This window comes from Pelomonas sp. Root1237 (assembly GCF_001425055.1).
GTDB lineage: Bacteria > Pseudomonadota > Gammaproteobacteria > Burkholderiales > Burkholderiaceae_C > Pelomonas.
In genome coordinates this window covers 819,309-876,979 of the sequence record NZ_LMDK01000001.1, presented here as the reverse complement: position 1 = coordinate 876,979, position 57,671 = coordinate 819,309, and the positions used below count along the sequence as shown (strand labels likewise).

The following is a 57,671-nucleotide window of genomic DNA, read 5'->3' as shown; positions in this document are numbered from 1 at the left end:
GCTTCGAAGCGGATCTGAGGAGGCACCCATGCTGCCCACCGGCGCCGCCCTCTACGCCTTCCTGATCGCCACCCTGGTGCTCGCGCTGACGCCGGGCCCCGGCGTCGTCTTCATCGTCGCGCGCACGCTGGCGCAGGGGCGCACGGCAGGCCTGGCGTCGGTCGCCGGCGTCGCCCTCGGCAATTTGACGAATGCGGTCGGCGCGTCCATCGGCCTGGCGGCGCTGTTCGCAGCGTCGTCGCTGGCCTTCACCGCCGTGCGCTGGGCCGGCGCGGCCTATCTCGTCTACCTTGGCATCCAGGCCCTGCGCCAGCCGGCCGCAGTGGCTGACGGCACGCCGCCTGCACCCGCCGAGCCACGCAAGCTCTTCCGCGACGGCTTCTTCGTCGCGTTGCTCAACCCCAAGACGACGCTGTTCTTCGCCGCCTTCATTCCGCAGTTCCTGCATCCCGAGGGTTCGCAGGCCGCACAGGCGCTGACGCTCAGTGGTCTCTTCGTCGCGGTGGCGGCATTGACGGACAGCGGCTATGCGCTGCTGGCCGGCTGGATGAAGCCACTGCTGCGCGACGCCAGCGGCCGCGGGCGCTATGTGTCGGCGCTGGTGTACTTCGCGCTGGGCCTGTATGCGGCCTTTGGCGGCAAGCAGAAAGCCTAGGCGGCCACGACCCGAGCGAGCGCCTGTGCCAGCGCCTGCTGCGACCGCAGCACATGGTTGACGCCGGCCTCACCCAGCCACTGCGCCTCTTCGGAGGTGTGAGCGACGACAGCGCAGCGCAGCCCGGGGTTGAGCTGGCGCGCCGTGGCAAGCATGGCTGGCACCACGCGCACATCAGTCACCGCCATCACCAGCCAATCCGCCTGGGCAATGTGGGCCTGCACCAGCGTCATGGCCTCGCTGGCGTCGCCAAGCACGGCCGCATGGCCGGCGGCACGCAGCTTCTCGACGACCTCGCGATCGCGGTCGATGACCACCAGCGGGCGGCTGCCCAGCTCGTCATGCAGGGCGGTGCCCAGCGACCCGTGCCCGACCAGCACCACCTGGCCCGCCAGCGCGCTCTCGGGCGTGTCGGCCGGCAACTCGGCCAGCGGGTCGTCGCGTGCCTCCAGCTTGCGCGCCCAGGCCGAACGCTTCAGCACCCAGCGGCGCAGCGGCTCCACGCCCGAGAACAGCAGCGGGTTCAGCGCGATGGACACGATGGCGCCCGCGACGACGAGGCTGGTCGCCTCGGGGGGGATCAGGTTGAGGCTCTGCCCCAGCCCCATCAGGATGAAGCTGAATTCACCGATCTGCGCCAGGCTGACCGCCACCGTCAGCGCGGTCGACAGCGGATAGCGCAGCAGCAGCACCAGCGCGCCGGCGGCGAACGTCTTGCCGACCAGGATGACGGCCACCGTCGCCAGCACCGCCAACGGCTGCTCGACGAGGATGCGCGGGTCGAACAGCATGCCCACCGCAACGAAGAACAGCACGGCGAAGGCGTCGCGCAGCGGCAGGCTCTCGTGGGCCGCGCGCTCGCTGAACGCCGATTCGCGCAGCACCAGGCCGGCGAAGAAGGCGCCGAGCGCCACGCTGACACCGAACAGCGCCGCCGCCCCCACCGCCAGGCCGATGGCGGCGGCCACGGTGGCCAACGTGAACAGCTCGCGCGAGCCCGTGCGGTTGACCTGCCACAGCAGCCACGGCAGCAGGCGCCGGCCAACGATGAGCATGACGGCCACGAAGGCCGCCACGGCGAGCAAGGTTGTCAGGATGGTGACGGCCAGGTTGCCGCCGCCATCGCCCTTGCCGCTGAGTACCGGCATCAACACGAGGGCCAGCACCATGGCCAGGTCCTCGACCACCAGCCAGCCCACGGCGATGCGGCCATTGCCGGTGTGCAGCAGCTCGCGTGATTCCAGCGCGCGCAGCAGGACCACCGTGCTGGCCACCGACAGCGCCAGGCCAAACACCAGCGACGCGCCCAGGTCCCAGCCCCACCACCCGTGAGCCAGGCCCGCGCCCATCGCCGTCGCCGCGGCCATCTGCACCAGCGCACCGGGCAGTGCGATGCCCTTGACCGACACCAGGTCGTGCACCGAAAAATGCAGGCCCACGCCGAACATCAGCAGCATGACGCCGACCTCTGACAGCTGCTGGGCCAGGTGCACGTCGCCGACAAAGCCCGGCGTGTGCGGCCCGATCAGCACGCCGGCCAGCAAGTAGCCCACGAGGGCCGGCAGCCGCGCCCATTGCGCGAGCAGGCCCAGCACCAGGGCCAGGCCAAAGGCAGCGGCCAGCGTCGAGATCAGGGTCATGCCATCGTGCATCGCCAATTACTCAGGAGTGAGGAGCTCGCGCTCGGTGAGGATCAGCGTCAACGCACGGTCATGCGCCTCGACGGGGAAATGGGTTTCGGCCGCGGACCATGCCAGGCCGATGGTCGTCACGCCCGGGTGTTCGGCCAGCCAGCGGTCGAAATAGCCGCCGCCATAGCCCAGGCGAAAGCCCTCTCGCGTGAAGCCGACGCAGGGCACCAGCACGACGTCGGGTACAACGACCGCGCCGGTCGACGAGGCGATGCCACATTCGTCCTGGGCCGCGGGTACGCCGCCGTCCCAGCGGCGATAGACCATCTCAGCGGGTTCACGGCGCGCAAACGGCAGCGCGCGCGCGAATGGCACAGGGCCGGGATCGAACTCGCCGGGTAGCGGCCAGTACACGCCCAGCAGTTCCGGCTCCAGCTGGGCCAGCAGCTCGTGAAGGCCCAGCGTGATTGCGGCCTGCGCGGTCTGGAAGGCCGGGCTGGCAGCAAAGCCGCGGCGCGCGGCCAGCAGCTCGCGGCGCAGTGAAGGACGGTCGGGGTGAGAAGCAGTCATCGGCCAATTAAAACCCAGGGCCAGTCTGCTCCTCAGCCCTGATGACGCCACGGCTCCTCACAACGCCCGGCTGGGGCTATGGTTGCCTTCGTCGCCAATGCTCGGAAGCCGCCATGCCCACGCCCGACACCCCCTTCCATCCCATCATCTACGTGCGCGGCTATGCGATGTCGCGCGGCGAGATCGACGAGACCACGGCCGACCCCTTCTGCGGCTTCAACCTCGGCTCGACGATGTACCGCGCCGTGCCCAACAAGACCGACAGGCCCCGCAAGTACGTGTTCGAGTCGCCCGTCGTGCGGCTGGCCTCGGAGTACCAGTACAAGGACGTCTACGAGGACGGCTACGACATCGTCGACCCGGAATGGGAGGCCGACTCCCTGGGCAAGCCGACCGACAACAAGCTGGGCAACCGCTGCATCGTCATCTATCGCTATTACGACGCCGCTTCCTCCTATCTGGGCAGCGGCAAGACGCCGGAGATCGAGGACTTCGCCAAGGGGCTGTCCAAGCTGATCGCCCGGGTGCGCGACCTGGTCTGCAAGAACCCCGACAACAAGATCAAGCCGGCCGACTTCCGCTGCTACCTCGTTGCCCACTCCATGGGCGGCCTGGTCTGCCGCGCCTTCCTGCAGAACGTGGCGCTGGACACCGAGAAGGTCGCCAAGCACGTCGACAAGTTCTTCACCTATGCGACGCCCCACAACGGCATCGACGTGCTGGGCGTGAACATCCCGTCCTGGCTGAGCGTCAACGACATCTCCAACTTTGACCGCGACAAGCGCATGCCGGCCTACCTCGACCTGGCCACGGCTGCCAAGAAGCACAAGCGCGCCGACCTCATCCCTGAGGCCCGCTTCCCGTCGCGGCGCGTCTTCACGCTGGTGGGCACCAACCGGCTGGACTACGAAGCCGCGGCCGGCGTGTCGCGCAGCTTCGTCGGCCATGGCAGCGACGGCCTCGTCAAGATCGAGAACGCGACGCTGTGCGGCCTGGACGCCAAGGGCAACATCACCGACCAGTGTGCCAAGGCCTTCGTCTACCGCGCCCACTCGGGCTATTTCGGCATCGTCAACAGCGAGGAGGGTTTCCAGAACCTGGCCCGCTTCCTGTTCGGCGACGTGCGGGTGGACCTGTGGCTGGAGATCGACGACATCCGCCTGCCCGACAAGGTGCAGGAGGAGGCCGACGCCGGCCGGGCCGTCAATGCCCTCTACCAGATCGAGGTGCAGGCTTCGCCGCGCGGCAAGCTCTGGTACCTGACGCGGCGCACCACGGAGGAGGATTCCGTCGCCTGCGTGGCCCAGGCCGATTGGAAGAAAAACGCCAGCCTCTACCTCAGCAGCGTCTTCCTCGCCAACCGGGCCAAGATCAACCCGCGCCGCAAGTCGCTCGCCTATGGCATGACGCTGGGCGTGCGCGTGCCCGACTACGAAATCGAAAAGCGCCTGTGGCTCAACGAGCACTTCGAGGGCGGCTATCTGTTCCGCAATGCGCTGATCCTGGAGATGGTGCCGCCAGCCAACGAGGGCGAGGCGTGGAAGGTCAAATACGCCTGGCAGGATGCCGGCGTGTCCATGGCCGACACCGAGATCGCGGCCAAGCAGCTGAAGTCGGGCCGCATCGAGGTCAGCGTGCCTTTTGACAGCAGCGCGGTCGCCACCAACGGCAAGATGAAGCCCACCAACCCCGGCATCCGCGGGCGGCTGCGCTTCGAGATCGAGGGCTGGAACGTGGACGCGAGCTGAGTCAGCGAAGGCGACGGCGCCAGGCCAGGCCGGCGGCGCCGGCCAGCAGCAGCGCCCAGCTGGCAGGTTCGGGCACGGCGGTAATCTGGTAGACGAAGCTGTGGTCGTTGTAGTTGAAATCACCGCCGCTGGGCAGGTCCTCGAAGGCGAGGTTGGTGCCGGCCGGCACCTTGGCGTCGCCGGCAAACGGCGCGGCCCAGACATGGTTGACGCCATCGCTGTTCAGGCTGACGTCGCTGTAATAGCGCGCCGCACCGCTGTTGGCATCGATGAAGAACACCAGGCTGTCACCGGCCGACACGGCGCCCAGCACAAAGGTCTGGCCATAGGCGCTGGCATGGTTATCCAGGCCGGGCGTGCCGTCGACGCCGTTGATGCGCGCGCCGACGAGGTTGGTGAAGCCGCCAGCCGCGCCGGTGTAGTAGGCCACCAGCAGGCCGCTGGTGGCCGCCGTGAAGCTGCTGGGTGGCGCCGGCGTGCCGGGCGTCGGGTAGACGGCAGGGTTGGCCTGGGCGGCCAGGCTCAGCAGCGCGGCGGAGGCCACCAACAACAGACGTTTTGCAGCGGTCTTCATCAACAGTCTCCTCGTCGATTGGATGTGAGGTTAGCGGATTGGATAGCGCTATCACCAGCCCCTAACTCGTGGACAAATTCGTGGGCAAACCGCGCGCCTGCGTAAAGCGCGAAGCCCCGGGTTTCCCTGGGTTAAATTCGGCATCAAGGCGCGGCGCTCGGCCAGCTGGCCGGCGCTCACGCAAAGTGAAGCAGTCGCGAGGCGTGAAGCGCATGAGTCAGATGGGTGGTCGAGTCTTGGAATGCATGAGCCGCGGGGCGCTGGCCCTGCTGCTGTCGGCGGCGTTGAGCGCCGACGCAGCCCCGCCGGTGCCCCCCGCCGATGCCGACCTCGCCGTGCAGGCCCGCGACGCCTGGGTCAAGCGCGACCGCAAGCGCCTCACGGCCTTCGTCGAGGCGGCTCGCGCCCAGAACCATCCGCTGGCCGGCTGGGTCGAGTACTTCGACCTGAATGCCCGCCTGAGCGAGGTGCGCCAGCCCGAGATGGACGCCTTCTACGCGCGCTACCCCGGCAGCTATGTCGAGGACAGGCTGCGTAACGACTGGCTGCTGGAACTGGGCCACCGCCGCGACTGGGCCAATTTCAGGCGCGACCATGCCAGCTATCAGATGCGCGACGACCGCGAGGTCGCCTGTTACGTCATGCTCGCGGATCATGTCGCCGGCACCAAGGTCGATGCCGACGCCGCCCGCACCGCGTGGATGGCCCAGAAGGACGGCGACGACGGCTGCCAGCAGCTCGCGGCCGCCATGGTCGAGGCCGGCCAGTTCAAGCCCGACACCCTGTGGGCCAAGGCCCGCCTGGCCACTGAGCAGGGCCGCCCGCGCGCCGCGCGTCAGGCCGTCGCCCTGCTTTCAGCCAAGCCCCTCGACCAGAAGCTCGCCGAGCTGCAAGACAACGCCGGCCGCTACCTGACGCGCAAGGCCCGCACCTCGCCGCGCCCCGAGGCGGAGCTGACGGCGCTGGCCCTGGCCCGCGTCGCCGGCAACGACCCCGATCAGGCCGGCGACCTGCTGCAGGACAAATGGAGCAAGCTGCCCGCCGACCTGCAGGCCTGGCTGTGGGCGCAGATCGGCCGCCAGTCCGCGCTGCGCCTGCAGGACGACGCCCTCGCCGCCTTCGCTCGCGCCGAGAAGCTCGCGCCCGACCTCCCCTGGACCGACGACGCCCTGGCGTGGCACGCCCGCGCCGCGCTGCGCGCCCGCCAGCCGGCCGCAGCCCTGCGCGCGATCGAGCGCATGACGTCGATCGAGCAGCGCGACCCGGCCTGGGTCTACTGGAAGGCCCGCGCCACGCGGCAACAGGGCGACCAGCCGGCCGCTCGTGCCCAGCTCGCCGCGCTGGCGACCACGCCGCTGAACTACTTCGGCCGCCTCGCCGCCGAGGACATCGGCCTGCCCACGCCGCTGCCGCCCGCGCCCGCGCCGCTGACGACCGAGGAGCGCCGCGCCGCGCGCAGCCACCCCGGCCTGACCCGGGCCTTGTCGCTGATCAACCTCGGCCTGCGCAGCGAGGGCGTGCGCGAATGGAATTTCTCGCTGCGCGGCATGGGCGACCGCGCCTTGCTGGCCGCCGCCCAGGAAGCCTGCGACCGTGAGGTCTGGGACCGCTGCATCAACACCAGCGAGCGCACCAAGGCCGAGATCGACATCGCCCAGCGCTACCCCACGCCGCATCGCGTCGAGTTGCAGCGCGAGGCGCAGGCCGCCGGGCTCGACGCCGCCTATGTCTACGGCCTGATCCGCCAGGAATCGCGTTTCGTGCTGGACGCACGCTCGCACGTCGGTGCGGCCGGCCTGATGCAGGTCATGCCCGCCACCGCCAAATGGACGGCCAAGAAGGTGGGCCTGAACTACAACGCCGAGTTGATGCACGATCGCGACTTCAACCTGCGCATCGGCACCAACTACCTGAAGCTGGTACTGGACCGCTTCGAAGGCGCCCAGGCCCTGGCCGCGGCGGCCTACAACGCCGGCCCCGGCCGCCCCGCGCGCTGGCGCGATGGCCCCGTCATCGACGCGGCCATCTGGGCCGAGAACATTCCGTTCAACGAGACGCGCGACTATGTGCGCAAGGTGCTGCTCGGCGGCGCCATCTACGCCCAGGTGCTGGGCCTGCCAGCCACCAAGCTGCGCGAGCGCCTGGGGCAAAGCATCGGGCCTGCCGGCGCACGCGATGCCGACGTCAGCGACGTGCCGCCCGCAGCGGTGGGGGAGTCCAAATCATGAGCCTGTCCGTATTGGTCCTGGGCGGCAGCGGCTTTGTCGGCCGCGCCTTGTGCGAACAGCTGACGCGCCGCCTCGGCGCCGAGGCTCGCGTCACCGTGCCCACGCGCCGCCTGCCGCATGCGCAAGCCGTGCAGAGCCTGCCAGGCGTCACCGTCGTGCAGGCCGACGTGTTCCACGACCTGCCAGACCTGGTGAGAGGCCATGACGCCGTCGTCAACCTCGTCGCCATCCTGCAGGGCAGCATGGCCGCCTTCGAGCATGTGCATGTCGAGTTGCCCAAGCGCATTGCCGCGGCCGGTGCGAAGCGCCTCGTGCATGTCAGCGCCCTGGGCATTGGTGGGGGGATGAGCGAGCATGCGCCGTCGCGCTATCTGCGCAGCAAGGCCGCCGGCGAGGCTGCGCTGCAGGTCGCGGCGCAGACCCATCCGCTGGAGCTGACGCTGCTGCGCCCCTCGCTGGTTTTTGGCGACGGCGACAAGAGCGTCAACCTGTTCGCGCGGCTGCAGGGCTTGTTCCCGGTGATGCCGTTGGGCGGGGCGAATGCGCGGCTGCAGCCGGTGTGGGTGCAGGACTTGGCCCGTGCCCTCGTCGAGACGCTGCTGCGCCGCGAGACCATCGGCCAGACCTACGAGATCGCCGGCCCGCGTGAACTGACGTTGGCCGAGCTGGTGCGGCTGGCCGGCCGCGTTGCGGGCTGCGAGCGGCCCATCCTGCGCCTGCCCGGCGCGCTGGCGACGCTGCAAGCCCTCTTCATGGAATGCCTGCCCGGCGAGCCGCTGCTGTCGCGCGACAACCTCGCATCGCTCACCGTGCCCAATGTACCGAGTGGCAAGCTGCCGGGCCTGGCGGAACTGGGCATTCAGGCCAGTTCGCTGGAGGCCGTGCTGCCGACTTATCTGTCGCCTGACGGCGGCGTTGCACGTCTGGACGCCTGGCGCGCCAGGCGCTGAGCGCGCATCAATCCGTTGCGGATTGCTCATCCCCGGCGCGGCAGCGGCTGTTTAAGCTCGCCGGCTCAACGCGAAAGGTGTCATGAAGCTCTACATCGGCAACAAGAACTACTCGTCCTGGTCCATGCGCAGCGGTGTGCTGCTGGCGGCCTTCGGCATTCCGTTTGAAGAGGTCAAGCTGCGCTTCGACTTCACGCCGGACTCGGAATGGACCCGCGTCATCGCCGGCATCACGCCGACCAAGCGCGTGCCCGTGCTCGTCGAGGACGACGGCTTCACGGTCTGGGAGACGCTGGCCATCGCCGAGTACATCGCCGACCGCCATCCTGAACACGCGATCTGGCCCCGCGACACCAAGGCCCGCGCCCGCGCGCGCAGCCTGTGCGCCGAGATGCATGCCGGCTTCATGCGGCTGCGCACGGTTTGCCCGATGAACATCGAGGTCTTCTTCCCCGACGTCGGCGCCAAGCTCTGGGCTGAGGACGAGGCCCTGCGTGCCGATGTGGCGCGACTGGATGCGGCGTGGAGCGGCGCGCTGGCCAGCAGCGGGGGACCTTTCCTGTTCGGCGAGTTCAGCGCGGCGGATGCCTACTTTGCGCCGGTAGCGGTGCGGCTGAGCCGCTTTGGCCTGCCGGTGTCGGAAGCGGCGGCGGCGTATCGTGATGCACTGCTGGCGCATCCGGCGGTGGAGGACTGGATCGCGGACTCGATGCGTGAACAGGATTTCATCGTCGAGGACGAGCCTTACCGCAAGAGCCGCTGACATGCTGGAGCTGCGACCCAGCTGCGAGCATTGCGCCGTCGCGCTGCCGCCTGAATCGACGGCTGCGCGCATCTGCAGCTTTGAGTGCACCTTCTGCGTGGGCTGCGCGGAAGGTTTGCTGAGCAACGTCTGCCCCAACTGCGGCGGCGGGTTTGTGCCGCGGCCGGTGAGGCCGGTGAGGAATTGGAAGGGTGGGAACTATCTTGGGGACTATCCGGCGAGGACGGTGCCGAAGTTGAGGCCGGTGGATCTGGAGGCGCATGCGGCGTTGGTCGCTGCGCTTGGGGGGTTGCCGCCTGAGAAGCGGTAGGGTTGGTTTGCGAAGAGCCTCTTGACTCGCCGCAGTGCCGCGGGAATCCGCCCCGCGATGGCGGGTAACTTTTCTCTGACGCGCCAGAGCAAAGTCACCAAAAGAGGAGCGCTCAATGCAATCCGCACTCGAGCGGGATGAGGCGCTCGCGTCGCTCGGAGCGGGCCGTGCCCCGATGCGAGCCGCTGCGCTCTCGCGCCTGACTTGTCACGACCACCATCCATCGGGCCTGCTGCCCGTCCGACGCGCGGCTGCACGCCGGGCTCACCAGAAGTCCGAATGTAGCGTCGCTCGGGCGACGCGGTATTTCCTGATGAGCCCGGCGTGCAGCCGGCGTTAACCGGCGTGAAGGGGCAATGGATGGCGCTCTTCACAGGGACAGCAGCGAGAGCGCAGCGGTTCGCTTCTTCCCGCCATGATGGTGAGTGTTTTCGCGCGCCGTTGGTGCTCGTGTGCGGTTCAGCGCCTCTTCTTTGGTGACTTTCTTCTGGCGCCGCAGAAGAAAGTTACCCGGCCGCCGGGACGGACTCCCGGCAATGCATCGATCAGGAGCACTGGTTGCAAAAGCAACCCTTAAAACTCCACCACCGAGCGAATGCTCTCTCCTCTTCGCATCAACTCAAACCCCTCGTTGATCCTCTCCAGCGGCAACTTGTGCGTGATCAGCTCATCGATCCTTACCTTGCCTTCCATGTACCAGTCGACGATCTTCGGCACATCCGTCCGGCCACGCGCGCCACCAAACGCCGAGCCTTCCCACTTCCGCCCCGTCACCAACTGGAACGGCCGCGTCGCAATCTCCGCCCCCGCCGGCGCCACGCCGATGATGATGCTGCGCCCCCAACCCTTGTGCGTGCATTCCAGCGCCTGGCGCATCAGCTGCACATTGCCGACGCATTCGAACGAATAGTCGGCACCGCCATCGGTCAGCTGCACGATGTGGTCCACGACGTTCCCAACGTCCTTCGGATTCACGAAGTCCGTCATGCCGAACTGCCGCGCCATCGCCTCGCGCGCCGGGTTGATGTCCACGCCGATGATCTTGCCGGCGCCCACCATCTTCGCGCCCTGGATGACGTTCAGGCCGATGCCGCCGAGGCCGAAGACCACCACGTTGGCGCCCGCCTCCACCTTGGCCGTGAACAGCACGGCACCCACGCCGGTCGTCACACCGCAGCCGATGTAGCAAACCTTGTCGAAGGGCGCATCAGGCCGGATCTTGGCCAGCGCAATGCCGGGCACGACGATGTGGTTCGCGAACGTGCTGGTGCCCATGTAGTGAAAGATCGGCTCGCCGTTCAGCGAGAAGCGCGAGGTGCCGTTGGGCATCAGCCCCTTGCCCTGGGTCGAGCGGATCGCCTGGCAGAGATTGGTCTTGCGGCTCAGGCAGAACTTGCACTCGCGGCATTCGGGCGTGTAGAGCGGAATGACATGGTCGCCGGCTTTGAGCCAGGGCACCTTGCTCTCCAGCACGACGCCCGCGCCCTCGTGGCCGAGCACGGCCGGGAACAGGCCTTCGGGGTCGGCGCCCGACAGCGTGAAGTCGTCGGTGTGGCAGATGCCGGTGGCCTTGACCTCAACCAGCACCTCGCCATCGCGCGGGCCTTCCAGGTCCAGGGTTTCGATGCTCAGCGGTTGGCCGGCCTTCCAGGCGACGGCGGCGCGGGTCTGGATGCTCATTTCGGTTCTCCTGCAGGGGTTTGAAGTCGGGTCAGTGCGGCGACGAATTCGCGCGCTTCAAGGCGGCACAGCCTGAGCCGGCGCAGCAGCCAGGGCGTCAGGTCCTGCTGGCCGAGATGCTCGGGCCAGGCGCCCGCGTCTCCATCGGGCGTCTCCGCCGGATCGGTGCCCGTCATCGGCTCGCCCTTGAGCACATCCACACAGGCTTTGCGCGCCAGCGGCAGTGCGGTCTCGGCCTTGGCGGCGTCCAGCCGGGCCGTGCGGCGCTGCACCTGGTGCTGCACCGCGCCGAGCAGCGCCATCAGTCGATAACCATGGCTCAAGGCCGACTCGATCTCGGCCTCCGGCAGGCGCACGCGCTCCGGCTCGACACGCGTGCGCTGGGCGGCCGCGGCAAGAGCGGCCAACGCCGTGTACGCCTGCTGGCGCGACAGGCGCTGGGCGGTCTGTTCTTCGGCACTCGGCATCCAGCGCAGCATGTTGGCCGAATGCCGTGCCAGCGCACCGCGCAACTGCGCCCCCAACCTCGGCACCGCGGCGCGCTCCCATGACGGCAGCACGAAGCTGAACAGCCATGCCAGGCCCGCGCCGATGACGGTGTCGGCCAGGCGTTCAGCGATAAAGGGGTCGCTGCCGGGCGCCAGCATCAGCGGCTGCAGCAGGGCCATCAACGTCGCGGCCGTCGCGGCGACACGGTAGCGGCGGTTCACATAGGCATGGGCCGTGCCCACGGCCGCGATGAAGCACAGGCTCAGCAGCGGCGTCCAGCTCACGTGCGCCAGCAGCAGCACCAGCAGGCAGCCCTGCACGGTGCCGATGATGCGTTCGTTGCGGCGCGACAGCGTCTGCTCCAGGTTGCCGCGCAGCACAACGGCCACGCTGAGCATCAACCAGAAGGGGTGAGCCGCCCAGGGCAGGGCCGCACCCAGCGCATAGGCGAACGACAGCGCCAGCGCCGAGCGCAGCGCATGGCGCATGACGCCGGATTGCAGGTTCAGATGAGGTTTCAGCGCCGCCAGCGGCCAGCCCTCGGGCGACACGAAGGGCGCGAGGCGCTCGGGTGTCCAGGGGCTGTCGGGGTTGTCCGCGGCAGTCTGGCGGGCCACCATGGCGCTGACGTCGTCCAGCATGTGGCCGACGCGCGACGCCAGCGCGGACGCGAGATGGGTGCGCGAGTCGCCAGCCGGCGCGCTGACATCGGCCAGCCGCGCCGCCAACTGCGCCCGCCAGGCGTCGGCAGACACCTCGGGCAAGGGTGCGCCATAGGCCACGGTGTCGGCCAGGGCTGCGAGCACGTCGGCGAGGTGGCGCAGCGCGTCGGCCAGCGCGGCGCGCCACTGGCGGCCTGGGAAGTCCTGGCCCAGCAGCTCCGTGTCCAGCCGGCTGGCCAGCAGCAGGTCGCGCAGCTCGATGAGGCCAAGCACGAGGTCGGTCTGGCGGCGGCTGCGCGGTGAGCGCCGTGCGGAAAAAACCTGGTCGCGCGCGGCCTGCAATGCATCGGCGAGCAGCACATCATCGGCAATGGAGGCACGGATGTTCGCCTCGGCGCCGCCCACCGCGCCGGCAATGCGCTGGGCACGCGAACGCAGCCGCTTCTCGGTGGCGCGCAGTGCCGTAGCCAGTGCCAACTCGCGCAGCCGGTGGCGCAGCACGACCGCGCTGCCGCGCGCCCAGCCGGCATAAACGCAGCCGCCCAGGCCCACCCAGAGCGCGTGCTCCAGCGGCGACGTGGCGCCGGCCGTGCGGTCCCAGGCCATCGCGAAGACCATGGCCAGCACCGGTGCGAACGACAGCGGCCCGGCACGCAGGCCCCAGGCCAGGGCCATCAACGACAGGAAGGTGACGACGGCGATCAGGCCGACGGTCAACGCGAGCGAGTGGTCCGTCAGTCCGACCAGCAGCGTCACGAGCGCCGCGGCGGCCGCTGCCGGCAACACGCGCGGCAGCACGCGCTGGGGCGGGTTGGGCAGATCGGTCAGGCTGGCGCAGACGGCGCCACCGACGGCCGCCAGGCCCGCCGTCTCGCCAAACAGCGCGCCGACGGCGAGATGCGTGGCTGCCACGCCCAGGGCCACGCTGAGGCCATTCAGATGGGCCGCCTCCAGGCGCTTGATGAATCTCACTTGACGAACAGCTCCATGACACGGCGCTCGCTGGCCGGCAGCTCATGCACCGAGAACCAGCCCGACTTTTCGGGCCGGTAGACGTATTGCGGTGCCGCGTTGCCGGCGATGCGCTGCTTCAAAGGCGCGAGAGTCACCTGCGCCGCCTCGCCCTGCCCCAGGGCCTGCAGTGCGGCGGCCTCGACGATGACGGCCAGATCGCTCCACGGCCCCAGCCGCAGCGCTTCCTCGGCATCGCGGCGTGCGGCATCGGCGTCGCCATCGAGAAGGGCCAGCCAGCCTTTCAGCGCCAGCGTGTCGGGGTCGGCGGGGTCCAAGATCAGCGCTTCCTTGATCTGGGCTCGCGCCGCCTCCTTACGGCCGGCGCGCAGCAGGTCCAGCGCGTAATCGCGGCGCAGCGGCACGAGGCCGGTGCGCAGCCGCAACACGGCCTCGTACTGCTTGAAGGCGTCGTCCCAGCGACTGCCCAGCGCCAGCGTGGCGGCACGGCCCCACAGCGCCTCAGGCTGGTCGCCCTGGTAGGCCAGCACGGCCTCATAGGCCGCCAGCGCCCGCGGCACATCGCCGAGGCGCCGGTAGTAGTCGCCCAGCGCGAGGTCGACGCGGAAGCGGTCCTCGCCCTTCAGCGCCTCGACATCGCGCCCCAGGCCAGGCACAACCTCGGCAGCCAGTGGGCGGCCGCCATGCCAGAGGGCGTCGGCGACACCCGCGCGCAGCGCACCGCTGCGCGGATGAGCAGCCAGGGCGCGGGCCGCCAGTTCAGCAACGGCGGCGCCATCACCCTCGATGGCCAGCGCATTGAGCTGGGCCGTCAGCGCGCGCTCGTCGGTGGGCGCGAGCTTGAGAGCGCGCGCAAACAGCGGCTTGGCCTCGGCCAGCTGGCCATCTTCCAGCTTCTGGTTGCCGGCATTGACCAGGGCCACAGGCAAGCTGGCGCGCGTGTCGCGCTGGGCGAAGAAGCGCCGGATCTCGGCACGCAGGGCCGGGTCCATCTCGATGAGGCGCTCGCGCACGATCTCGCGGCCGTCATACGCGTCGCGCCGTGGCGAGGCCGCGGCATTGGCGCCCTCGGCGAAATACTCCCACACCGAGCCGCCGGCATACCGCGACAGGAAGCCGTTGCGTGTCCTGGCGTCACGCGACTTGGCCTGCTGGTAGAGGGTCTCGATGCTGCGCGCCTGGTCTGCCGTCAGCACGCCATGGACCTGGTGGGTCAGCTCGTGCAGCACAGTGTTGTAGCGATCGAAGATGCTGCGCTCGACGTCTTCTATGCCGGTGACGGTGAAGTGCCCGCCCATGCCGCGTACGTCGTCCCAGAGGCGCGAGTCGTAGTCGATGCGCGCATCCTTGAGCGCATGGGCCTGCGGCGTCTCGGACAGGCGCATCCACATCGGCTTGATGAAGTGGGTGGCGCCCCCTTTCACCAGCACCGGGATGAAGGCCTTCCACGGCGCGACGGACAGTGCCACACGCTTCTGGTGGCGCGGCGACAGCTCCTTCCAGTTCAGTACATAGCGCTCGATGCCCGGCACGGTGGGCATGGGCAGGGCCTTGAAGCGGCGCTCGTAGTCGGCGCGGTGCACATCAATGGCGAAGCGTTGCGACTCCAGCGCCTTGGCCGCGATGGCATGAGCCCGGCCGAGCTGCGGGCAACGCTCCAGCACGGCGAGGCTGATGAGCAGCGCCGTGTCGAAGTCGCCCTTTTCGAAGGCATCGGAGGCACGCCTCACGTCGGCCATCAGCGGTGCAAAGCCGTCGCCCAGGCGAGCAGCGAGCTGGCTGTAGTTCTCGCGCACATAGCCGTTGCCGAGCAGGTAGTGGGCAGCCTCATGGTGGCGATTGATCGACACGGCGCCCTCGGCCGCGGCAATGGCGTCTTCGGTGCGGCCCAGGCGGATCAGCGTGTCAGCCAGCGCCGCCAGGCCGTCGGCAGTGCGTTCGGCGGCGATGCCGGCTTCGAGCTTGTGCAGCGAGGCGTCGAACTCGCGCAGCTGATAGTGGCGCTGGCCGAGGCCGCGCAGGGCCTGCGCCTTGTCGACGGGCCGCGTTGCCCGCGCCAAAGCCTTCTCGAAGCACTGCCTGGCGCGCTCGAAGTCGCGCCGGTCCAGCGCCAGGCGACCGGCGGCCAGCAGATCGATGGCGTCGGCCTGGGGATCAAGCAGCACACCATGCGTGCGGCGGTCGATGGCGGCACCGTCATCGCGGGCGAACAGCCATTGGTAGATGACGACGCGCTCGGCGGCATCGGGTTGCCTGGCGCGCAGCAATGCGTCGACATCGGCGCGCGCCGCGGCGTATTGCTGTTCGGTCAGCAACGCCTGCAGCCGCGCGGCGTCGGTCGCCGCGTGGGCCGCATCCAGGGTCAGGCAAACAGCAAGGCAAGCAGCGAGGCCAACGGCCAGTCGACGCCAGGGCATTCAGGCTCCATGTTGTGGAGCGCCGATGCTAATCGTCCGACGAGAACCCCGAAGCCTTGACGACCGGCCCCCAGTACTCGCGTTCGGCGGCCAGGCGCTTGGCGTAGTCTGCCGGCGGCAGCGACAGCGGCTCGAAGCCCAGCTTGGCCAGGGCCTCGATGACGCCGGGCTCGCGCACCGCGGCGCGGGCCACCTCAGCCAGCTTGTCGACCGTGGCCTGCGGCGTCTTGGCCGGCAGGAAGAGGCCGTAGGTCTCGACGCCAACGATGCCCTTGAAGCCCTGCTCCTCGAAGGTGGGCACATCGGGCACGAAGCGCGAGCGGGCCTTGTCGGTCACGCCGAGCAGGCGCACGCGGCCGGAGGCGAGGTGGGGCAGGAAGTCGCCGATGGAGAAGCAGCCCGCGGCAATCTGGCCGCCCATCAGGTCCTGCATGCCGGGCGCCGCGCCACGGTAAGGCGCGTGCGTGAGCTTGAGGCCGGCCGCGTGCTCGAACTGGTTGCCGAGGAAGTGGGGCATGGCACCCGCTGCGGGCGAGGCGTAGGCGGCCTTGTCGGGGTTGGCCTTCAGCCAGTCGGCCAGTTGCGCCAGTGTCTTGACGGTGGCCGGCACCTGAGGCCCGACGCCGAAACCGCAGGTCGACAGCGCCAATGGCGAGACCGGGATGACGTCGGTCGCCGGGTTGTAGGCCAGCTTGCGGTAGGCATGCGGGTAGACGGTGAACATGGACGAAGGGCCGAGCAGCATCGTCAGGCCGTCGGGGGCCGCGTCCTTCAACGCGCCAATGGCGATGCGGCCACCGGCGCCCACCTTCTGCTCGACGAGGATGGTCTCGGCCAGCTTGCCGCGGCCGAATTCGGCGAAGCGGCGGGCCGTCGTGTCCACCGAGCCGCCGGCCGGGAAACCGACGAGGATGCGCGGCGGCTGGCCTTGCGCGCGCGCAGCGAGCGGCAAGGCCGCGAAGGAAAGCATCAGGTGGCGTCGTTGCATCATTTCTCTTGTCTCCGGTCGTGTTGTCAGTTGATAGGCGCTGCAGTGGCAACGCGGGCGAGGCGCTCCAGGGCCGTTTGCAGTGCAGGCCCCTGGTCGCCCAGGGCCCGGACCAGTGCACGGTCATGCTCGGCGACGGCGGCTTCAAGCTTGGCCAGCAGTCTTTTGCCGGCCGGCGTCAGATGCAGGCCCCAGCTGCGCGCGTCGTCGGGCGCGTCGCGGCGCTCGACCCAGCCCTGGGCGTTGAGCCAGTCGGTCAGGCGCAGCGCGCCGCTGCGGTGCAGGCCCATGGCCTGGCCGAGCAGCCCCTGGCGCAGGCCGGGGTTGCGTGCGATCAGCACCAGGGCGGCAAAGCGCGGCGGGCTGATGTCCCACTCGGCGGTGGCGCGGTAGAAGTCCAGGTAGAGCGCGTTCTGCGCGCGCCGCAGCGCATAGCCCAGCAAGCCGTCCAGCAGGCCGTAATCCAGCCCGGGAACAGGCAACATCGGGCCTTCGGGAGGAATGGCGCTGGGGCCGTCGGGCGTGCTCACCAATCCAGCTTAGTTTTTGTTGCTCACTGCAACTATCTCGCTTACCCTGAGTTAACCTGAGCTCATGAAGATCCTGATCGCAGGCGGTGGCATCGGCGGGCTGACGGCCGCGCTGGCCCTGCACGCACGCGGCCACGCCGTGACGGTGCTGGAGTCGGTGCGGGAACCTAAACCGCTGGGCGTGGGCATCAATCTGCTGCCGCATGCGGTCGCCGTGCTGGACGAATTGGGCCTGCTGCCGGCGCTGCGCGGCATGGCCGTCGAGACCTCGGCCCTCGTCTTCGCCAACAAGCACGGCCAGGCCATCTACCGCGACCCGCGCGGCCTGGAGGGCGGCTACAGCCATCCGCAGTTCAGCATCCATCGCGGTGAGCTGCAGATGCGGCTCTGGGCCGAAGCCTCGGCCAAGGTCACGGTGCTCGACGGCCAGCGCGTCGTCAACGTGCGCGATGAAGGCGACCGCGCCATTGCCGAGATCGCAACCGTGGACGGCCCGCGCGAGCAGGCGGCCGATCTCGTCATTGGCGCCGACGGCATCCACTCCGCCCTGCGCCGCCGCCTCGCACCCGACGAAGGTGCGCCCTGTTGGCGCGGCGTCATGATGTGGCGTGGCACGACCTGGGCGCCGCCCTTCCTGGACGGCCGCACCATGGTGCAGGCCGGCCACAGCCAGGCCAAGTTCGTCGTCTACCCGATTGGCGCACCGCGGGCCGACGGGCTGCAGCTCATCAACTGGATCGCCGACCGCCGCGTGCAGGAGCCCACGCCCGGCCTGACCGCCCCCGATCGCGCCGACTGGAGCCGCGCCGGCAATCTCGACGACCTGCTGCCCACCTTTGGTCACTGGCACTTCGACTGGCTGGACGTGCCTGGCCTCATCAGCCGCGCCGAGCAGATGCTGGAATGGCCCATGGTGGATCGCGATCCGCTGCCACGCTGGCAGCTCGGCCGCTCGACGCTGCTGGGTGACGCAGCCCACCCGATGGTGCCGATCGGCTCCAACGGCGCGACCCAGGCCATCATGGATGCCAAGGCGCTGGCCGAGGCCCTGAGCGCGCGCGCCGACCTCGACACGGCGCTGGCCGCCTACGAGAACGAACGGCGGCCGATGTGCGCCCGCATCGTCGAGATGAACCGCCGCGAAGGGCTGGACGCCATCCTCGACCGCGTGGAGGCCCTGGCACCGGAGGGCTTCGCCCGGCTGGCGGACGTCATCGACCCCGCCGAGGTGGCGGCCGAGATCAATGCGTACAAGGCGGCTGCGGGGCATCGCACACGCGCCCCTTGATCCCCGCCGGGGCCGCGAGGATCATCGCGCCCCATGCCTTCACCCAAGCTCGGCCGCTCCGTTCCACCCCACGAACGCCATCCGGTCGCCTGGTACCAACCCAGCGTGCTGTGGACTGCCGCCAACCAGGTGCTGTCGTCACTGGACCAGCTGCGCAACCGCGACGGCCGCGAGGCCCAGCCGCAACCGCTGGTGGTCATCGACCGCAGCCAGCCCGAGGCCGACGGTACGTTCTGGTTTGATTTCATCGCCGACACCGGCGACGGCGGCAACGCCAGCTATGCGGTGGCGAGCGCCGCGCTGGCGCCCGAGCTGGCGCTCGACGGCGAGACCCTGCAGACACTCCCAAGAGGCCAGCTGCTGCTCTTCGGTGGCGACCTCGCCTACCCGGCTGCCAGCACCGAGGACTACCGCTACCGCTTCGTCGAGATGTTCGAAGCGGTGCGCAACGACTTCGCCGACACCCTGGTGCGCGGCCGGCGACTGACGCTGGCGGCCGTGCCGCAGAACCACGACTGGATGGACTCGGCCTCGACCTTCAGCCGTTACTTCGTGCGCGGCTACGACTCGGCACCGCTGCTGGGCGCCGACATCCCGCAGCGCCAGTCCTATTTCTGCGTCAAGCTGCCGGGCGGCTGGTGGGCCCTGGCCCTGGACTTTGCACTGACGCGCGACATCGATCGCGACCAGTACGAGCAGTTCGAGACCCTGGCCATCGGCGGCCATGGCAAGCCGGCCGTCATCGGCCCGGGCGACAAGGTCATCCTCATCTACCCCGAGCCCTACTGGACACGGCCCATCGGCGACGGCGCCGATGAGAGCCACCCCAAGCGCTACCAGCGCCTGGAGGGCCTGCTGCGCGGCCGCATCCGGCTGCGCCTGGCCGGCGACCTGCACCACTACATGCGTTGGGACTCCCAAGATCTGGCCCGAGACGGCCGCCTCGTCACCTGCGGCTGCGGCGGCGCCTTCACCCACCCGACGCACACCAGGGCGACCACACGGCCCGTGCGGCTGCAGGCCTTCGACACCGAGGACTGCATCCCGCCCGAGCCACGCACCGAGACGCCCGCCCTCAAGGTCGGCCTGACGGGCCGGCGCGCCCGGGGTGTGCATTTCGAGCGCAAGGAAGCCACCGTCTACCCGGCGGCCGAAGCGTCGCAGGGGCGGGCCTGGCGCAATCTGTTCGCCTTCCTGCCGCGTCGGGAGGGCGGCAACGGCAACGTGGGCTTTGCGCTGCTGCTGGGCGCGCTGTACTGGTTCAACGCCTACCTGAACTCCAGCCCCTTCTCCTGGTCGTTCCGGGCCGATGGTTTCCAGCCGCTGTGGGCCTACGGGCCGGGCGACTACCTGGCCGTGCTGGCGCTATGGCTCAAGGCGATGGTGTTCAGCCCGCTGGGCTTTCTGATCAACGGGCTGATGGCGTTCGGCTGCATGACCATGGGCCGCGAGGCCGTGGACGAGCTGTCACCCGACGACGGTCGCACGAAGCGCTGGGCCGTCACCTGGGGCATGGGTGCCGTGCATGCGGGCGTGCACGTGCTGGCGGTGTTCAGCCTGGAGTTCTTCATGCACCAGGCCGTCAGCCTGTGGGCGGGCCTGGGCAGCCGCGACCAGTGGCTGGGGCTGATCCTGCATTCGCTGCTCGTCGGCGTGGGCGTGTTCATCGGCGGCGCCGTGCTGGGCTCGGCGCTGTTTGGCGGCTATCTGGCGCTGATGTGCCGGCTGGGCCTGCTGACCAACAACGCCTACTCAGCCCTGGACGGACAGGACCACAAGGGCTTTTTGCGCTTTCGCATCACGCCGGACGGCAGCATGCAGGCCTTCTTCATTGCCATCGACCGCGTGCCGCGGCGCTGGCGGCGTGCGGGCACGCCGGGGCCGGTTTGGCGCAACGACGACCCCGCGGCAACGGCGCCGCGGGTGCACGATCACTTCACGCTTTGAGCATGTCCGCCGCGATGAGGCGCACGGGCGCATTGCCATAGCTCAGGAACTGCTCGTGGAAGGCCTTGAGGTTGAAGCCTGGCTTGGCTTTCAAGGCCTCGCGCAGCGCAAAGATTTCGCTGTAGCCGCTGAAATAGCTGGTCAGCTGCACCGAGCTCAGTTGCACGCGGCGCCACTTTTCCTTGGCCTCGCGTTCGGTCTGGAAGGCCTGGCGCGTCAGCAGGTCCAGCGCGTCGGCCTCACTCATGCCGAGCACGTGCACGCTGTAGTCGAGCACGGTGTTGGTGACCGAGCGCAGATGCCATTTGCCGTACATCAGCGTCATTTCGGGCGAGGCGCCGTAGCCGCTCTCGATCATCATGCGCTCGCCGTAGACGGCCCAGCCTTCCACCATCGCACCGTTGCCGAACAGGGCTTTGACCTTGCTCGGCGCGCGGTTGGCGTGCACGAGCTGGGTGTAGTGGCCAGGGATGGCCTCGTGGATGTTCAGGATCTGCAGGATCCAGTGGTTGTATTCGCGCAGTGAGCTCTCGGCCTCGGCAGGTGTGAGGTCGTCCAGCGGCGTGACGTTGTAGTAGGTACGGTCCTGGGGCCGGTAGGCGCCGGGCGCCTCGATGCTGGCGCCGGCCACGCCGCGCTGGTATTCGGGCGTCTCGCGCACAGCCAGGGGTTTGCTGGCGTCCTGGCTCAGCAGGTCGTGCTCGCGCACCCAGGCTTCGAGCTGCGGGATCTGGGCACGGATCTCGTCGACGAAGCGCTCGCGGGCGACGTGGCGTTCGCTGAGCTTGGCGATAACGCGGCCGATCAGTGCAAAGCGGTCGGTGGGCGGCGCCTCGCTGCCGATGACGGTGGGCCACAGCGCGGCCGCCTGAGTCTGCATGCTGGCCAACACCTCCTCGCGGCGTTGCTGGGCCAGCTCATAGGTTTCGCGCGCCGTGCGGGCGGACTGGATGTCGTGGGCGAACTTGGGCTCGTACAGCGTCGCGCCGAGGCGGAAGGGCCGCCGTGCCGTAGGCAGCAGTTGCTTCAGATGGCCCACATAGCTGCTCACCGCGGCGCGGGCCTGGTTCAACGGCGCTTTGAAGGCCACGGCCTGGCCCGCTTCGGCCGCACGCTTGGCAATGTCGTCGAGCACGCTGAGCACGCCCGGTGCCTGCTGGATGGCCAGCTCAGTGTGCTCGCGCGTGACGCCGGCCAGGCTGGTTCGCGCCGCGCGGTAGTAAGCAGGCAGTGCTGCGATGCGCGGCTTCAGCGCCGCCAGGCGGGCGGCCAGCGGGGCGTAGTCGGTGTTGAGCAGCAGGTCCAGCGGCGCCGCGGGGTTGTGCTCGGCAGGGTTCCAGGACCATTCGCGCAGCGTGTCCAGTCGCCAGAGGTCGCTCTGGATCTTGGCAATCAATACCGCGCGATCCATACGCTGGCTGGTGTTCAGCGCCGCCTCGGGTTGGCGCTCGAACTCGGCCTGCCACTGCGTCAGGAAGGCCCGCATGCGCTCGCGCTGGGCGTTGCTCGGCAGAGTGACTTGCTGGGCGAACTCGAAGCGCCCGGCGGCCACGGCGGCATCGGGGTCCTGGCGCCACAGTGCCTCTAGGAACTTGTCGGTCAGCTTGCCGAAGCCCGCATCCTGGGCGAATGCCGGCAACGCAACGGCCGACAGGCCGAAGGCGGTGAAGTCACGGCGCCTCATGCCATGGCCTCTTCCAACGCATCGACGAACATCTTGGCCACGTCGAAGCCGCTTTGGTCCGTGATCTCCTGGAAGCAGGTCGGGCTGGTCACGTTGATCTCGGTGACGTTCTCGCCGATGACGTCCAGGCCCACCAGCAACAGGCCGCGTGCAGCCAGGATGGGGCCGAGGTATTCGGCGATCTTGCGGTCGCGAGCGGTCAGCGGTCGGGCCACGCCCTTGCCGCCGGCGGCCAGGTTGCCGCGCACCTCGTTGCCCTGCGGGATGCGCGCCAGGCAATGCGGCACCGGCTTGCCTCCAATGATGAGGATGCGCTTGTCGCCCTCCGTGATGGCCGGGATGAAACGCTGCACCATGACCGTCTGCGTGCCGTCCTTGTTCAGCGTCTCGATGATGCTGCCAAGGTTCAGGCCATCTTCCTTGACGCGGAAGATGCCCATGCCGCCCATGCCGTCCAGGGGCTTCAAGATGATGTCGCGCTGCTCGGCATGGAAGGCGCGGATCTCGGCCGGGTCGCGCGTGACCAGGGTGGGCGAGATGAACTGCGGGAACTCGAGGATGGCCAGCTTCTCGGGGTGCTCGCGCAGGGCGCTGGCCCGGTTGAAAACGCGGGCGCCCTCTCGCTCGGCCTGGCTGAGCAGGTGGGTGGCGTAGAAGAACTCGCTGTCAAAGGGCGGGTCCTTGCGCATCAGCACGGCATCGACGTCGGCCAGGGCGACATCACCGGTCGACGTGACGGTGTACCAGGCATCGGCATCGCCCGTCAGCGAGATCTCCAGCGCGCCGCGCGCCGTGACGCGGCCGCCGCGCAGCCAGACGAGCTGGCTGGCCTCGCAGGCGACGATGCTGTGGCCGCGCCGGGCGGCCTCGCGCATCATGGCGAAGGTGGAGTCCTTGTAGGTCTTGAAGGTATCGAGGGGGTCGGCAACGAAGAGCAGCTTCATGATCGAGGGGGCCTGTGCAATCCGGCCAGTGTTGCACAGGGCCGGCCGCCTCGCCCACCTAAGGCCGAGTGCGGCGGAAGGTCGCGGCGAGCGTCGCGATGCCGCCCGCCACCACACCCCAGAAGGCCGCGCCGATGCCGAAGACGCTGATGCCGGACAGGCAGACCAGGAAGGTCAGGATGGCCGCGTCGCGGTGGCCCTCGTCCTTCAGCGACGTGGCGAGCGCGCCGGCGATAGTGCCCAGCAGGGCCAGGCCGGCGATCGCCGCGACGAGTTCGCGCGAGAAGGCGGCCAGCAGCATGGCGACGGCGCCGCCCGCCAGGCCGACGAGGACATAGAACAGGCCCGCGGCGATGGACGCCGTGTAGCGCCGTGCCGGGTCCTCATGCGCCTCACGGCCCATGCAGATGGCGGCCGTGATGGCGGCCAGGTTGAAGGCATAGCCGCCGAAGGGCGCCAGCAGCGTCGTCGCCGCGCCGGTCACGGCAATGGAGGCGGACACCGGCGTTGCATAGCCACTGGCCCGCTGGGCCGCGACACCGGGCAGGTTCTGCGAGGCCATGGTGACGATGAACAGCGGCAGGGCCACGCCGATCGCGGCATGCCAGGTGAACTCGGGCGCGGTCCAGACCGGCATGACGAAGATCTGACCCGTGTCGATGCCGAGGAAGCTGAGCCGACCCTGGACCAGGGCGACGATGACGCCGGCGATCAGCACGCCGGGCACGGCATAGCGCGGCCACAGGCGCCGCCCCAGCAGATAGGCGGCGGCCATCGCCAGGACGAGCTCCGGCGCGGTCTTGGCGCTGGTCACCGCGTCCAGGCCGAAACGGGCCAGCACGCCGGCCAGCAGCGCCGAGGCGACGGCCACGGGGATGCGGTCCATCAGCCTCTCGAACCAGCCACTGGCGCCGGCCCAGGCAATGAGCAGGCCGCAGACGATGAAGGCGCCGACCGCCTCGGGCATGTCCAGGCCCGAGGTGGACGCGAGCAGGGCGGCGCCCGGTGTGGACCATGCCGTCAGCACGGGCTGGCGGGTCCACAAGCTCAAGGCGATGCTGGTGACGCCCATGCCCAGGCCCAGGGCCCACAGCCAGGAGGCGGTCTGGGCCTGCGTGGCGCCCAGTGCCACGGTGGCCTGGAAGATGATGGCCACCGAGCTGGTGTAGCCCACCAGCACCGCGACGAAGCCGGCAACGACGGTCGAGGGCGAAAAGTCTTGCAGCAAGCGTGTCATGCGGCCAGCATAAGTTGAGCCCCTCGGCCAGGCTCGCGCCGCTGGACGCGGGCGCGCCTGACCGGTCTTGCAGACCGCGCTGCGGCAGTGCCGCAGCTCTTCGGCAGGCACGGTGAGTCCACTGGACTCACCGTGTCCGGCCTCAGCCCCGCGGGGACGAGGCCGCCCGCGGCATCGAGCCGCGTGCAGCCACAGGCGGGCCGGCTTGGGGCGGCCCGGCGCTCGGCCCGAATACAGCCGAGGCATGATGTGACCTGAGGAGATCTGTCGATGTGCCGTTTCCTCGCCTACTCGGGCGACGCGATCTTTCTGGAAGACCTGGTCTGCAAGCCGCGCCATTCGCTGGTGCGCCAGAGCCTGCAGGCTTCTGAGGCCAAGTCGGTCACCAATGGTGACGGCTTCGGCATCGGCTGGTATGGCGAGCGCGACACGCCGGGCGTCTATCGCGAAGTGATGCCGGCCTGGAGCGACGACAACCTGATGGCCCTGTGCGCCAACGTGCGCTCCCATCTCTTCATGGCGCATGTGCGGGCGGCGACCGGTGGCGGCGTCTCCAGGCAGAACTGCCATCCCTTTCATCTGGACCGCTATCTCTTCATCCACAACGGCCAGATCGGCGACTTCCCGCGCCTGCGCAGGGTGATGGAGACGCAGCTGAGCGACGAGCTCTACGACCTGAAGCGCGGCGCGACGGATTCGGAGCTGCTCTTCCTGCTCATCATGGGCCGCGTGAAGGCCGGCGCCACGGTGGAGGCAGCGACGCGCCAGGTGCTGCTGGACACGGTGGACGAGATGCAGGCCCGTGGCATCACGACGCCGCTGCGTTTTTCGGCCGCGCTGGCCGATGGCGAGCAGCTCTGGGCCGTGCGCTGGGCCAGCGACGACAAGCCGCCCAGCCTCTATCTCAAGCCCCAGCCGGGCGGCTGGGCGATTGCGTCGGAGCCGCTGGGCGACGATGCCGAGGCCTGGCAGCCGCTGGCCAAGGGCGAGGTCGTGCATGTGCATGACGGGCGCATCGAGCGCCGGCTGCTCTGCGGCTAGGTGCCTCGCCACCAAAGCAGCAACGCGCCCACCGCCAGCACGACCACGCCGACGATGGCGCCGGCCTTCACATAGACCAGGCTGGACCACAGCACATAGCTGCTGCAGGCGCTGAACAGCAGGGGCAGCCACGGGTACAGCGGCACGCGAAACGGTCGCAGCCGCTCGGGCTCGCGGCGGCGCAGCACGATCAGCGCCAGGCCGCTGAGCACCAGGAAGAACCAGTAGACGGGCGACAGATAGTCCACCATGGTCGAGAAACCACCACGCGTCAGGTCGCCAAGGCCGACGAGCAACAGAGCCACGGCCGATGTCGCGACGACGGCCGCACTGGGCGTGCCGCGGCGCGCGTTCCAGTGCGCCAGCCGCCACTCGGCCGCGAGATCGCGCGCCGCGGCATAGGTGGTGCGCGGGCCGGCGATCAGGATGGCGTTCATGACCGACAGCGCGGTCAACGTGACCACACCTACCATCAGCAACTCGGCACCACGGCCAAGGGCAAGGCGCATCAGCTCGGCGGCCGGCGCCTCGCTGCGCGCCAGCCCGGGCAGGCCCAGCACGCGCACATAGGCCCAGTTGGCGAGCAGGTAGAGGACCATCACCACGCTCAAGCCCAGCAGCAGCGCACGGACGATGCCGCGCTTCTCGTCGCGCATTTCAGCCGACAGCGTCGCCGCGTCGCTCCAGCCGCCATAGGCCAGGAAGACGAAGACCATGGCCGTGCCCCAGTTGGTCTCCAGGGTGGCCGCGCCTTGCGTCGCGGGCGGCTGACCACTGAGCTGCTGTGCGCCGGCCGCCAAACCCAACAACAGCAGGCCCGCGATCACCAGCGTCGTCAGGCCCAGCTGCGTGCCCAGGCCCACGCGCACGCCCAGCAGGTTCAACCCGGTCAGCAGCACGATCAGCGCGGCCGCCAGCAATGCGCTGGCATGCGTGCCCAGCCAGGGGCTCAGATCGACCACCTGCGCGAGATAGTCGCCGAAGACGAAACCCAGCAGCGCCATCGAGCCGGTGTGGATGACAGCGAAACGCGACCAAGCGAACAGGAAGCCCAGCCGCCGGCCAAAAGCCCGGCGCAGGAAGTGATAGTCGCCGCCGGCATCGGGGAATGCCGAAGCCAGCTCGGCAAAGCACAGCGCGCCGACAAAGGACAGCACGCCGCCCAGCGCCCAGGCGAGATAGAGCTGCCCCGCGTCGGGCAGGGACTGCGCCACCATGGGCGAGGTCTTGAAGATGCCCGCGCCGACGACCATGCCGACGCAGAGCGCGCCGGCATGCCGCGCGCCAAGACGACGTTCAGGGGTGGGCAGTGACATAGGCCCGCGATGCTAAAGCTCGACGCTCTGCGGCCGGCGCAGCCGGACGCACCCTCGCGCGACTGCCGTGGAACCGGCTCTGCCGGGCCACTGGCAGTGCCCCCTTGAGGGGGCGCGCGAAGCGCGTAGGGGGTGGGCCTATATCTCGACCTTGCTGCCCAGCTCGACGATGCGGTTGGTTGGCAGGTGCAGGAAGTCGGCCGCCGCGGCCGCGTTGCGGTGCATGCTGGCGAACAGCTTCTCGCGCCACAGCGCCATGCCCGAGCCGATGGTCGGGATGACGATGTCGCGGCTCAGGAAGTAGCTGGTCTCCATCTCGTCGAGCTGCACGCCATGCTTCTTCAGCAGGGCCAGGGCCTCGGGCACGTCGGGCTCGTTCTTGAAGCCGAAGTGCAGGGCCACCTGCCAGCAGCAGTGCCCCAGGGCCTCAACCTCGCAGCGCTTCTCGAAGCCGACCCAGGGCACCTCATGGTGCTTGACGGTGACGAAGACGTTCTGCTCGTGCAGCACCTTGTTGTGCTTGAGGTTATGCAGCAGCGCGTTGGGCGTGGAGCCCTTCTCGGACGACAGGAAGACGGCCGTACCGGCCACACGTGTGGGCGGGTTGATGAAAACGGCGTCGAGGAAGGTGTCCAGCTCGATGGCGTCCTCGCGCAGCTTGTCGGACAGCTGCTTGCGGCCCTGCTTCCAGGTCAGCATCAGCGTGAACATGCCGATACCGATCAACAGCGGGAACCAACCGCCGGCGGCAACCTTGAGTAGGTTGGACGCGAGGAAGGTGACGTCGATGAGGAAGAAGATGCCCGTGGCCGCGATGCACAGCGCCAGCGGGTATTTCCAGCCGTAGCGGATGACGAAGAAGGTCATCACCGTGGTGATCGTCATGTCGATGGTGACGGCCACGCCGTAGGCCCCGGCCAGCTTGGTGGACGAGCCGAAGAAGACGACGGCCAGGATCACCAGGCTGAACAGGCCCCAGTTGATGAAGGGCACGTAGATCTGGCCGATGTCGCGCACGCTGGTGTGCAGCACGCGCAGCCGCGGCAGGATGCCGAGCTGGATGGCCTGCTTGGTGACCGAGAAGGCCGCCGTGATCAGGGCCTGCGACGCAACGATGGCCGCGCCAGTGGCAAGCAGGAAGAGGGGAATCTCGGCCCAGCCCGGCGCCAGCAGGAAGAAAGGGTTCTTCACGCCTTCGGGGTTGTCCAGCAGCATGGCGCCCTGGCCGAAATAGTTGATCACCAGGGCCGGCATGACGACGCCATACCAGGCGATGCGGATGGGCTTCTTGCCGAAATGGCCCAGGTCGGCATACAGAGCCTCGCCGCCCGTGACGACGAGCACGACGGCGCCCAGGGCGACAAAGGCGACCCAGCGGTATTCGAGGCAGAAGTGCAGCGCATAGACGGGATTGACGGCCGCCAGCACACGCGGGTTCTCGAAGATGTGCGGCAGGCCCAGCGCCACCAGTGTCAGGAACCACAGCATCATGATGGGCCCGAAGGCCTTGCCGATGCCGCCGGTGCCGAAGCGCTGCACGGCGAACAGGCCGACCATGACGATCAGCGTGATCGGCAGGATGGCGTCGTGCAGATGCGGCTCATAGACGTCGATGCCCTCGACGGCGCCCAGCACCGTCATGGCCGGCGTGATGACGGCGTCGCCGAAGAAGATGGCCGTGCCGAACAGGCCGACCAGCATCAGCGTGCGGCGCAGCGGCGGCTTGTCGTTCACGGCATTGGTGGCCAGCGCCAGCATGGCGATGAGGCCGCCCTCACCGTTGTTGTCGGCGCGCAGGATCAGCAGCACATACTTGATCGAAACGACGACGGTCAGCGTCCAGAACAGCAGGGACAGCACGCCAAGGATGTTCTCGGGCGTCGTGCTGACATGACCGCCATGGAAGACTTCTTTGAGGGCATACAGCGGGCTGGTGCCGATGTCGCCATAGACCACTCCGAGGGCCCCGAGGGTCAGACCCGCCAGCGCCGAGGGGCTGCGGGCCGCATGAGAAGAACTCACTTCGCGAAGGCCACTGGCTTGAGCAGTGGCTTTTGTTGTTCGAAAGAGGGGATTCTGCGCCCGGTTTTGGGTTTTTGTGCAGCGCAGCAAAACCATGGTTCCGAGGCTTGACGCCTGCCCCTCTGCAGGCGTAAGCGCGGGCGACCCTCTCACCAGATGCGGATGCGCGCCTCCGCGGGCTTGAACATCCTGTCGCCGGCCTGGGTCTTGAAGGCCTCGTGGAAGCCATCGTGGTTGACGGCGGCGCCATTGGCGCGGAATTCCGCCGGCGAGTGCGGGTCGGCCGTCAGTTGCTGCAGGCGGCGCGGCTCGCGCATCTTTTCGCGCCAGGCCTGCGACCAGCCCATGAAGAAGCGCTGCGGGCCGGTGAGGCCGTCGATGACCGGCGCCGGCTTGCCGCCCAGCGAGCGCAGATAGGCCTTGTAGGCGATCTGCAGGCCGGACAGGTCGGCCATGTTCTCGCCCAGCGTCAGCTTGCCGTTCACATGCTTGCCCGCAATGGGCTCGTAGGCGGCGTATTGGGCCACCAGGCGCTCGCCGACCTTCTCGAAAGCCTGGCGGTCGGCATCGGTCCACCAGTTGGCCAGCGCCCCGTCGCCGTCGAACTGGCTGCCCTCGTCGTCGAAGCCATGGCTGATCTCGTGGCCGATGACGGCCCCGATGGCGCCGTAGTTGACCGCGTCGTCGGCGCGGGTGTTGTACAGCGGCGGCTGCAGCACGGCGGCCGGGAAGACGATCTCGTTGAAGGTCGGGTTGTAGTAGGCGTTGACGGTCTGGGGCGTCATGCCCCATTCGCGCTTGTCGACCGGCTTACCGGCCTTGGCCACCTGGCGCTGCCATTCGAACTGCGCGGCGCGCTGGCGGTTGCCCAGCGGATCTCCCACCTTCACGTCCAGCGCGGCATAACTGCGCCAGACATCGGGGTAGCCGATCTTGACCAGGTATTTGGAGAGCTTGTCCTTGGCCTTGGCCTTGGTGGCGGGCGTCATCCAGCCCAGGCCGTCGATGGACTCGCCATAGGCGGCCATCAGGTTGTTGACCAGCTTGAGCATGCGGGCCTTGTCGGCGGCCTGGAAGTTGCGCTTCACATAGGCCTCGCCGACCGCCTCGCCCAGCGCGTTGTTCAGGTCGGCCACGGCCTGCTGCCAGCGTGGCTGCTCGGTCTTGGCACCGCTGAGCGCGGTGCCACGGAAGGCGAAGCGGGCCTCCCGCAGCGGCTGGGGCAGCACATCGGCGCCCAGATCCAGCGCGCGCAGGGCGAGATAGGCGCACACATCCTCCAGCGGCGCCTCGGCCATCAGTTGGGCGGCGGCCGCGGCATAGCTGGGCTGGGCCACGATGACACGGTCGGGCGCCGGCACGCCGGCGGCCGCCAGCAGGGCCGCCCAGTCCAGGCCCGGCGCCTTGGCGGCCAGTTCCGCCGGCGTCATCGGGTTGTAGATCTTCTGCGGGTCGCGGTTTTCCTCGGCCGGCCACTGGGCTTCGGCCAGACGCTGCTCGAAGGCGTAAGCGCGTGCAGCGGCGCCTTCCGGCAGGCCGGCCGCGCCGGCCAGCACCTGCAGATAGGTCTGGTAGGCCGTGCGGGCGGCGGCCATGCGAGCGTCGTCCTTCAGGTAGTAGTCGCGGTCGGGCAGGGCCAGGCCGGTCTGGTTCAGCACCAGGCGGTTGATGCCGGGCTGCTTGAAGTCGGCATCGACGACCATGGTCAGCGGCTGGTCGCTGACGCCGTTGTGGCGCCCCAGCCAGGCGGCAAGCTGCTCGCGGGTCTGGAGGGCGGCGATGCTGTCCAGCATGGGCTTCATCGGCGCCATGCCGGCCTTGTCGATGGCCGCGGTGTCCATGAACCCGGCGTAGTAGGCGCCGACCTTGTGCTCGGCCGAGCCCGGCCTGGCCTGGGCCAGCCCCTCGACGAGGGTGCGCACGCGCTGGTCGGACAGGTCGCGCAACTGGGCCACCATGCCGAAGGAGGACTTGTCGGCCGGGATCTCGGTGGTGGACAGCCAATGGCCGTTGCCGGCGCGGAACAGGTCGTCCTGCGGGCGCACGGTGCGGTCGATGCCGGCGAGGTCGAGGCCGGAATGCGGCGCGGCACCGGCAAGGCCGGCCAACTGAAGGGACAGAACGAGGGCGGCGAGGCGGTAGATCTTCATCTGGGGCAGCGGTTTGCGCGAAACCGCCAGCCTAGATCAAAGGCCGCGCCCTGCCGAAAGTTGTGCCCGTTCAGGCAGCTTCGGCTTCCGCCTGCGGATCGGTCGCCTCCAGCTCATAGCTGGCCGCCAGCATGGCCAGCCTGCCGATGACGCCGTACATGTAGAAGCGGTTGGGCGCGCTGGCGCCGGGCTTCTCGCCGGGGCGCGGCAGATGAGGTGAGTCGGCGAAGGCCAGCGGCACATAGCTGGCGCCCGGCGCGTTGAGGCTTTCGTCGATGCCGCGGTGGGCATGCACGCGGTAGTAGCCGCCGACGACGTAGCGATCCATCATGTAAACGACCGGTTCGGCCACGGCCTCGTGCACGCGCTCGTGCGTGGGCACGCCCTCTTGCACGATGACCTCCTGGCCCAGGTTCTCGGGCAGCGCTGCAGCCAGGCCCTCGATGTCCTTGGCGTCGCGCACGGTCATGACGCCCTTGCCATAGCTGCCCACGTCGCTCTTGATGATGACGAAGGGCTTCTCGTTGATGCCGTATTCCTTGTACTTGCGGCGCACCTTGGTCAGCTGGGCGTCGGCCGCCGTCTGCAGCGCCTCCAGGCCCTTCTTGCCGTGCAGGTCGACGCTGCTGGACATGGGCGTGATCAGCCAGGGGTCCATGCCCAGCAGCTTGCCGAAGCGCTTGGCCACTTCCTCATAGGCGCGGAAATGCTGGCTCTTGCGCCGCACCGTCCAGCCGGCATGCAGCGGCGGCAGCAGGTATTGCTCATGCAAGCCCATCAGCTGCGGCGGCGTGCCGGCCGAGAGGTCGTTGTTGAGCAGGATGGTGCAGGGGTCGAAGCCCTTGAGCATCAGCCGGCCACGCTTGCGCACCAGGGGCTCGACGACCAGGGTCTCGCCGTTTTGCATGCGCAGCTCGGTGGGCTCGGTGACGCTGGTGTCCAGCGTGCCGAAGCGCACGTTCAGGCCGGCCTGCGTGAAGATGCGGGCCAGCGTGGCGAGGTTGTCCAGGTAGAAGCTGCACTGCGCACCGGTCTCGGGAATGACCAGCAGGTTGCGCGCCTCGGGGCAGATCTTCTCGATGGCCGCCATGGCGGCCTGCACGGCCTGGGGCAGCATCTGCGCCGTGAGGTGGTTGAAGCCGCCGGGGAAGAGGTTGGTGTCGACCGGCGCCAGCTTGAAGCCGGCATTGCGCAGGTCCACCGAGGCGTAGAAGGTCGGCGTGTGCTCCATCCATTCCAGCCTGAACCAGCGTTCCGTGGCCGGCATGGATTCCAGGATGCGGGCCTCCAGCTCATTGATGGGGCCGTTGAGGGCGGTGATCAGATGGGGAACCATGGCCGAATGATCTCAGAAGCTGTGAATGGACTCTGCGCGGCCGAGCAGACCGCCGCAGCGTCGCCAATCAAGGCGCAAAACGCCGCCGTAGCTGGGGGCTACGGCAAGTTTTGCAACGCCGAGTGGCGGCGTTGCGGCGAGATGAGCGGGCGTGCGGGGTTCGTTTGCAGCTTCTGCAGGTCGACCCACCTGGGGGCGACCGGACGGATCACAAGACGCCGCCCGCGCAGGAGGTGCGCCCGCGCCCGGCGTGCTTGGCCCGGTAGAGCTCATCGTCGGCCCGCTTGATGGCAGCGGCCAGGGCCTCGCCGGGCTGGACGCGCACGGCGCCGGCACTGAAGTCGACGACGAAGCCCAGGCTCGCCTCACAGCGTCGCGTCAGTGCCATGTGCAGGCGCGAGTCCAACCGGCCGAAGGCCTCGGGCTCGCAGTGCTGCAGCAGCAGGCAGAACTCCTCGCCGCCGTAGCGGCCGACCAGGTCGCTGGCGCGCAGTTCGCCGCGCAGCACCTCGCCGGCCAGCTTGAGCACCTCATCGCCGACCGGGTGGCCGCGTTCGTCGTTGACGCGCTTGAAATGATCCAGGTCCAGCATCATCAGCACGGGAGCCGCCTCCCTCGTGGCGCCGATCCCCAGCGCCCGGCCGGCGCGGTTCATCCATTCCCGGCGGTTCAGCAGGCCGGTCAACGTGTCCAGCGAGGCCAGCCGCACCAGGGCCTGCTCGGCCGCGTCACGATGAGCCAGCAAAAAGCCCATGGTGCCGAGCACGAGGCTGGCGTTGAGCAGCATCATCGAGCCGATGTTGAGCGGATTGGGCGTGAGAAAGCGCGGATAGATCTCGGGCCAGCCCAGCGCCAGGCAGCCGCGGGCCAGCGTCATCGCGCCGTTGGCCAGCGCGGCACCGCCGCACAGCCAGCGCCAGCGCATGCCGCCCGCGCCGCGCAGCAGCAGCACGCTGGCCCAGATGATCTGGGCGCCGATGGTCAGGTTGGTCAGGCCGGTGGCGACGCCGAGGTCGCTGAAGACCAGGGCATGCACGACGCCCAGCCCCAGCGGCGCACCCAGCAGCCAGCGCCGTGAGGCCCTCAACCCCAGGAAACGACAGGCCGTGATCACCGTGGCCGAGGCCGACCCGCTCAGCGCCATGACCCCGAGCGTCGCCAGCAGGCGCGGTGCGCCAAAGGTGGCGCCAATCAACAGGCCGAAGCCGAATGCCTGGCCGAGGAGCATGAACTGCCAGGCCTGCAAGCCGCTGCGGGTGCGCAGCCCAACGCCGACGGCCAGCGCCAGGCTCATCAACAGCGCGTTGACCAGCACCGCCCCGAGGAGGGTGATGACATCCATACGGGCCAGCATAACGGCGGGTCCGCAGGGGCCAAGAAAAAGCCGCCCCGAGGGGCGGCCTGGCGTGAAAGAGGGGCCGGCTTGGCGCCGGTCCCCAGGATCACTTGTGGTAGGCCGTCTCGCCGTGCGACGAGATGTCCAGACCTTCGCGCTCTTCCTCTTCGGTGACGCGCAGGCCGATGGTCATATCGACCAGCTTGTAGGCGATCAGCGAGACGATGCCCGACCAGACGATGGTGATGCCGACGGCCTTGGCCTGGATCCAGAACTGCGCGCCGATCGAGAAGTCGGCCGGCGTGATCATGGTCGCCGTGACCCAGTCACCCATGGCGCTGGGGCCACCCAGGTTGGGCGAGGCGAACACACCGGTCAGCAGCGCGCCGACGATACCGCCGACACCGTGCACGCCGAACACGTCCAGCGAGTCGTCCGCACCCAGCAGCTTCTTCAGGCCCGACACACCCCACAGGCAGGCGAAGCCGGCGACGATGCCGATGACGAGGCCGCCACCGATACCGACGTTGCCGGCAGCCGGCGTGATGGCCACGAGGCCGGCAACGGCACCCGAGGCAGCACCCAGCATGGAGGCCTTGCCCTTGAGCAGCGCTTCACCCACGCACCAGGCCAGCACGGCAGCAGCCGTGGCAGCGAAGGTGTTGATGAAGGCCAGAGCCGCGAAGCCGTTGGCTTCCAGCGCCGAGCCGGCGTTGAAGCCGAACCAGCCCACCCACAGCAGCGAGGCACCGACCATGGTCAGCGTCAGGCTGTGCGGCGTGAACTGCTCCTTGCCGTAGCCGACACGCTTGCCGATCATGAAGGCACCCACCAGGCCCGCAACGGCGGCGTTGATGTGCACCACCGTGCCGCCGGCGAAGTCCAGTGCACCCATCTGCCAGATATAGCCGGCCTTGGCGTTCATCGCATCGGCGACTTCCTTGGCGGAGTAGGCGTCCGGGCCCATCCAGAACCAGACCATATGGGCGATCGGCAGGTAGCTGAACGTGAACCACAACGTCAGGAAGGCCAGGGCTGCCGAGAACTTGATGCGCTCGGCGAAGGCGCCAATGATCAGGCAGGCGGTGATGCCGGCGAAGGTGGCCTGGAAGGCGGCGAACACCATCTCGTACATCGGCACACCCTTGCTGAAGGTGCCGCCGGTGGCGAAGGTGCCTGCGACGTTGTCCCAGATGCCCTTCATGAACAGGCGATCCGTGCCACCGATGAAGGCATTGCCCTCGGTGAACGCGAAGCTGTAGCCGTACAGCACCCACAGCACGACGATCAGCGAGAAGCCGACCATGACCTGCATCAGCACCGACAGCATGTTCTTGCTGCGCACCAGGCCGCCGTAGAAGAGGGCCAGGCCAGGCACCGTCATCATGATGACGAGCAGCGTGGACAGCAGCATCCAGGCGGTGTCGCCCTTGTTGGGCACGGCAGCGGCCGGGGCAGAGGCTGCATCAGCCGGCGCGGAGGCGGCAGCATCGGCCGCGGAAGCTGCGGGAGCAGCCGTGGCCGCCACGGCGGCGGCAGGCGCCGAAGCAGCTTCCTGGGCCCAGGCGGCCGGCGCCAGCAGGCCGGCGGCAAGCGCAAGGCCGGCGAGGAGTTTCTTCATTTGAGTGATCTCCAAACGGTTGTTATGGACGCGCTTCAGAGCGCGTCGTTGCCGGTTTCGCCGGTGCGGATGCGTACGACCTGATCCAGCGGCGACACGAAAATCTTGCCGTCACCGATCTTGCCGGTGCGGGCGGAGGACTCGATGGCCTCGATGACGCGCTCGACGACGTCGTCGTTCACGGCGGCCTCGATCTTGACCTTGGGCAGGAAGTCGACGACGTATTCGGCGCCGCGGTACAGCTCGGTGTGGCCCTTCTGGCGCCCGAAGCCCTTGACTTCGGTGACCGTCAGCCCCTGCACGCCGATGGCGCTCAGGGCCTCACGCACCTCGTCGAGCTTGAAGGGCTTGATGACTGCGGTGATCAATTTCATGTCGCTCTCCAGTAATCAGAAGGTCTTCTTCAGGCCGACAACCAGCATGGTCTTGCCCATGAACTTGCCGTTGGCGGGACTGGCGTAGAAGCTCTTGTCGGCATCGGTACCGATCACGGCGCCGCTCAGCACCAGGCCGGAGAAGTCCTTGGCCAGCGTCAGCGAGTAGTCGGAGTAGGAGCCGGCGGGCACGTGGCGCATCGTCTGATGGCCGATGTGCGGCGTCAGCGTCATGCCATCGCCCAGGTCGAAATTGGCCGACACGTCGAAGTAGCCGCTGTACTTGGTGCCCGGCACGCCGAACAGGTTGGTGCCGTTGGTGTTGGAGTACTTCGCCGTCACGGGGCCGTAGCTGAGTGCGCCGTAGATTTCGAAGGTGTTGGCGCTGGTGGACAGCTTGTTGCTGGGGTAGTAGTACTGCAGCACGCCGACGTCCAGCGTCAGGCCCGTGGCGACTTCGGTCTTGTAGCCACCGTACAGGTCGACCTCGACCTGGCCGTCGCCGCCCGCGTCCTTGATCCACTTGATCGTCGACGCCCAGGCGCCCACGTAGAAACCGCTCGGCGCGGCGTAGTCCAGGCCGCCTTGCAGGGCCGGCTTCAGGCGCGACTGGGAAATGCCGCGGTAGCGGTATTCGCTGACGACGCCGACGTTGAACGACAACGGGTCCGGCGCTGGCGCCGGCTCATCGGCAAACGCAGGCAGAGCGGCCGCGGCCAGTGCCAGAACGAGCAGCGAAGGGGACAACTTCATGGCGGGGAGCTCCTGAGTAAAAAAGTGGGGGGGTTTCGATCCGGCGGGGTATTTGCAGCTTCCGTGCCAAGCGTCACACCTTGTCACCCCGCACGAATCTGGGCGGGTCGCGCCCCCAAGTCAGGCATTTGCACCAAATTGGATCTTCGTGCGGTTTGGATGGCACTTATACGGTGCATTCCTGGGAGAAGCACCGGGCCGATCTGCGACGGACCGGCGGCTAGACTGGCCCGCCGGCTCAGGAGCCGCACTGATGCCGGGATCGTCCGCCCCCGGCACGATCAATGCAGCCGCCAGCGTCAACTACCCCCGCCAGCCGACCTTCAATGAGTCTCGCCACCGTCTACAGCCGCGCTCTCGATGGCCTCGCCGCCGCGCCGGTCACCGTGGAAGTCCATCTGGCCAACGGCCTGCCGTCGTTCACGGTCGTCGGGCTCGCAGACACCGAGGTCAAGGAAGCCCGCGAGCGCGTGCGCGCGGCGCTGCAGAACAGCGGGCTGTCATTCCCAGCGAACAAGCGCATCACGGTGAACCTGGCCCCGGCCGACCTGCCCAAGGAGGGGGGTCGCTTCGATTTGCCGATGGCACTGGGCCTGCTCGCCGCGAACGGCCAGATCGATGCCGCCAGGCTCGCGCGTTTCGAGTGTGCGGGCGAACTGTCGCTGGCCGGCGAGGTGCGCGCAGTGCGCGGCGCCCTGGCCATGGCCCTGGCGCTGCGCCAGGATGGTGGCGAGCGAGAACTGCTGCTGCCCGAGGCCAGCGCCGCCGAGGCAGCTCTCGTCGACGGCCTGGTGGTGCGGCAGGCCCGCCACCTTCTTGACGTGGTGGCGGCCCTGCAGCCCGACGGCGAAGCCCTGCCGCGCGCCATCGCCCTGACCCGCGAGGCCGCACGCGGCCTGCCCGATCTCGCCGACATCAAGGGCCAGGCCGGCCCCAAGCGGGCGCTGGAGATCGCCGCGGCCGGCGGCCACAGCCTGCTGATGGTGGGCCCGCCCGGCACCGGCAAGTCCATGCTGGCGCAACGCCTGTCCGCGCTGCTGCCGGCGCTGGATGACGAGGCTGCGCTGGAATCCGCCGCCGTGCTCAGCCTGGCCGGCCAGTTCGACATCGCGCGCTGGGGGCTGCGCCCGCTGCGCTCGCCCCACCACTCGGCGTCGAGCGTGGCGCTGGTGGGCGGCGGCTCACCGCCCCGGCCGGGCGAAATCTCGCTGGCCCAGCACGGTGTGCTCTTCCTGGATGAATTTTTGCTTAGGTGTTCAGCATTTGTCCGTCCTGCACTCGGGGGGGGGCGGGGGGGGCGCGAAAGTTACCCACAGCTTCGTAGACGACCTTGGCCGGAAGTTCGTCGCCACGCCTCGCCGCAAGTAGGCGCAGATTTGGACATGCGTCAGTCACTGCTGTGACCGGCGCAGATCGGTACGCATGCGGCTGTGGAACTTGAACGAGCGGTCGCCAGGGTGACCGCGATACGGGCCAAGTTTGTCTTTTTGCCTGCGAACCAGTTCCCTGCCTAAGAGTGCCCAGCGCCGATGCGTCAGAGCTCCATGCCGGAGCAAATCCGCGCCCATCTGGGTGTTCCAGTGGGCGTGAACATCCAGCTCATGAGGATGCGCACGAGATCCAGTCCTCATGAGCACCGGCCGCGGCCCCGCACGAGCGGCGCCTCAGCAGCGATTGCGGCCTGCCGTGAGCGCGATGTCAGTCCGCAGTCGGCTCAAGCGTTCAGTCACGTTGCCGCCGATAGAGAGAGCCCACCATTGGCGCACCTCTGACCCCGGGGCTATACCACTCCTATTGCTGCGGGGCCCTTGGCACCAGAAAAATGTGGCAACCACTTCATGCTTTCAAGGGTTCCGAAGCCGATATCGAAGCGCTGTGCATGGTATTTTTACTACGGCATTCTAAAGAATCCAGTTGCTGACGCGACAAGTTTTGTTGCCCATTCATATGCCGTTCTGATTTTTAGCTCGTACTCCTGCACAGTTGAAATCCCGTCTAAAACATTCCGGATGCGCGAAATCGGTCTAGCGGAATGATTCGTTCTTATGAAAATTCTCGCATTCCGAATCTGCTGCAGCTCTTCATATAGTTTTTCACGGCGTTTGACGATGGCCTTCGCTCTATCCTCAATAGACACGACGAACGCACGTGCCTCCAGCTCTAACGAGAGACTTGCTCTAACCTCGGCGAACCTCAATACGTACTTTCTCAGTTTTGCAAGCTGCCCGTCCTTCAAGAATCTCTCTTGGCTGGAAAAGCTTACTGAACTAATGAGATGCTCTAGATCTTCGGGCTTCAACTGCTTTGATGCCAAAAAATCAGCGCCTAGGTCGCGATCTTGATCGTTGGCCCCATATCGTTCAAAAAGCGCGTCAATAAGTGTTCCGACTTCTCGCTTTTTCGCTGTAATTTCACCTAGCGCATCTTTGACGATAGGAAGCTTGAAGGGAACTTCGTTCGCGAGAGACCGATACTCTGCAAGAAAGTCTGGCAGACTATCGATTGCATGGCGAAGTTGCCCAAAAATCGCCATCATTTCCGTTGGTGTCCAGGCTTTGCCTAATGGCACTACAAGACATTCATCGATGCCGCGGATGACCACGCACAGCGCAGGCAATTCTGATGAGCCAACACGAAATAGAGAAATAAACTCGGGCACGAAAGCAGCAGTTCCATGCGATAGTTGCTGCGCGATTCTCGCTTGGTCGCCCGCACCAGACCATAATTCTCGCAAGGGGTAGACAATCCTTTTTCCCTCTGAATGTTTTGGAATGCCTGAAGCTGACTCTTTGGATGTCGCTACTCCAAAATCTGCGGTGCCGTCCGGTGATCCATACGAGCTGCAGAACAACATTGCGATTTCATCTCCTAGAACGCTGTCAGCTTCTAGAACAGAGTTCACGAGCGAGGTCTGCTTGGCAATGTCTTCTTGCGAAGGTGCTAGCAAAACGCAGAGCGCAATGTGGCTTCGTTGTTGAATATGAAACCACTCAACAACCGCCCGAGGTGTAGATGGCGAAACAATCAATTCAACTCTCCATGAGGTCGGTCAGAATTTTTTGCTAGCTCGAAGGTTCGTGCCACGATGCCGACTCGGCGACCGAGCGTGATGGACCATCGAACAATATTGGACATCGCATTGTGCGACGTAGAGCTGCCAAGCAGTCTTCGGTCTGTATCCGTCTCGCCACCTCGCTAGCGGCAACCGACCCATCGACAACAACTGGGTAGCTCTTCGCCACTAGGGCGGCAGACCTAGTTCTTCGCCGGCAGCTTGCGAACGACCAAGATCAGCCTGAAGCGGCCAGTTCTTCACGCTCGGCGCTCGACCGAGTGGTCAAGTCGCTGGACTGTTGCTTGCGCGACGCCTCCAGATATAGGTGCTCATCAAGCGCCAGATTCCGCGCTCAGAAGAGCGCTAGACCTGATGCTCAAGTCGCGTCGGAATATGCACCCATCCACCCCTGACGTAGATGCGGATGCCTTAGGGTGACCAAGCCCATGGACAGGCAACTGCACAGTAATTACGATAATTACCGTAACGCGCCCGTAGGAAGCCCGCAGCATCGACCTAAGCTCATCGACCAGCGGGATGCCGTCTTCGGCAAGCAACTGGCTTTAGTTGGCCTCGTTCGCGCTTATACGTGCGGCAGGTCGCCATACACTTGCCCTGCAGGCCAAGAGCGGCTTGCCTTTCCAGAGCAGACTGATGACCGCACCCGACGTTTCGACGCTTTCCTACATTGAACTCATCGCCCTTAGAAAAGAGCTGGATCGACAAATTGCGGCAAAGCGCGGCGAAGAGTTGAAGGTTATGGCGGACGGGTTCGCCAAGAAGATTCAGGCAGCCGGCTTTACGGTTCGCGAAGCCATTGACGAGTTGGAGGAGTACGACACGCCCGCAGCACGCACGAAGAAGCGCTCCACCAGCGCCACGGCACCGCTGTACCGTGATCCCGCCAATCCCGAGAACACTTGGAGCGGCCGCGGTCTTCCTGCCAAATGGTTGAAGACATACGAAACTCAAGGTCGGGCTCGGGAAGAGTTTCGGATCAAGAGCTAACGCCCTTCTGGCCGACTGCGGCGCGCGCTTGAAGCCTGGGCTCACTAACGAGGGAGTCGATCGGCTTCGACTTTCCAGTGCTTTCGCCAGTCTTCTGCAAGGGCGTTCACGGCGCCACGAAGGCTTTTCTGTCGAGACGGGCGGGCGTGAGACCATGCGTTGATGAGGTTTTCCCGGTGCTCATTCGTGTTCACTGCTGGACTTGCCTGGAGCAGCACGTGCTTGGCTTGGGGCGCTGAGGGGCACCGCCTCGTTGGCTATGTGGCCGATGCCGAGCTTTCGCCCAAGGCGCGCATCGAGGTCCGGCGGATCATGAAGGCAGATTCAATCGCGTCCGTCGCCAACTGGATGGATGAGGTCCGTGACACCCCGGAGGGCCGACGTATGCAGCGGTGGCATTTCATCACCATGAAGGCTTGCGGCGACTTGCTTCCGTCGTGCAAGAACGGCAACTGCGCGACAGGTCGCATCGAATGGGCTCGCGACGTCCTTCGAACAGGCTCGTCCGATGAAGCATTGACGGCGCTCCGCGTTTTGGTGCACCTGACTGGCGACGTTCACCAGCCGCTTCATGCCGCCGACAACGGCGACTATGGTGGCAACGGAGCCTCGGTTACCAACCGGATGTGCGTGGAGTTCGGCGCCACACGGCCCAGCGCTTGCAAGCTGCACACGTATTGGGACTCCAGCTTGGTCAAAGCGGCGCTGCGTGATCAGTCGGAACGAGACGCCGCGGCCACCTGGTCAGCATCGGCCGCAAAGCTTCCGTCGACGGACTCGGATTCGGCGGCCGATTGGGCGGTCGAGTCGAACGAGTTGGCCAGACAAACGGCCTATCAGTTCGAGGGCTTTGCCTGCAAGATGAAGCGACAGTCGTTTGCGGCTGACGAGGCCTACGACGCTGTCGGTGTTGCGACCGTGAAGCAGCAGATCGTTAGGGCAGGCCGAAGACTCGCGCGCACGCTGAACTCGGTCTTTGATTGAGGAAGTTCGACATGGGCCATCCCGTCATCGCTCGCTTCGAAGCCGTTGCCGGACTGCTGGACGTGCAAGGTGACAGATCCACACTCGATGACGCGATCACGCGTTTGGCCGCATGGATGGGCCTGGCGGCGGACCACCTGACCGAAGACGACGAGACGGTTCTGATCGGCATCGGCGCGCTGCTGTATCGGGACGGGCTGCGCCGACGCTTGGAAGGCCGTCTGTAGATCACGCATCAAGGGCCAGTGTCTTCGAACCGCAGACCATCCAGTCTCCAGTGATCCGGCCGAAGGTCCCTTATCTCCGTCGCACGAAGTCGATCATCAGGCGCAAGACCCAACGCGCTGTTGGCGATGGCCGCCAGCGTCGCATCAGACACGTTGAAGCTGTCCGGCAGTGCGGCCGGCGTGCTCATGGCCAGGCTTAGCGAGCGAAAGAGGATGTCAAAGAAGCGCTCTATGGAGCTTCGTGCGAAGACCGGCTCATCCAGCTCGACGCCTACTTCTTTCGGCCCCTGGGCAGCTTCTGCATCAGTAGCCAGGGTCCGCACCACCTCTCCCAGCGAGGGCCAATACTTCCAGTCGTAGCGCAAGCGCAGGGCGGAGAGGCTTTCTTCGAGGTGATACTGGTACAGGTCTCGGTCATGCGCGGCAGCAGAGACCAGCTCCGCAACGTTGAAGAACGTGTTGTCAGCGAAATCACCGGGCTTGTCTCGGAAGGCCTCTCGGCGATCCAGCAGGTCGGCCAGCGACTCGGCGGCTTCTGCGATGCGTCGATTGACCTCAGTGAGTTCCGCGCGTTGCGCCACGAACTCAGGCTCTTGCCCATCGCCCCACTGCGCAGCGGAACTCATCACCAGACCGAAGAAGGTCCGCAGATGCGCGTCCGATCGGAAGCAAAAGTACAGCTCTGTGTACGCATCGGCCAGTTGATCCCGGCACGCCAACAGTCGACGTGCGATGACGTTCTCACTGTGCTCTCGACCGCTGGAGTCGTTCTGCAGCTCACGCTCCTGGATAAGCGTTTCGCAGGCAGCGGTGGCGTCGAACGGCGTCATGTTTTCTCCAGAGCGATGCGAGCTGTACATCAGCCCACATGCCGGGGAAAGGGGGCGCAGAGCCTGTGCGGATCGCCTGTGACGAACAGCGCACTGGGCTGAAGCCTTCTCCAGCCGCGAGATACGCCGCTGTGCTTCAGGCGGGAGTTCACAGAGGGTCTACGCCCGGAACTGACTCTAGGGTGATGGCCGCAGGCTCGATGTAGGACCAGGGCGCTTATGAAGGACGCGCGGCTGATGATGGCCCATGCAAAAAGGGGCTGGCCGGCGCAAGCCAGCGAGCCCAACGCCGCGTCGTCAGGAAGACGCACGGCAACTGCGGGGTTAGAAGACACGCACATGGCGTCGGCCGTAGTCAGGCGGCAGCGAACTCTCGGCGTCGCAACTCATGAGCAGGCAGGTCCTCGAAGTGATGTGCCCCGCCGCCTTCCTGGGTGCCCACATTCCGCGCAGCAAGCAGCTGCGGATAGACTGCGCCGACGCGAGGTGAGCTCAAGCTCGCTAAAGGACTCCTGGCACCTCGCCATGCGGGCACACTCTACTTACGAGAGTGGGATGGGGATGAGCCGCGCAATGCTGCGCACCTGGTGTTTCGTTCCCGCGCGCTTCGCGAGAGGAGCCGCGCGGCGACTGGTCGCGGCAAAGGCACATGCACACATGTGCCCCGCTTTGCGTGTGACCTGCGGGCCTCGCCTACGCTGTCCGTCTTCGGCACTCTGAAAGAAGAAGGGGGCCGACATGCGGCCCCCCCGGTGGTTCGACTACAGCCTCTCAAGGGGCATACGGTTGGGGTCCATTGAACCCGCCGGCTGCCGCGACGGCGATGCATGCGGACAGGGTCACAGCGCGGATGGGTGCGCGGATGCAGGCATCCACGCGGGCTTTCAGGTTGATGGAATTGACCATGGGAGCCTCCTTCTTGGCGTTGTGAGTGTTGATGCTTCGTGAATGGGTGTCGCGGATATGGACAGACTTCTGGGCAGGCTTGGCAGCCTGTGCGGGTTGGGCACCGCTTGCGCGGCAAGTGATGCTGTGACCCTGGCCCTTCATCGCCTCATTGACAACCGTATGCCTCCAAAATTGGGGTTGCGTCGAAAGTGGCGATTTTACCGCCGCCCCGTCCCGGTGCTGATATTTAGGCTGGTAAAGCGGCTCAACCTCAATGCCCGTCGCGCCGAGACGCAAGCTGTCGAACTAGGTTGAACAACTCGGCTTGATATAGCGCGTCGTGCAGCGCCTGGTGGTCGCCTTTCGACTTCGGCTGAAGATGTGCCGCCATGCGGCTCGAACGGGTGTCGCCCCAGCAGCAGCCTGTCGCGCCCATGTACAGCGCCTTGATGTCGAGCGCCGCGAAACCGAAAGGGTTGGCCTGCAAGTAGCGGTGGAAGTAGTAGTTGACGAAGGACCAATCGAAGGGCGCGTTGAGCCCCACAAAGACTGGCGTGCCGTGGTCGCCAGCGACCTTCTGCACCCAATCCCGGAACCGCGTCATAGCCACGCCAGGCTCTGTGCCATCGACCGCCAACCTTTCCAACGACAGGCCAGTCACCTCCATGGCCTTGGCATCCGCCTTGTCGGAAATGGGTTTGAACTCGCACGAAAAGGTCTGATTGGGGTAATCGACGTTGCATGCGCCGAGGGTGAGCATGCTGTACTCACCCGGGATCGGACCCGAGGTTTCCACGTCGATGGACAGAAAGATCTCGGTCTTGTTGGTCATGGAATCAGCGGGTCGGCGGCCACGAGCGGTGGCCGGTTCTTGATGGCGTTCCAGTGGGTGCGGAAGGCCTCTCGGCGCTCGGCGGCGTTTCCCGTGGTCTTCCAGTGGAGGCCGGAAAGCGACACGATGTCGAAGGGATGTTCAGTGCCCTGCTTGGCCAACAGCATAGTGGGCAGGCAGCGCCCCAAGGCGTAGCCCAGCTCAATGAAGCAGTTCGGTCGCACGCCGGTGATGTCGGCCAGAACCACGCTGCTGTGGTGCAGCTTCTTGAAGATTTCCTCGTCGATGCGCGCGTGTTCGTACGCCTGGTTGCCGTCGACCACGACGAGCCGGTAACCGAGTTCGTCCTCCATCACCGGCTGGACGACGGTGTCGAAGTAGTTCTGAACGTCGCTGTAGTCGGGGTGGGCAGGGTTCAGCAGGCGCACGACGAACGCCTTGGGTGGCACCAGCTCCTCGAGCAGGCCCATCACGTCTCGCAGGCCGTCGGCAGCGGTCTTGCCGGTGTACATCTCGATGCGGTTGAGCCAGCTCTCGGGTGTGGTGCTGCCCTCAGTTTGGAACAGGCGCCGGGCGTTGTTGCCGGACATGCCAAAGTCGAAAAGCCGCGATGCGCCGGTGGTCGCCGGGCCCAAATTGAAGTTCAACGGCACGACCGGCTTGCCGGCCTGGTGGTACAGGTTGGCCAAGAAGCAGACTCCTTCGCCACCGCCGACGGCGATCAAGATGTCGCCGTGGTGCGCCTGCATCTCCATGCGCTTGCTGGCCATGTTCCAGTGCGCGGCGCTGCGGATTTCAACGTGCGGCGATGTCCGCATCGCGTTCCAGACCGGGCGGAAGGCCTCGGGAATTTGGCCTTCGTTCTTGTGGTGCTTGACCGCGATGGCCAGCGGTCCGGGGGCATCCACCGGGCGCCGCGCCAAGTTGGCGTGGACTGTCTCCCAGACGAGCCAGTCGAAGCAAATCGGCTGACCGTCCGCCCGCAGCTTCTCGTCGTCGACGGGGATGATGAAGTTGGCGCCCTTGGCCAACAGTTCCTGCACCAGTTGCTTCACGAACGCGCGGGCGCGCTCGACCTCGGCCGGCGTTGCAATTGCGGGGTCGGCCGAAATGCTGCCCGTGAGGTGGATGCGACGACCAAAAAGTGGTGATCGCGGCATCACTTGTCCTCCATCACCGGCGAGGGCTTCAGCGCCGTCGCGACGTCGAGCAGGTCCTTGAACTTCAACTCGCGGCTGGGGAATGCCTGGGCCAGGGCGGCGGGATAGAGGCGGGTGCGGATGTCGGAGAACGTCCAGCCCGGCCGCTTGTCGCGGGGCCCGGTCGCCTCCACCAACTCCTTGATTTGCCGGTCCGTCAGCCCGATGCCGTCCAGGTCCATCGTCAACAGCGCCTGGCGCTGGGCATCATCAGGCCGAGTGAACTCTTCGACGATGGCGGCACGGCGCTGCAATGCTGCGTCCAGCACGGACAGGCGGTTGGTGCAGAGGAAAACGACGATGCGGCCACCGAAGCGGCGCAGGTCATCGACACCTTGGATCAACGTGTTGACCGCGACCTTGTCCTCGTGGTGGCTGTGTTCCTGATTGCGCGATGCGGCCAGCGAGTCGCCCTCGTCGATGATGAGGAATGCCCGGCGCGACTTCCCGGCGGCCTGCACGACCTCGTGGAAAGCCTGGTTCAATAGCGTGCCCATCTCGCCCACCTTGCCGCTGCCGCGCACGCGATTGCTCAGCTTGAAAAGCTGGGCGTCCTCCGTGCGGGACTCCTTGGCAAGGCGGTTGGCGATGCACTCAGCCATCGCGGTCTTGCCCGTGCCCACATCGCCGTGGAAAATGACCAGGGGGTACTGCTCGGCCACCAGGTCGCACAGTGGCACCTTCTTCTTGTAGAGGTTCTTGCTCCACGCTTCCAGGTCACCCAGGTGGAGCAGCAGCTGCAGCTGGTCGTGGATCTTGCGATAGCGGTCGGCAAATCCGAGCAGCGTCTTCTCGCGGCCCGACAACGCGGTGTCGGGCAGGGGCGTCTTAGCGTCAAAGATGGTGGGTTGGGTCACAGGCTGAAATCCTTGCGCTGCATGCCATAGCCGTTGCTGGCGTAGTCGCGGTTGGCACTGGCGGCCAGGGTGCGGTGGCTGGTGTCCGCCGTGGACTCCACCCAGTTGATGTTGAGCTTGGGTGCCAACTTGGCCTGCGCAGCGGCGTCATACGCCGACGTGTGGGAGATCGTGATGCGCAAGACGGGATTCGGCACCTGCGGCCACATCACGCCCCCCGGCCGGCTCATGGTCAGCTCGCCAGAAGCAACGTTGACCTCGAAACAAGTAGCCTTCTGCTCCACGCCAAAGCTCAGCAGCGTGAGGTCGACCTTCTTCAGGTAGCCGTTCTTTGCCAGCAACTCGATGTCGTGGCCCCAGTCGCGAGCCTTCTGCTCGGTAATCGCCCCCGTGCTGGACGCGATCATGACCAGGTCAGCCGTCACGCGACGCATGACGATTTCGATGTCGGCGACCGAGTAGGTCTCAGTGGTGGTTGACGTGGAGCTCATGCTTCCTCCTTGACCTTAAAGCGCGGACCGAACAGTTCTTTCCAGACCTCGATGTCGTCCTCCTCGGACGCGAAAACGGCCGTTTCCCAAGCTTCCAAGGCCGCGGCGACGATTTCCTTGCGCTCGTCCTCGGTGATGCGGCTTGCGACGTTGTTGCTGTTGCAGACAGGGTCCAGGATCACAACCGGATCGTTGAACTGGGTGAACACCAGGCCGTTCTCCGGGAAGGAAATCACCTCCTTCAGGCCTGACTGCGCGATGTACAGCAGGAAGTCCCTGAAGCGCTTCTCGATAGAGCCCTCGGTGCCCTTCTTGGCCAGGACGTGCGCCATGATCAGCTCGATGGTGAAGGACTTCAGCTGCGTGAGCTCGATGCGGTTTCGCCACTTTTTGGCCAAACGCACCAGGGTGCGGAAGTCGCTGTCCTTCTCTTTGCGGTCCCGCACGAACTTGATCTGGCAGGGCGCGCAGGTCTGCATCTTGGTGCCGTCGTGGATGTCGAACTGCCACCCGTAGCCCGGGCGCGCCGCGTCCTCGATGACCGGCACGATGTCCACGCTGAGGCCTGAGCCGACGAACTGGACCGTCGCGGCCTTGCGCTGGATTTCGAAGTTCTCGACGGACTTGCCGGGGTACAGCTTCAGCAGCGTGTCGTAGATCAGCTGCGTCAGCGTGCCCAGGGTTTCCTTGTCGACGTTGCGGCCGGAGATGTAGAAGACGACGTCAACGTCGACGGGGTCCTCCGAGGTCTTGCGCAGGATGGTGAACTTGGCGAAGGAGCCGGCCTTCACTACCTTGGTGACCTTGACGTCGCTCTGCTCGTGCAGGCGGCTGGTAAGGGCGCTGATCAGCCGGTCCACCTGGGCGTGGTATTCCTTGCGCTTGTCTGCGGGCAGACGCAGCACGGTGCTGTCGTAGTAACGGATCTCGGTGTTGCTCAGTGACATGTGGTTCTCCTTCGGCCAAGCGCTGGTCGGGCCAGCCTCAGCGGGTTCTGGTTCCTGCTGACATCGGCCGCCAGGGGATCTATCGAGCTGGACCTGGAAATCCGCGCTTTTCATCCTGTCGCCGCGCATGAAATGTAGCATAAGTGCGATTTGCAACAAAACGCCGTTGAAAACGCAATTTGTTGGCGCCTTTCTGTTCTGTTTGTGGAGGCGGCAGGCAGTTCCAGCCATCGTCCCCGTGGTCGCCGCGAAAAATGCCCCCGATTCGGGTGACTCTGAAAGGTTTCAACAAAAATCTGTGGATAGGATCGGATGGCACGCTGATTGCCCCCGTCCAAAGACCGATTAATACACGACTGACCACATGCTCCACTTCTATGCCTTCACCAACGTGCAGAGCTTCCTTGAGCGCACCGAGGTGTCGCTCCGCTTGACTGAGAAAGCCAGTGCACGGGGTTGGGTGCAGACCGCACCCTCTGGCTTGCGTATCAGCACTGCCATCGCCGCACTTGGCGCCAACGGTGCCGGCAAGACGTCGCTGCTGAAGCCGCTAGCGTTCCTTATCTGGTTTGTTCGGGGCTCCTTCACGGGCCTCAAACCAGAGCAGCCGATTCCAGTGTTCGCGCACTTTGGGAAGAAGGATGTGCCGTCGGAGTTCGAGGCTGAAGGCGAGGACAGCGATGGCGTCGTTTGGCGCTACGTGGTCCGCATGACGGCCAAGCAGGTGTTGCACGAGGCGCTGTACCGAAAGAAGGAGCGCTTCAGCTACGTCTTCGTGCGCGACTGGGATGAGGCAACGCGCACCTACGTCATCAAGCAGCAGGACTTCGGCTTCAACCCAACCGAGGCGTCCAAAGTTAGGCCGAACGCCAGCCTGATTGCAACCGCTGCCCAGTACGGCATTGAGGTGGCTAAGCATCTGACTGAGCAGACGTTGTGTACCAACGTCGATTCGTCGGGGCGGCATAGCCTTGACCACAATGCGCTGTTCGGAGCTGCCGACTTCTTTGCCCAGGACGCCGAGTTGAAGGAGCAAATGAAGGATCTGCTCAGTTCCTGGGACATGGGGCTCAAGGACATCAAGCTCCGCGAGATCGACGTGAAGCCGAAGGTCGGTGCTCCTCCAGATGCGGAGAGCAAGGTCTGGTATCCCTGGGGTATTCACACGTCTCGAAATGGCGAGACGCATGAGGTCCCGTTCTTTCAGGAGTCGACGGGGACCCAAGCAGCTTTCGTCTTGTTGTCCGAGTTGCTCCCCGCCCTAGCCAATGGAGGCATCGCCCTCATTGACGAATTCGAGAACGACCTGCATCCGTTGATGATCGAGCCCATCCTGTCGCTGTTCGACAACCCAAACACGAACCCGCATGGCGCGCAGATCATCCTTTCGTGCCATTCGGCGGAGGTCCTGAACCTGCTTCACAAAGCGCAGATTTACCTGGTGGAGAAGGACGAATGCGAGAGTCGCGCCTGGCGGCTTGACACCATGCAGGGGGTCCGTAGCGATGACAACTTCTCGGCGAAGTACCTGTCCGGTGCGTACGGCGCGATACCTCGTGTTGGCGTGGAGGCAAGGCGGCGCGAGCCATGACGGTTCGTGCCGTCCGCGAGACGGTGCTTATCGTCGGGAGCGGGTACGCGGAAGAGGCCTTCCTCAAGCATCTGAAGGGGCTCTATACGTCAAAGGCTGCGGGCAAGAGTTTGACCGTCGGCAATGCGCGAGGTGGGCGTGCAGTAGACGTCGTCGCCGAAGCGGGGCGGATCGCTCGACGGCTTCCACATCAGGTCCTTGTCGCATTGTTCGACGCGACATTGGATTCAGAGGGCGGCGCCACTACGGCGGCCCAGAAGAGGAGGATCGTTGCCGTTCGATGCGACCCCTGCCTCGAAGCGGTGCTGCTGCGTCTACACGGAGACGACACCGAGCGCGATTGCGCCGGTCACAAGAGCGCGTTTGCGCACCGTTTCGGCGGCCCGGCGCATGATCCCGCCGTGTATGCGCTTCACTTCCCGCAGAAGCTGCTGAACGCTACTCGGGCGAGTTGCAAGCAGCTGGATGAATTGCTCAGGCTCCTTGGAGCCTAGACGCAGGCGACACATTTGAACGGCTGAGAGTCTTCCCGCCACCCTCGTTCTATCGGTCAACGGGCTGTACGGAAGCCGGCGTTGAACGCCCGTAGAGCCTGCCAAGTTGGCAGGTTGGTGGCCCACCACCTCGCTGTCCTCGCGTCCGGGGTCCCGAACGTGGGGCTGCCGGTCAGCATGCGGGCATTGGCACCAGGCGCTTCATACTTGTTGCATATTCCGACGCGACCTGAGCACCAGATCCAGCGTCTTCTGAGCACGGAATCCGGCGCCTGATGAGCACCCCGTCCGGAGGTGTCGTGCAGGGCAGCGTGTCCGGCGACTTGACCACTCGGTCCAGCGCCGCGTGCAGAGATGCTGACTGCTTCAGGCTGGGTGCTGCCCCTCAATTCGTCCATCGTGCGGCAGCAAAGTGCCCATAGCGTAAGGTCGAGATCGACGTCGAAGCGCGGCAGAGCAGCGAAAGCGGTCGGCCACCGGTCAGCAACCTGATCTCCTGGGGGCAGTCCGCCTCAACGGAACCATGAGCTCGCCGCCCCGTGCAAATACTCGACCGACCGGCCCTGCTTTATGTCGCCAAGATCTAACGCGTCAAGCCGATTGCTAGGCCTAACATCCACTTGCTAGGCAGTTCGCCAATCGAGCGAGCGTCAGATCAGGGAGGAGCGATGGCTTGCAAGGTCAGATATCTCAACAGCGCCGGCATCATGCCTCGCGAGGTCAAGGGCATAGACGCCTTATCCAAGGCATTCCCCTCGAACTGGCTGCTTTACGTCTCTTTGAACTGCTTTCCTCGCAATCAGACTCCGATGGAGATTGATGCGGTCGTGGTCATGGATGACGTCATCCTCCTCCTTGAAATCAAGGACTGGAATGGCAAGCTGACCCACAAGGGCGACCGTTGGTTCCTCAACGGCGCGCCGCGCAAGCGATCGGCAGCCATCTTGGTCGACGAGAAGGCCAAGAAGCTGAAGTCCGTCATCCAAGGGCAGAGTTCGCTCGCTGGCGCTTTCTATGTTGACTCGCGCGTCGTCTTCACGGGCACGGCCAATGCAGCGAACCTCGATCCGCAAGAACAGCGGCGCTGCCTGACCCTGGCAGAGGCTTGCGCCATCGGGGACCCAGGCAAGCGCCATCTGTATGTTCAGCGCGGCAAGGTTTCGCTTACCAAGGCCTGCAATCTCGAGTCGGAGTTCGACAAAATATTCAACAACACGCAGCTCTTCCAGCGGCTCGAGTCAGACTGGGCGGGCTACACGGTCACGGAGAAGGACATCTTCGTGCACCCCAAGCAGGTCTGGCGAGACCATCTGGCCGAGCGAAGCGACGAGAAGCGCCTGAAAGCAATGGTGCGAACCTGGTCGTTCAACAACCTGCCGGTCGGACTCAATAGCTCGGAGATGCGCAAGGTCGTGGCGATGCGTGAGACCAATGCGTTCGCCTACCTCCAGGACGTCGGGAGCGAGCTCATCGTGCGCCAGCGCGTGCTGCGGGAGGTGGCCACCCCGGACGACGAGGTTTCGACCGGGCACTTCGAAGTCCGCCAGATTGCGCCAGGTTGGTATCCGCTTGACCAATACATCGTGCGCAATACCGATGCGCTGAGCGTGTTGGACCGCATAACCATCGTCATGGGCTTGCTCAGCATCGTCGGGGAGCTGCACCGGGTCAACGTGACGCATCGGGACCTTGGTGCTAGATCAATTTGGGTGGGCGGACACAGCGACCTGGCCCTGACCGGCTTCATGTCTTGTCAGCTGCCGGACAAGACGACGGTGATGGATTGGCTGAAGGACCTGCGGGGCTACGCAGGCTTCCTGCCAGAAGACGCCAGCGGCAGCCCCAGCACCGGTCGGCAGCGAGACGTCTACAGCTGCACTTACCTGGCCGCCCAGGTGCTCACCGGCGAGGTGCCAAAGGCCTCGGATATTGAGGCGACCATTGCAGCGCTCCCGCCAGAGCTGAAGAACTTGAGCGACTGGGTGCGGCGCGGACTGTCCGCCGACCCGTCATCGCGATTTGCGAGCGCTGCCGAGCTCATGGATGAGTTTGCGGTCGTTGTCGAGGCTGGGCCGGCTGACGGGTTCGATCCAACTCTGTTGGATCGATTTGAGACCATTGACGTCCCGTATGTGCGATGGCCGCTCTCATCTGTCGTCGCGTCAGCAACCCAGAAGCAGGTTTACGCGCATGTCAAAGGGGACGAGACCGTCATGGTCAAGGTCTGGATGTCGTGGCTGCGCGGCCGTTCCACGCAAAGCGATTGCGCGCTCCTCAAGCTGCTGCTGAGCGTTGACCAACTGATTGATGCGCCACTCAAGGGGCTACCGCGGTTCATTGCGAGAGGCCTTTCCCCGCTGGGCGCCTTTGTCGCGTATGAACGCAGCGAAGGAACGCCTTTGGCAGAGCTCAAGCCGCTCCCTGAGAACGCAGGGGTGGAACTCGCCGCTGACCTGCTGCGCACGGTCATCGCCCTTCATGAGCGCAACTGCGAGCATGGAGACATCTCACCTTCCAACGTGCTGGTGAACGTCGAAGAGCGAAGCGTCTGCCTCATCGACCCGTTTGACATCTCACCGGTTGGCGACGGGACGACAAGAACGCCTTCGATGCTGCCTGACAACTGGGAGCTCCTGCCGCAGGCGGCAATCGACCGCTTTGCCGCCTTAAAAGCCGCCCAGATGTTGCTAGCGCTGGATCCAGGCGGTGCGGCCCAGTCGCTTCAGCCCGAGCTTGATGCCGAGCTGAGGAAGCCGGTTATCGAATCGCTTCAGTATGCGCTGGCCAAGGTGTCTCAGGCGGCGGAGGCGCTGACGGCCGCCGAGGTGATCGAGTTCCATTTGAAGACCGAGCGGCCCACGCACGGTTTCCTCCAGGTGGACAAGCTGTATGTGCGGCGCTACCTCGACCAAGCGGGTGTCGTCACCTTCGATCTCACGACCGAAAAGGCTCAGTTGGTCCTGAAGGGCACCGGTATCGAGCTGCAGGGCTACTACTTCAGGCAGACCTTCTTCGCGACTCTCGAGCGCGAGTCCCGCTCAGCGCATCGCGACATCCCCATCAGGGTGACGGTTCAGGAGGGCGGCATTGGCGGCTTCGAGGAGCTATACGCCTACCTTTGCAGCCATGAGCGATTCACTGTCCATCCTACCGAGGAAGATCAGTCAGCACCTCCAACGCAGTTCGAGGTGACCTGGCACTGGACGAAGCTGCTCGAAATCGAAGAGGAGTCTCGCGTCGAGATTGCCGTCACAGAGATACTGGCTCAAAAGGGCCAGACCCTCGTGCTTGCCTACGAGAACCTGGGAAGAGACTTCGACTTCGACGAGGAAGACTCCATCGACGTCTTTGTCGGCAACCGCAAGATCGGCTACGTCGACCTGTCCACGAGCTCGCTCCCGAGCGCCATTGGCATCGTGTGTGAGCGTGGGAATATCTCGGACGGTGACCGCCTGCGGCTGGCAGAGCGACGGGAGCAGACTTCGATGGAGCGGCGCTCACGAGCGGTCCGCCGCATCCTGGAACGCCGTTCGGTTATTAGCGACCTGGTGGAGTATTTCGACCCGCACAAGAGTGTCCTACCGAAGCCTTTCGACCTCACCATCGACGACGTACAGCTTGGTGCCTACGGCCTTAACGCTGGCCAGCAGCATGCATTCCGTCATCTGTTGTCGGCTGGACCGGTCGGTTTGCTTCAGGGACCCCCTGGCACCGGCAAGACGAGATTCATCGCGTCCTTCGTGCACTGGCTCATCTCCAAGGGCGGGGGCCAGCGCGTCCTCATTGCCAGCCAGTCGCATGAGGCCGTCAACAACGCGATCGAGTCACTGCTGCGCCTTCACAAGGAACGCGGTGAGACGCGGCCGAGCCTCCTGCGTATCGGCTCCAAGGGCATCACCGACCGCATCCGTCCCTTTCACACGTCTGAATTGCGGGAGAGCTACCGGGTCAAGTTCGATGCCGCCGCCAAGAACCGGTTTGGCCAGCTCACCAAGGCGCTGGGCGTGGACCGGACGTTTGCGTCTGAGCTGTTCGACTTGGACAAGCAGGTCGGAACCCTCGCGCGTCGCTTGAGCACTGTGCAGGAGGCCCTGGATGAGGATGAGGGACAACTGGCCGCTGATCGCGAGCGCAACCGCGTGCAACGCGTCCGGGTCCAGGATGCTTTTAAGGCCGCGTTCAGGGCCGTAGCAGGACAGGAAACGGACGGCGCGTCCCCGCTTCAGGCCTATGACCAGCTGCTCTATGCCTTGCACCTGAAGTACCCGAATGTCTCTCCGGCGGATGCGAGTTCGGCCCAGCGTGCGTTGAAGCTCACCAATGACTGGCTGGCTTCGCTTGGGTCACCGGGGCGGAACTTTGAAGAGTTCCTGGCCAAGACACGCAGCGTCGTCTCGGCGACCTGCGTCGGTGTCGGGCAGACGCGCATCAAGATCGAGACACAGGTGTTCGACTGGGTCATCGTTGACGAGGCTGCCAGGTGCACGCCCGGCGAGTTGGCGGTGCCCATCCAAATGGCCAAGCGTGTCCTTCTGGTGGGCGACCATCTGCAACTGCTGCCCATGATGGACGACCAGATGCTCAGCGACCTCAAAGAGGTTGAGCCGGACGTGTCGTTCGAGGAGCTGGCTCGCAGCGACTTCGAGCGCGCCTTCACGTCGACTTACGGCCAGTCCATCGGCGTGCGGCTGACTGAGCAATACCGGATGGACGGCGCTATCTGCGACTTGGTCTCGGAGTGCTTCTACGAGGAGAGCGGCATCCGGCTAGTGACCTCAGAGGCGCGAAAGTCGGTGCTGCAGCCGACCGACTTCGGGATGCCTTGGTTGTCCAAGCCGCTCGTCTGGATCGATGCCGGCAACGAGCACATGAACTCCGAATACCGTCCGGAGGGTGAGACTACCGTCCACAACCGCAGCGAAGTCGACGCGGTCATAGCGGTGCTTGAGAAGCTGGCGGCGGACAAAGCTTTGGTCACCGCCCTGTCGAAGCTTGACGATGAGACACCGATTGGTGTCATCTGCATGTATGCCGGGCAGAAGCGTCAGATTGAGCTGGCGTGGTCGCGCCGTCCGTTCGATCCGAAGTTCAAACGCCTGGTGCGCATCGACACGGTCGACTCCTACCAGGGCAAGGAGAACGCCATCGTCATCCTCTCCCTGGTGCGCAGCAATCCGAAAGGGTCACCAGGACACGTGGGAATCCCGAACCGCTGCAATGTGGCTGTTTCGCGTGCGCAGGAGCGACTCATCGTTGTCGGCGATGCGGACATGTGGGCTCGTCGGGTTGGTCCGAAGTCACCCATGCGCAGGGTCTTTGAGCACATGAAGAGCAACCCGAGCCACGCCAAGCTCCTCAAGGCGTCGGAGGTCGCATGAGCATGGACGAGAACAACACCTTCGAGACGAACACGTTCGGGTTCAACCTTCCTTGCCGTCAGTTCGTCATCGCTGCCGAGAGGACCAAGGAACGTAGGCTGCCCATGGTGGACGAGTTCATCCTAAGAACCCTTCTCGTGGTGAAGTCCATCTCAGCGGACAGGCTGGCGCGATTTTTCGGCTTTGAAGGGCGGGACCTGGGCATCGCCATCTCTGACCTTCAGTCGCGCAGCTTGGTCCTGGTGGATGGCGACAACCTCAGCTTGCACCCATCGGCCAAGGAGATGTTCCGAACGTCGAGCGAAGACGCGCCGACTATCACGGTTGCGGAGCCGTTGAACGCAGACGTCTGGTTTGACCTGGTGACCAAGCACATGGTGAGCGGTCGTGGACTGCGAAACGTCCAACACCTAATTCCGCTGCCGCTGCGTCAGCAGATGGACGAGGCAGAGGCCCGCGCTGCCTTCCACGACAACTTCCGGGACTACTTGCGCATCGCGCGCAACGATCAAAAGGCGGACCAGTGGAGCCTTTACTCCATCCTCGACGTACACGCCGGCCGCTACAGCTTTGTCCAGATTGGTGGCAGCGAGCGGCTGACTTTGCAAGGCCCGCCCAGGCTTGAGTCACAGCTAAATCTGCGCGGGGCCGACTCGAAGGGCCGGGGAAAACAGCTCACAGAGGCAATGTCCGCTGAGCTACGTAAGCTGGACCACGTCAACCCGAGCCAGGCTTCGTTCAACGAGTTCGCTCGCATGTTCAACCACCGCGACTGGTTACAGTGGTTCCGGTCCGAGGGGCACTTCGACCTGGCGGGCTGGTTTCAGCAGGAAATGAATGGCGGCTCGGCCGACACCGTGCCGCTGGTAGGCTACCCCTACGTCGAACGCAACCGAAGAGCCATTGCCGAACTGCTGGAGGATGCGCCGCTGGACTTCAGCGGGGATCATCGCTGGCAGACTTGGTGGCTGAGACCCGGAGGTTCGCTTTGGGGCGCAACGGAGGACGTTCCTGCGACCCTTGAAGTACTGCGCGGCGTCATCAGAGCGCGAGCCAAAAGAGGGACGCTTTCGTCCGTAGTGATCTCGCCAGCCTCGGTGACAGACACGCTGTCAAAGACGTTTGCGCGAGTCTTCGACATGGGCGTCCGAGCGCCGACAAAGAAGGTGCCAACAGCCCTTGAGGTAATCATCATTGGCGAACGGGTTGCCGTGGTTTCGGTGATGGTCGCGCTGAGTGCGTCTGTGTGCGTGCCAATCGGGTACGCAACCAACAACGAGGCCCGAGTTCGCCGCATCGCCGAGCAAAGCGGCCTTGATGAGCTAATCCGCGAAGGAACTCGCTTGTGGCCGCAAGCCGGTCGATGAACGGCGGGAGCTAGCCTCCTGCTGCCACCCGATCAATTTCGGCTTTGGGCACATTCCCGACCGTGGTCAGCGATTCGGCGGCGGCTTCGTGCCCAAAGCCGAAACTCACCGAGCTACAGAAATGGGCTGCTCTGAGACATTCGCGCTTCAGTTTCTGGACGGCGGCAACCGCCAGCACCGGTCATTAAGCATCGCCGGTGGCGACAGGCGGCTTCACCCTCGGGACCGGTCACTCGACCGCGGGGCAGACCACACACATGCTCGAACGACAACGCACCTCGTTTTCCACAGCCAGCCGGGCGCGCAGCGCCCGGCCCCTTCCGCAGGGCGAATCCGAAGTCTTGACCTTGCTTCAACCTCTGGTTCCGACGAGGGCCTGAACCCGCACCTTTGGCGAAGCTGCTGGCTGACGCAGGCGTCGCCGATGCAGCAGATACCAAGCCGCCGGGATGACGAACATGCTCAGCAGCGGCGCGCTGACCATGCCCCCCACCATCGGTGCGGCGATGCGCGTCATGACCTCTGAGCCGGTGCCATGGCCGAACAGCACCGGCAGCAGGCCCGCCATGATGACGGCGACCGTCATGGCCTTAGGCCGCACGCGCTGCACCGCCCCCTCGCGGATGGCCGCCACCAGGGTCCGTTCGTCGTCCTCTGCACCGGCCGCCAAGCGCTGCTCGTGGGCGTGCTTCAGGTAGACCAGCATCACTACGCCGAACTCGGCTGCGACGCCCGACAGCGCGATGAATCCCACCGCCGTTGCCACCGAGATCGCATGCCCCAGCGCCCAGATCAACCAGAAGCCGCCCACCAGCGAGAACGGCACCGCCGCCATGACCAGCAGCGCATCACCGGCCGAGCGGAACAGCAGGTACAGCAGCACGAAGATGACCACCAGCGTCAGCGGCACAACGAGCTTGAGCCTCTCGGTCGCGCGCTCCAGGTACTCGAACTGGCCCGACCATGACACCGCGTAGCCGGCCGGCATGGCAACCTGCGCCGCCACGGCTTGCTGCATGTCTCGCACGACGGAGCGCAGATCGCGGCCGCGTACGTCGACATAGACCCAACCCGACAGTCGGGCGTTCTCGCTGCGCACCATGGGTGGCCCGTCTTCCACATGGACCCGGGCCACGTCCTGCAGCAGAACCGTCGCGCCGGCCGGTGTCACGAAGGGCAGCCGGCGCAGCCCCTCCAGCGAGTCGCGCAACTCGCGCGGGTAGCGCAGGTTGACGGGGAAGCGCTCGCGGCCCTGGATGACCTCGCCCACGTTGTCCCCGCCGATGGCCGAGGACACGATGGCCTGC

General features: G+C 66.1%; 45 protein-coding genes and 1 pseudogene (2 of these 46 cut by a window edge). 18 read left to right on the top strand and 28 right to left on the bottom strand.

Going from position 1 to position 57,671, the window contains the following annotated elements; genetic code table 11:
- Together ASC91_RS03960 and ASC91_RS03955 are read left to right on the top strand one after the other, a co-directional pair.
- A protein-coding gene (locus ASC91_RS03960; RefSeq protein ID WP_056192405.1) for a DUF4199 domain-containing protein crosses the window boundary here: on the top strand, positions 1-18 show its end. It extends 516 nt beyond the left edge of the window; only the last 18 of its 534 coding nucleotides appear in the window; its start codon lies off the left edge, out of view; its stop codon occupies positions 16-18.
- Positions 19-28: 10 nt separating this feature from the next.
- Positions 29-655, top strand: a complete 627-nt coding sequence (locus ASC91_RS03955; RefSeq protein WP_056192402.1) for a LysE family translocator — start codon at positions 29-31, stop codon at positions 653-655.
- Here ASC91_RS03955 and ASC91_RS03950 read toward each other — a convergent pair.
- The gene (locus tag ASC91_RS03950; RefSeq protein ID WP_056192398.1) at positions 652-2,307 is read right to left on the bottom strand and encodes a cation:proton antiporter; all 1,656 of its coding nucleotides are present in this window, start codon (positions 2,305-2,307) and stop codon (positions 652-654) included. The genes ASC91_RS03955 and ASC91_RS03950 overlap by 4 nt on opposite strands.
- Positions 2,308-2,313: 6 nt before the next feature.
- Positions 2,314-2,856, bottom strand: coding sequence for a 5-formyltetrahydrofolate cyclo-ligase (locus ASC91_RS03945; protein ID WP_056192395.1), 543 nt, complete (start codon positions 2,854-2,856; stop codon positions 2,314-2,316).
- 113 nt (positions 2,857-2,969) lie between these two features.
- On the opposite strand from ASC91_RS03945, the gene ASC91_RS03940 reads away from it, so the two are divergent.
- The gene (locus ASC91_RS03940) at positions 2,970-4,604 is read left to right on the top strand and encodes a hypothetical protein (protein ID WP_056192392.1); all 1,635 of its coding nucleotides are present in this window, start codon (positions 2,970-2,972) and stop codon (positions 4,602-4,604) included.
- A gap of 1 nt (position 4,605) precedes the next feature.
- Here ASC91_RS03940 and ASC91_RS03935 read toward each other — a convergent pair whose 3' ends face one another.
- Complete coding sequence (locus ASC91_RS03935) at positions 4,606-5,178, bottom strand: DUF4114 domain-containing protein (protein ID WP_056192388.1); 573 nt, start codon at positions 5,176-5,178, stop codon at positions 4,606-4,608.
- Positions 5,179-5,423: 245 nt separating this feature from the next.
- On the opposite strand from ASC91_RS03935, the gene ASC91_RS03930 reads away from it, so the two are divergent.
- From ASC91_RS03930 to ASC91_RS03915, 4 genes are all read left to right on the top strand, one after another.
- Positions 5,424-7,406, top strand: coding sequence for a lytic transglycosylase domain-containing protein (locus ASC91_RS03930; protein WP_082532394.1), 1,983 nt, complete (start codon positions 5,424-5,426; stop codon positions 7,404-7,406).
- Positions 7,403-8,356, top strand: a complete 954-nt coding sequence (locus ASC91_RS03925; protein WP_056192383.1) for a complex I NDUFA9 subunit family protein — start codon at positions 7,403-7,405, stop codon at positions 8,354-8,356. Before ASC91_RS03930 ends, ASC91_RS03925 begins: the two co-directional genes overlap by 4 nt.
- Before the next feature lie 82 nt (positions 8,357-8,438).
- The gene (locus ASC91_RS03920) at positions 8,439-9,119 is read left to right on the top strand and encodes a glutathione S-transferase family protein (RefSeq protein ID WP_056192380.1); all 681 of its coding nucleotides are present in this window, start codon (positions 8,439-8,441) and stop codon (positions 9,117-9,119) included.
- A gap of 1 nt (position 9,120) precedes the next feature.
- A complete protein-coding gene (locus ASC91_RS03915; RefSeq protein WP_056192377.1) occupies positions 9,121-9,429 on the top strand; it encodes a DUF1272 domain-containing protein in 309 nt (102 codons plus the stop codon).
- Positions 9,430-10,002: 573 nt separating this feature from the next.
- On the opposite strand, the gene ASC91_RS03910 is transcribed toward ASC91_RS03915, so the two are convergent.
- From ASC91_RS03910 to ASC91_RS03890, 5 genes are read right to left on the bottom strand one after another with little or no spacing between them, the layout of a single operon-like run.
- Positions 10,003-11,103, bottom strand: coding sequence for an S-(hydroxymethyl)glutathione dehydrogenase/class III alcohol dehydrogenase (locus tag ASC91_RS03910; protein ID WP_056192672.1), 1,101 nt, complete (start codon positions 11,101-11,103; stop codon positions 10,003-10,005).
- A 2-nt stretch (positions 11,104-11,105) separates the two neighbouring features.
- A complete protein-coding gene (locus ASC91_RS03905) occupies positions 11,106-13,232 on the bottom strand; it encodes an FUSC family protein (RefSeq protein WP_056192374.1) in 2,127 nt (708 codons plus the stop codon).
- Positions 13,229-15,649, bottom strand: coding sequence for a tetratricopeptide repeat protein (locus tag ASC91_RS03900; protein WP_056192372.1), 2,421 nt, complete (start codon positions 15,647-15,649; stop codon positions 13,229-13,231). The genes ASC91_RS03905 and ASC91_RS03900 overlap by 4 nt, the downstream gene beginning before the upstream one ends.
- A 28-nt stretch (positions 15,650-15,677) precedes the next feature.
- Entirely contained in the window at positions 15,678-16,640 is a 963-nt protein-coding gene (locus ASC91_RS03895) for a Bug family tripartite tricarboxylate transporter substrate binding protein (protein ID WP_056192369.1), read from the bottom strand.
- A gap of 23 nt (positions 16,641-16,663) precedes the next feature.
- Positions 16,664-17,167, bottom strand: coding sequence for a MarR family winged helix-turn-helix transcriptional regulator (locus ASC91_RS03890; RefSeq protein WP_235531798.1), 504 nt, complete (start codon positions 17,165-17,167; stop codon positions 16,664-16,666).
- Positions 17,168-17,231: 64 nt separating this feature from the next.
- Here ASC91_RS03890 and ASC91_RS03885 point away from each other — a divergent pair, with 64 nt between their 5' ends.
- Both ASC91_RS03885 and ASC91_RS03880 read left to right on the top strand, forming a co-directional pair.
- Positions 17,232-18,455, top strand: coding sequence for a flavin-dependent oxidoreductase (locus ASC91_RS03885; protein ID WP_056192363.1), 1,224 nt, complete (start codon positions 17,232-17,234; stop codon positions 18,453-18,455).
- 33 nt (positions 18,456-18,488) lie between these two features.
- Entirely contained in the window at positions 18,489-20,402 is a 1,914-nt protein-coding gene (locus ASC91_RS03880) for a hypothetical protein (RefSeq protein WP_056192360.1), read from the top strand.
- Here ASC91_RS03880 and ASC91_RS03875 read toward each other — a convergent pair.
- Genes ASC91_RS03875 through ASC91_RS03865 form a run of 3 tightly spaced genes read right to left on the bottom strand, consistent with a single transcriptional unit; the run spans position 20,392 to position 24,267 of the window.
- Positions 20,392-22,086 carry a DUF885 domain-containing protein gene (locus tag ASC91_RS03875; RefSeq protein WP_056192357.1) on the bottom strand — a complete coding sequence of 565 codons (1,695 nt, stop codon included), beginning with the start codon at positions 22,084-22,086 and terminating at the stop codon, positions 20,392-20,394. The two genes, ASC91_RS03880 and ASC91_RS03875, sit on opposite strands and share 11 nt — an antisense overlap.
- Complete coding sequence (gene gshB, locus ASC91_RS03870; protein ID WP_056192354.1) at positions 22,083-23,030, bottom strand: glutathione synthase; 948 nt, start codon at positions 23,028-23,030, stop codon at positions 22,083-22,085. Before gshB ends, ASC91_RS03875 begins: the two co-directional genes overlap by 4 nt.
- Positions 23,031-23,088: 58 nt before the next feature.
- On the bottom strand, positions 23,089-24,267 hold the full coding sequence (locus ASC91_RS03865; RefSeq protein ID WP_056192348.1) for a benzoate/H(+) symporter BenE family transporter: 1,179 nt from the start codon (positions 24,265-24,267) through the stop codon (positions 23,089-23,091).
- Positions 24,268-24,537: 270 nt separating this feature from the next.
- Between ASC91_RS03865 and ASC91_RS03860 the strand changes: the two genes are divergently transcribed.
- On the top strand, positions 24,538-25,308 hold the full coding sequence (locus tag ASC91_RS03860; RefSeq protein WP_056192345.1) for a class II glutamine amidotransferase: 771 nt from the start codon (positions 24,538-24,540) through the stop codon (positions 25,306-25,308).
- Here ASC91_RS03860 and ASC91_RS03855 read toward each other — a convergent pair.
- The 8 genes from ASC91_RS03855 to ASC91_RS03820 all read right to left on the bottom strand — a co-directional run bounded on the left by ASC91_RS03855 (position 25,305) and on the right by ASC91_RS03820 (position 36,216).
- Positions 25,305-26,624 (bottom strand): APC family permease, encoded by a 1,320-nt coding sequence (locus ASC91_RS03855; RefSeq protein ID WP_056192342.1) that lies wholly within the window; start codon positions 26,622-26,624, stop codon positions 25,305-25,307. The two genes, ASC91_RS03860 and ASC91_RS03855, sit on opposite strands and share 4 nt — an antisense overlap.
- Before the next feature lie 138 nt (positions 26,625-26,762).
- Complete coding sequence (locus ASC91_RS03850) at positions 26,763-28,646, bottom strand: potassium transporter Kup (protein ID WP_056192339.1); 1,884 nt, start codon at positions 28,644-28,646, stop codon at positions 26,763-26,765.
- Positions 28,647-28,795: 149 nt separating this feature from the next.
- Positions 28,796-30,796 carry a M13 family metallopeptidase gene (locus tag ASC91_RS03845; protein WP_056192336.1) on the bottom strand — a complete coding sequence of 667 codons (2,001 nt, stop codon included), beginning with the start codon at positions 30,794-30,796 and terminating at the stop codon, positions 28,796-28,798.
- Positions 30,797-30,866: 70 nt separating this feature from the next.
- Positions 30,867-32,132 carry a glutamate--cysteine ligase gene (gene gshA / locus ASC91_RS03840; protein WP_056192333.1) on the bottom strand — a complete coding sequence of 422 codons (1,266 nt, stop codon included), beginning with the start codon at positions 32,130-32,132 and terminating at the stop codon, positions 30,867-30,869.
- A 208-nt stretch (positions 32,133-32,340) separates the two neighbouring features.
- Positions 32,341-33,486: a GGDEF domain-containing protein gene (locus ASC91_RS03835; protein WP_082532392.1), complete on the bottom strand. Its 1,146-nt coding sequence runs from the start codon at positions 33,484-33,486 to the stop codon at positions 32,341-32,343.
- Positions 33,487-33,574: 88 nt separating this feature from the next.
- Positions 33,575-35,089 carry an ammonium transporter gene (amt, locus tag ASC91_RS03830; protein ID WP_056192328.1) on the bottom strand — a complete coding sequence of 505 codons (1,515 nt, stop codon included), beginning with the start codon at positions 35,087-35,089 and terminating at the stop codon, positions 33,575-33,577.
- A 35-nt stretch (positions 35,090-35,124) separates the two neighbouring features.
- A complete protein-coding gene (glnK, locus tag ASC91_RS03825; protein WP_056192325.1) occupies positions 35,125-35,463 on the bottom strand; it encodes a P-II family nitrogen regulator in 339 nt (112 codons plus the stop codon).
- 15 nt (positions 35,464-35,478) lie between these two features.
- Complete coding sequence (locus tag ASC91_RS03820) at positions 35,479-36,216, bottom strand: TorF family putative porin (protein ID WP_056192317.1); 738 nt, start codon at positions 36,214-36,216, stop codon at positions 35,479-35,481.
- A 326-nt stretch (positions 36,217-36,542) separates the two neighbouring features.
- Here ASC91_RS03820 and ASC91_RS03815 point away from each other — a divergent pair.
- A pseudogene (locus tag ASC91_RS03815) lies at positions 36,543-37,496 on the top strand (YifB family Mg chelatase-like AAA ATPase); the annotation flags it as partial.
- 611 nt (positions 37,497-38,107) lie between these two features.
- On the opposite strand, the gene ASC91_RS29210 reads toward ASC91_RS03815, so the two are convergent.
- A complete protein-coding gene (locus tag ASC91_RS29210; protein WP_157281103.1) occupies positions 38,108-39,244 on the bottom strand; it encodes a hypothetical protein in 1,137 nt (378 codons plus the stop codon).
- A 681-nt stretch (positions 39,245-39,925) separates the two neighbouring features.
- On the opposite strand from ASC91_RS29210, the gene ASC91_RS03810 reads away from it, so the two are divergent.
- From ASC91_RS03810 to ASC91_RS03800, 3 genes are all read left to right on the top strand, one after another.
- Positions 39,926-40,279: an H-NS family nucleoid-associated regulatory protein gene (locus ASC91_RS03810; RefSeq protein ID WP_056192315.1), complete on the top strand. Its 354-nt coding sequence runs from the start codon at positions 39,926-39,928 to the stop codon at positions 40,277-40,279.
- Positions 40,280-40,501: 222 nt separating this feature from the next.
- The gene (locus ASC91_RS03805; protein WP_056192312.1) at positions 40,502-41,263 is read left to right on the top strand and encodes a S1/P1 nuclease; all 762 of its coding nucleotides are present in this window, start codon (positions 40,502-40,504) and stop codon (positions 41,261-41,263) included.
- 11 nt (positions 41,264-41,274) lie between these two features.
- Positions 41,275-41,490 (top strand): hypothetical protein, encoded by a 216-nt coding sequence (locus tag ASC91_RS03800; RefSeq protein WP_056192309.1) that lies wholly within the window; start codon positions 41,275-41,277, stop codon positions 41,488-41,490.
- Between the two features lie 8 nt (positions 41,491-41,498).
- On the opposite strand, the gene ASC91_RS03795 is transcribed toward ASC91_RS03800, so the two are convergent.
- The 7 genes from ASC91_RS03795 to ASC91_RS03765 form a co-directional block, all read right to left on the bottom strand.
- A complete protein-coding gene (locus ASC91_RS03795) occupies positions 41,499-42,320 on the bottom strand; it encodes a hypothetical protein (RefSeq protein WP_157281101.1) in 822 nt (273 codons plus the stop codon).
- Positions 42,321-43,091: 771 nt separating this feature from the next.
- Positions 43,092-43,226: a hypothetical protein gene (locus ASC91_RS30605; RefSeq protein ID WP_268795228.1), complete on the bottom strand. Its 135-nt coding sequence runs from the start codon at positions 43,224-43,226 to the stop codon at positions 43,092-43,094.
- 253 nt (positions 43,227-43,479) lie between these two features.
- The gene (locus tag ASC91_RS03785) at positions 43,480-44,040 is read right to left on the bottom strand and encodes a 3'-5' exonuclease (RefSeq protein ID WP_056192300.1); all 561 of its coding nucleotides are present in this window, start codon (positions 44,038-44,040) and stop codon (positions 43,480-43,482) included.
- A complete protein-coding gene (locus tag ASC91_RS03780) occupies positions 44,037-45,200 on the bottom strand; it encodes a hypothetical protein (protein ID WP_056192298.1) in 1,164 nt (387 codons plus the stop codon). The genes ASC91_RS03785 and ASC91_RS03780 overlap by 4 nt, the downstream gene beginning before the upstream one ends.
- Positions 45,200-46,096, bottom strand: a complete 897-nt coding sequence (locus tag ASC91_RS03775; protein WP_056192296.1) for an ATP-binding protein — start codon at positions 46,094-46,096, stop codon at positions 45,200-45,202. The genes ASC91_RS03780 and ASC91_RS03775 overlap by 1 nt, the downstream gene beginning before the upstream one ends.
- On the bottom strand, positions 46,093-46,587 hold the full coding sequence (locus tag ASC91_RS03770; RefSeq protein WP_056192293.1) for a hypothetical protein: 495 nt from the start codon (positions 46,585-46,587) through the stop codon (positions 46,093-46,095). The genes ASC91_RS03775 and ASC91_RS03770 overlap by 4 nt, the downstream gene beginning before the upstream one ends.
- The gene (locus tag ASC91_RS03765) at positions 46,584-47,534 is read right to left on the bottom strand and encodes a CBASS oligonucleotide cyclase (RefSeq protein ID WP_056192290.1); all 951 of its coding nucleotides are present in this window, start codon (positions 47,532-47,534) and stop codon (positions 46,584-46,586) included. Before ASC91_RS03765 ends, ASC91_RS03770 begins: the two co-directional genes overlap by 4 nt.
- A gap of 364 nt (positions 47,535-47,898) precedes the next feature.
- On the opposite strand from ASC91_RS03765, the gene ASC91_RS03760 reads away from it, so the two are divergent.
- From ASC91_RS03760 to ASC91_RS03745, 4 genes are all read left to right on the top strand, one after another.
- Positions 47,899-49,125: an ATP/GTP-binding protein gene (locus tag ASC91_RS03760; protein ID WP_056192287.1), complete on the top strand. Its 1,227-nt coding sequence runs from the start codon at positions 47,899-47,901 to the stop codon at positions 49,123-49,125.
- A complete protein-coding gene (locus ASC91_RS03755; RefSeq protein WP_056192284.1) occupies positions 49,122-49,619 on the top strand; it encodes a hypothetical protein in 498 nt (165 codons plus the stop codon). Before ASC91_RS03760 ends, ASC91_RS03755 begins: the two co-directional genes overlap by 4 nt.
- 668 nt (positions 49,620-50,287) lie before the next feature.
- Positions 50,288-54,997, top strand: coding sequence for an AAA domain-containing protein (locus ASC91_RS03750; RefSeq protein WP_082532389.1), 4,710 nt, complete (start codon positions 50,288-50,290; stop codon positions 54,995-54,997).
- Positions 54,994-56,364, top strand: coding sequence for a hypothetical protein (locus tag ASC91_RS03745; protein ID WP_157281099.1), 1,371 nt, complete (start codon positions 54,994-54,996; stop codon positions 56,362-56,364). The genes ASC91_RS03750 and ASC91_RS03745 overlap by 4 nt, the downstream gene beginning before the upstream one ends.
- A gap of 352 nt (positions 56,365-56,716) precedes the next feature.
- Here the strand turns inward: ASC91_RS03745 and ASC91_RS03740 are convergent, their stop codons facing one another.
- Positions 56,717-57,671, bottom strand: the 3' end of a protein-coding gene (locus ASC91_RS03740; RefSeq protein WP_056192276.1) for an efflux RND transporter permease subunit. Its footprint extends 2,222 nt past the window's final position; 955 of the gene's 3,177 nt are visible here — the last part of the coding sequence; its start codon lies off the right edge, out of view; its stop codon occupies positions 56,717-56,719.

What these genes read in the sequence shown, in the direction of transcription:
- ASC91_RS03750 (WP_082532389.1), top strand. Translation starts at nt 50,288, where the DNA reads ATGGCTTGCAAGGTCAGATATCTCAACAGCGCCGGCATCATGCCTCGC.
- ASC91_RS03875 (WP_056192357.1), bottom strand. Translation starts at nt 22,086, where the DNA reads ATGAGGCGCCGTGACTTCACCGCCTTCGGCCTGTCGGCCGTTGCGTTG.
- gshB (WP_056192354.1), bottom strand. Translation starts at nt 23,030, where the DNA reads ATGAAGCTGCTCTTCGTTGCCGACCCCCTCGATACCTTCAAGACCTAC.
- ASC91_RS03795 (WP_157281101.1), bottom strand. Translation starts at nt 42,320, where the DNA reads ATGACGCCGTTCGACGCCACCGCTGCCTGCGAAACGCTTATCCAGGAG.
- ASC91_RS03810 (WP_056192315.1), top strand. Translation starts at nt 39,926, where the DNA reads ATGACCGCACCCGACGTTTCGACGCTTTCCTACATTGAACTCATCGCC.
- ASC91_RS03785 (WP_056192300.1), bottom strand. Translation starts at nt 44,040, where the DNA reads ATGACCAACAAGACCGAGATCTTTCTGTCCATCGACGTGGAAACCTCG.
- ASC91_RS03855 (WP_056192342.1), bottom strand. Translation starts at nt 26,624, where the DNA reads ATGTCACTGCCCACCCCTGAACGTCGTCTTGGCGCGCGGCATGCCGGC.
- ASC91_RS03860 (WP_056192345.1), top strand. Translation starts at nt 24,538, where the DNA reads ATGTGCCGTTTCCTCGCCTACTCGGGCGACGCGATCTTTCTGGAAGAC.
- ASC91_RS03940 (WP_056192392.1), top strand. Translation starts at nt 2,970, where the DNA reads ATGCCCACGCCCGACACCCCCTTCCATCCCATCATCTACGTGCGCGGC.
- ASC91_RS03800 (WP_056192309.1), top strand. Translation starts at nt 41,275, where the DNA reads ATGGGCCATCCCGTCATCGCTCGCTTCGAAGCCGTTGCCGGACTGCTG.
- ASC91_RS03755 (WP_056192284.1), top strand. Translation starts at nt 49,122, where the DNA reads ATGACGGTTCGTGCCGTCCGCGAGACGGTGCTTATCGTCGGGAGCGGG.
- ASC91_RS03925 (WP_056192383.1), top strand. Translation starts at nt 7,403, where the DNA reads ATGAGCCTGTCCGTATTGGTCCTGGGCGGCAGCGGCTTTGTCGGCCGC.
- ASC91_RS03845 (WP_056192336.1), bottom strand. Translation starts at nt 30,796, where the DNA reads ATGAAGATCTACCGCCTCGCCGCCCTCGTTCTGTCCCTTCAGTTGGCC.
- ASC91_RS03885 (WP_056192363.1), top strand. Translation starts at nt 17,232, where the DNA reads ATGAAGATCCTGATCGCAGGCGGTGGCATCGGCGGGCTGACGGCCGCG.
- ASC91_RS03900 (WP_056192372.1), bottom strand. Translation starts at nt 15,649, where the DNA reads ATGCCCTGGCGTCGACTGGCCGTTGGCCTCGCTGCTTGCCTTGCTGTT.
- ASC91_RS03950 (WP_056192398.1), bottom strand. Translation starts at nt 2,307, where the DNA reads ATGCACGATGGCATGACCCTGATCTCGACGCTGGCCGCTGCCTTTGGC.
- ASC91_RS03820 (WP_056192317.1), bottom strand. Translation starts at nt 36,216, where the DNA reads ATGAAGTTGTCCCCTTCGCTGCTCGTTCTGGCACTGGCCGCGGCCGCT.
- ASC91_RS03745 (WP_157281099.1), top strand. Translation starts at nt 54,994, where the DNA reads ATGAGCATGGACGAGAACAACACCTTCGAGACGAACACGTTCGGGTTC.
- ASC91_RS03920 (WP_056192380.1), top strand. Translation starts at nt 8,439, where the DNA reads ATGAAGCTCTACATCGGCAACAAGAACTACTCGTCCTGGTCCATGCGC.
- ASC91_RS03765 (WP_056192290.1), bottom strand. Translation starts at nt 47,534, where the DNA reads ATGTCACTGAGCAACACCGAGATCCGTTACTACGACAGCACCGTGCTG.
- glnK (WP_056192325.1), bottom strand. Translation starts at nt 35,463, where the DNA reads ATGAAATTGATCACCGCAGTCATCAAGCCCTTCAAGCTCGACGAGGTG.
- amt (WP_056192328.1), bottom strand. Translation starts at nt 35,089, where the DNA reads ATGAAGAAACTCCTCGCCGGCCTTGCGCTTGCCGCCGGCCTGCTGGCG.
- ASC91_RS03955 (WP_056192402.1), top strand. Translation starts at nt 29, where the DNA reads ATGCTGCCCACCGGCGCCGCCCTCTACGCCTTCCTGATCGCCACCCTG.
- ASC91_RS30605 (WP_268795228.1), bottom strand. Translation starts at nt 43,226, where the DNA reads ATGGTCAATTCCATCAACCTGAAAGCCCGCGTGGATGCCTGCATCCGC.
- ASC91_RS03895 (WP_056192369.1), bottom strand. Translation starts at nt 16,640, where the DNA reads ATGATGCAACGACGCCACCTGATGCTTTCCTTCGCGGCCTTGCCGCTC.
- ASC91_RS03915 (WP_056192377.1), top strand. Translation starts at nt 9,121, where the DNA reads ATGCTGGAGCTGCGACCCAGCTGCGAGCATTGCGCCGTCGCGCTGCCG.
- ASC91_RS03760 (WP_056192287.1), top strand. Translation starts at nt 47,899, where the DNA reads ATGCTCCACTTCTATGCCTTCACCAACGTGCAGAGCTTCCTTGAGCGC.
- ASC91_RS03770 (WP_056192293.1), bottom strand. Translation starts at nt 46,587, where the DNA reads ATGAGCTCCACGTCAACCACCACTGAGACCTACTCGGTCGCCGACATC.
- ASC91_RS03935 (WP_056192388.1), bottom strand. Translation starts at nt 5,178, where the DNA reads ATGAAGACCGCTGCAAAACGTCTGTTGTTGGTGGCCTCCGCCGCGCTG.
- ASC91_RS03880 (WP_056192360.1), top strand. Translation starts at nt 18,489, where the DNA reads ATGCCTTCACCCAAGCTCGGCCGCTCCGTTCCACCCCACGAACGCCAT.
- ASC91_RS03930 (WP_082532394.1), top strand. Translation starts at nt 5,424, where the DNA reads ATGAGCCGCGGGGCGCTGGCCCTGCTGCTGTCGGCGGCGTTGAGCGCC.
- ASC91_RS03780 (WP_056192298.1), bottom strand. Translation starts at nt 45,200, where the DNA reads ATGCCGCGATCACCACTTTTTGGTCGTCGCATCCACCTCACGGGCAGC.
- ASC91_RS03945 (WP_056192395.1), bottom strand. Translation starts at nt 2,856, where the DNA reads ATGACTGCTTCTCACCCCGACCGTCCTTCACTGCGCCGCGAGCTGCTG.
- ASC91_RS03865 (WP_056192348.1), bottom strand. Translation starts at nt 24,267, where the DNA reads ATGACACGCTTGCTGCAAGACTTTTCGCCCTCGACCGTCGTTGCCGGC.
- gshA (WP_056192333.1), bottom strand. Translation starts at nt 32,132, where the DNA reads ATGGTTCCCCATCTGATCACCGCCCTCAACGGCCCCATCAATGAGCTG.
- ASC91_RS03835 (WP_082532392.1), bottom strand. Translation starts at nt 33,486, where the DNA reads ATGCTGGCCCGTATGGATGTCATCACCCTCCTCGGGGCGGTGCTGGTC.